This window comes from Parahoeflea halophila, from assembly GCF_900220985.1.
In the GTDB taxonomy this organism is placed as follows: domain Bacteria; phylum Pseudomonadota; class Alphaproteobacteria; order Rhizobiales; family Rhizobiaceae; genus Hoeflea; species Hoeflea halophila.
The window spans coordinates 1-56890 of the sequence record NZ_OCPC01000007.1 but is presented as its reverse complement, the minus strand read 5'-3'; the positions used below and the strand labels follow the sequence as shown (position 1 = coordinate 56890).

Sequence of the window (56890 nt, the reverse complement as noted above, 5' to 3'; positions counted from 1 at the left end):
AGGCCCGGTGATCAGCCCCGAGCGCATCCACCAGACCGGCAATCCTGCACCCATCATCTCCCAGCCACCGGTGACCAGCATGACAATCAAACGTCCCAGCCTATCGCAGATGCGCGCCATGGCGAGCCGTTTCGGCATGAGCCTCACTGATGCGGAACTCGGCGAATACAGCCAGATCATGGAACCCTATATCCAGGCCTATGACCGGCTTGATGCCCTGCCGGACAATTTGCCCGAGGTTCGCTATCCCCGTTCGCCGGGGCGCTTTCCAGATCCCACGGAAAACCCGCTCAATGCCTGGTATGTCAAGACCGAGGTGCGCGGGGCCCCCGACGGGCCGCTGCGCGGCAAGCGCATCGCCCTCAAGGACACGATCTGCCTTGCGGGCGTGCCGATGATGAACGGGTCGTCGATCATGGAAGGCTACACACCCGAGATCGACGCCACAATCGTAACCCGGATGCTCGATGCGGGTGCGATCATCGCCGGAAAGGCGCATTGCGAGAATTTCTGCCTGTCTGGCGGATCGCACACCAATGCAAAGGGACCGGTGCACAATCCCTGGAAACGCGGTTACATGGCCAACGGCTCGTCAAGCGGATCGGCGGCGCTGGTCGCCAGCGGAGAGGTCGACATGGCGATCGCCGGTGACCAGGGCGGTTCGATCAGGTTGCCGTCCTCGGCCTGCGGCGTTTACGGCATGAAGGCCACCCACGGCCTGGTGCCCTACACCGGCGTCATGCCTGTGGAGATGACCATCGACCACGTCGGCCCGGTGACCTCCAATGTCGCCGACAATGCGCTGCTGCTTGAAGTGCTCGCCGGCGAGGACGGGCTCGATCCGCGCCAGTACAACCCGAAGGTCTATCATTACACCGAAGCGCTCGGCCGCGGCGCGCATGGACTGCGGATCGGGATCCTGAAAGAAGGTTTTCGCCGCCCGGAGAGCGAATCGGATGTCGATGACAAGGTGCTGGCGGCCGCTGAGCGGTTCCGGCAACTGGGCGCGATGGTTGAGGAAATCTCGGTGCCGGAACACGCTCTTGCCGTCGATTGCTGGACCGCGATCACGGTTGAAGGTCTTCAGGACTTCATGATGCACGGCAACACGGCGGGCACCAATTATCGCGGCCTGTTCCTGCCGTCGATGATCGACCAGATGTCGCAATGGCGCAACCGGGCGGACGAGCTCAGCCATTCGCTCAAGACCTGCATGTTCCTTGGCGAGCATTTCCAGACCCAGTACCGGGGCCGGTTCTACGGCAAGGCGCAGAATCTCATGCGCCGTGTCAACGAGAAATATGCCCAGGCGCTCAAGCGTTTCGACGTGCTGTTGATGCCAACAATGCCGATGAAGCCGCGGGAAATCCCACCGGCGGACTGTTCAATCAACCTCTATGTCCAGCGCGCCTTCGAGATGATCGGCAACACCGCGCCTTTCAATGGCGGGCTTCCGGCCATGAGTGTACCCTGCGGTCTGAGTGAGGGATTGCCGATCGGCATGATGCTGGTTGGACCGAGCTTTGGCGAGATGAAGATCTACCAGGCAGCGCACGCATTTGAGCAAAGCGAAGACTGGCGCAGCATGTAGGGGAGAGGCCCATGTCCATTCTGAACGAGAGCCTGGCAGGAAAGCTTTCCGATTTTGGCCGCACAGACAAGGCGCAGGCGGTTGAAGTGACAGAGCCCGAGAACAATCTCTCCTATGTCCGCGGCAGCAACCATCTGCCCTTGCGCTACATGACCATTCCGCAACTGTTGCGCGAGACCGTGTCTCTGTTCGGTCCCCGCGAGGCGATCGTTTGCCCGCAGCAGGACATTCGCCTGAGCTATTACGAGTTTGACCGCGCGGTCGACGAACTTGCCTCGGGCTTTCTCGCCATGGGACTGCAAAAGGGTGACCGTATCGGAATCTGGTCGCCCAATCGCTTTGAGTGGGTGCTGACCCAGTTTGCCACGGCACGGATCGGGCTCGTGCTGGTCAACATCAACCCGGCCTATCGCCTCTCCGAGCTGGAATATGCGCTCAACAAGGTCGGCTGCAAGGCGCTGGTCACAGCGCGCGCGTTCAAGTCGTCCAACTATCTCGACATGATCACGGCGCTGGCGCCCGAGATCGCGGACTGCGCACCCGGGCGGTTGCGGGCTGAAAGGCTTCCGCATCTGCGCGCGGTGATCGTGCTTGGCGAGGTGAGCGAACCGGGGGTGTTTTCGTTCGACCGGGTAAGGTCCCTCGGCGGTCCGGCGCAGCAGTTGCGGTTGCCGGCGATCGACGCCGAGCTTGGCCCGGATGACGCCATCAACATCCAGTTCACCTCGGGAACGACGGGTCATCCCAAGGGCGCCACGCTTTCGCACTACAACATTGTCAACAATGCCCGCTTCGTCACCGATCGCATTGCGCTTACGGAAAGCGACCGGCTGTGCATTCCGGTGCCGCTCTACCATTGTTTCGGCATGGTGATGGGGGTGCTGGGTGCTGTCAGCAAGGGTGCCGCGATGGTGTTTCCCGGCGAGGCTTTCGATCCGTCGGCTACATTGCAGGCGCTTGAAGCGGAGCGGTGCACGGCGGTCTATGGCGTGCCGACCATGTTCGTCGCCATGCTCGAGAACCTCGACACTTCGCCACGCAACCTGACGCAGTTGCGCACCGGAATCATGGCCGGTGCGCCGTGCCCCGTGGAGGTGATGCACCGGGTGATGCAGCGGATGCACATGCGCGAGGTGACGATCTGCTACGGCATGACCGAAACATCGCCGGTATCGTTTCAAAGTTTTACCGATGATCCGATCGACAAGCGATGCGGAACGGTCGGCCGTGTCCACCCGCATCTCGAGGTCAAGATCGTCGATGATGACGGCCGGATCGTGCCAGTCGGTGTTCGCGGCGAATTGTGCACCCGTGGCTATTCGGTGATGAAGGGCTATTGGGGCGAACAGGAGAAGACGGCTGAGTCGATCCGGGACGGGTGGATGCATACCGGCGATCTGGCGGTGATGGACGAGCAGGGTTTCTGCGCCATCGTCGGGCGGGTCAAGGACATGATCATTCGCGGTGGCGAAAATGTCTATCCGCGCGAAATCGAGGAATTCCTTTTCCGCCATCCCAAGATCTCGGAAGTCCAGGTGTTCGGAGTGCCCGACGAAAAATATGGCGAGGAAGTCTGCGCCTGGGTCGTCCCGAAGCTGGGCGTCAGTCTCGACGGGGAGGAGCTGCGCGCATTCTGCAGCGGCCAGATCGCGCATTACAAGGTTCCCAGATACGTCCGTATCGTCGAGGCGTTGCCGATGACAATTACCGGCAAGCCACAGAAATTTGTCATGCGCGAACAGATGCAGGAAATTCTCAGCAAGGGGTGATTTGGCACCCATGGCATTGCCGTTGGCCGGAACGACGATGGTCCGGTTGATGAACACCCACGATTTTCTGTCTCTTTGCGTCAGTCCTTTGCGGTCTCGGCAGACCTGTACCTGCCAACCAATCCCGCTCGAAGTTCGTTATGGCCATGCGACAGCGGCAAATGACCTGCATTTGCCCAAGCCCGATCGCACCTTCGCCTGATAACCCAGCATAGAGCGCTGAAAAGCTTTCTGCCGCTGCGCATGGCTCCGGATCCATTGGACCTGCAACTTCACCCGTTCCGGCCAGAAGTGGGAGACCAAGCTTGTATCAGGCCGCAATCTCTTGAGGACCATGCCAGGTACGGATGCAATATCTGCACGACAAGTCCGGAAAAAATTTGTTGTAACAAATAAGTATCTATGTATTCTGCCGTCATGGGTTCACGATCGACGTCCACTATTGCCAAGGCGCTCCCGCCCTATGTCGCCGCTCATGGGGCGGCGCAATTGCTGTTGTGGTCCGCTTTCTACTATCTGCTGCCTGCGCTGATGTCACAAATCGCGGACCAGACAAATTGGCCGGTTGTGCATCTTTCGACCACTTTTTCGGTTGTTTTTCTGGCCTGGGCTGCCAGCGCACCTTTTGCTGGCTGGCTTGTTGATCGGGGGTACGGCCACGCCATGATGCGTGCGGGCGGCCTCCTTGGAGCGCTGCTGCTCGTGGTTCTGACCCAGCTGACCGACCGCTGGCTGTTTAGCGGACTTTTTGTGTTGCTGGGTTGCTGCATGGCTGCCACCCTTTATGATCCCTGCTTTGCCTTGATACTCAGGCGAATGAAGGACAAGGCGGCGAACGGAGTCGCGACGGTCACCCTGATTGCCGGCTTTGCAACACTGCTCACTTTCCCCGCAGTGAGCATCTTGTCGTCCTTTCTGTCATGGCAAGAGGTGATGCTGGTGTTTGCGGCAGGCGCAGCCGCCGGTGTTGTCTTGTTGCCCAAGGAGCCGCACGCTGTCGAAGAACAGCGCGTGGTGGCGGTCGGGAAACTGGATTTCGGAGCTGGCCCGAGGTTGATTGCAGTCTCGTTCGGAATGACCATGCTGGGCCACGCGATCCTGCTGTTCATGCTGCCGGTCATTGTTGGCGGAGCTGATCAGGGCAGCTCAGCGGCATTGTTGGCGCTTAGCATACTTGGTCCGGCGCAAGTTGCCGGCCGCCTGATCTGGCGGGCCTATGGCGGGCATACAGTTACAGCATTTGCTGCCAAGATCCTGTTCGGTCTGTTTTGCTTGCCGCCGTTGCTGTTGCTTCTGTTCGGATTGTCCAACTGGCTGTTATACGCCGTACTGCTGTTGCAGGGCGGCTGCTACGGTATTCACACAATTCTTCGGCCGCTGCTTGCGGCTCGGCATCTGCCAAGCTCGCAAATCGGGCGCGGCCTCGGCGTCATTGCAACCGTGGGGCTGGTCATGATGGCCCTTGGTCCCGCTCTCGGAGGCCTGATCTGGAGCGGGACCGGGACACAGGGACTGCTGACGGCGGTTCTCCTGGTCAATCTTGTCGGGCTGGCGCTTGTTTTTGTGCTTTTTCATCGAACACCGGAGAAGAAGGCCGCATGCTCAACGATGTGAAGATTGCAGGCGGGGCGATGACGCCCTTCAACCGCCGAAAGGATGGCAGCTCCTTCAGGGACTGGTCACGGACGGCGGTTTCCGGTGCGCTGAAGGATGCCAGTCTTGAGCCACGCGACATCGACATGCTCGTGGTCGCCTCAGAGAGCGATTTTTTCACTTTGCAGCTCAATCCTGCTGCTCTTCTCGCAGATGAATGCGGGTTGTTCGGGGTTGCTGCCCAAAGGGCCGAAGGGGGTGGCGCGTCCGGACATGTGGCGTTCCATGCCGGAGTGGCAGCGCTTGCTGGCGGTATGGCAAAGCGGGTGCTGGTGCTCGGCGTCGAGCCTTCAGCGTCCCATTTGAAAGGGGCAGACGTCGGTGCCCTTTACGCCTTGTCCTTCGACGCCTGGACAGATGGCATGACCGGTGTCGACGCCACGTCTCTTTATGCCCTGTCGGCTCAGATGTTCATGCAACGCACCGGTGCGAAACATGCCGACTTTGCGCAGATTGCTGTCCGCAACCGGCAGAATGCCGGGCTGAACCCCTATGCGCATTTGCCGCTCGATGTCTCGATTGACGATGTTGTTTCCTCAACGCTTGTGGCCGCGCCCTACCATCGGCTCGATTGTTCGCCGCTCAGCGACGGTGCGGCGGCCCTGATTCTCGCCCGCGCGAAAGACCTGCCGCAAAACGGACAAACGCGTGCCAGCGTCAAGGGGTTGGGGAACAGCACCGACCGGGTACGCCTCGGGGAACGGAGCGACCCGGGGTATTTTGCCGGAAAACGTGAAGCGTCCCGCCGTGCCTTTTCGATGGCGGGTGTCGAGGTGACCGATATCGGTCTTGCCGAGGTCTATGACAGCTATTCGGGTGCGCAGCTGCAGGCACTCGAGGCGCTGGGCCTTGTGGAGGACGTGGTTGCTGCCGAGCGCAGCGGCATGTTTGCCGCCGACGGTGCGATGCCGGTCAACCTGTCCGGGGGGCTTCTGGGGCAAGGGGCGCCCGTCGGCGCGACCGGTGTTGCCCAGGTCATTGCTGCGGCGCTTCAGCTCGAAGGCCGCTATTGGGGATTGCGCCCTGCCAAAGCGGCCAGATTCGCTCTTGTTGATACGCACGGAGGCATCGCGACCCTCAACACCGTCAGTATTCTGGAGGCACCATGAAGCAGTCGATAACCCTCGACTATACCTTGCCGGAAGGCTGCTTGCAGCCGCATTTTGAAGCGCTGAGACGCGGTGAGGCGCTGGCAAGCAAGTGTGGGGCCTGCGGCCACGTTGCGTTTCCCGCGCGCGTGCTGTGCGCAGATTGCGGTTCTGATGCTTTGGGATGGGTCACCTTGCCGGGCACCGCACGGGTCAGCTGCCGCACCGGCGGGGCAGAGAAGGGGGTCGCCCTTGTACGCTTCGATGGCGCGGACGCCATGAGCACCGTGGCCCTGAAAAACCCCGAAATAGCTGGCGAGACGGGCAAACTGAGTGTGCCCGAAAACAGTGAGGCCGGTCTCTGGCTTCTGCTCGACACGGTAACTGCCAAAGGAGATGGGAATGTTTGAAGCGTGGGCGGACAGCGATTTGGCTCGGATCGGCTTGAAGCGCAGCGGGAATTCGCTGCAGATCAGCATCCCCGAGGACGCCAATATTTATCACATGACCGTTGGCGCGCAATTGGCGGAAGGACGGCAGAATGAACGGGCGCTTGTCTTCGAAACGGCGTCGGGAGCTTTGCAGACCTGGAGCTTTGGCGAAGTTGATGCTCAGGCGAGCGCCCTTGCAGCGAGCCTTCGTCAGCGTGGTTTTGGCCGCGGAGATCTGATCGGGATCCACACGGGCATGCGCCCGGAAACAGCCATTGCGCATATGGCCGTCTGCAAGCTGGGCGCGACGGCTGTAACGCTTTCCCAACTTTATGGGCCAGACGCCCTGGCGCATGCCCTCAACCACTGCAAGGCGCGGTGCTTGTTGACGGTGGAAAGCGCATGGGCTCCGCTGAGGACTGAAGCTGCGACGCACCTGCCGCATCTCACCGATATCCTGGTGGCTGAAGGTGCTGTGGGGCGTGAGGCGGATCTGACCGGGATCCTTCAAGCGCCCGTGCCGCAGGATTTCGAACCTGAGTACACCCGTGCCGATGATCCGGCATTGCTCATGTACACGTCCGGGTCGACCGGCATGCCAAAGGGAATCCTTCACGGCCACAGGGTACTGGCGTCGTACAGGCCTTCGATCAATCTGTTTTTCAACCTGACGCTGGATGATCCGGATGCGGTCTATTGGTCGCCGTCGGACTGGGCCTGGGTTGGCGGATTGCTGGACATGCTGTTTCCGGCATGGCTGGCTGGACGCCCGGTTGTCACCTCTGAAGCGCGCTTCAGGGCCGCCTGGGCCTATGATTTCATGAGCCGTCACAAGGTCACGCACACGTTTCTGGCGCCGACGGCGATCAAAAGGCTCGCGGAAACAGCTGACCCGCGATCGGAATATGATCTGTCCTTGCGCGTGATCTGCACCGGTGGCGAAGCGCTGGCTGCCGACACGCTGTCCTGGGCAGAAAACAAACTCGGTGTTGTCTGCAACGAATTCTACGGCATGACCGAGGTCGATCATCTGATCGGCAATTGCGCAGCCCTCTATCCACGTAAACCCGGATCCATGGGGGTGGCCTATCCAGGTCACGACGTCCGGCTTGTTGACGACGCCGGAAGGGAGGTCCCGCCAGGAGAGCAGGGTGAAATCGTTACGCCTGCGGATGCCCCGACCCGCTATCTCGGTTATCTGAAAAACAGCGAAAAGGAAGCGGAGCTGCGGCTCGGAGACTACATGATGACGCACGACCTGGCGGTGCGTGATGAGGATGGCTACTTCTGGTACAAGGGACGCTCGGACGATCTGATCAAGTCTTCCGGCTTCCGTATTGGTCCGGCGGAAATCGAAGAATGCCTCCTGGCTCATGCCGCTGTCGCCGAGGCCGGCGTGATCGGCAAGCCGGATGCAGAACGCGGCAGCATTGTGAAGGCTTTTGTGCGCCTGTCGAACGGCACCAGAGGCGACGAGGAGCTGAAGAACTCGCTCAAGGACCATGTGCGCCAGCGCCTGGCCGCTTACAAGGCGCCGCGTGAGATCGAGTTCGTTGCAGATTTCGAGATGACATCTTCGGGAAAAATCAACCGGCGAGCGTTGCGCGCACGGGAAAACGCTGCCCCCGGCGCTTGACGATTGTAATTTGTTACTACTAATATGTATCTATGAATTTCGTTGCAAAAACACGCAGAGGTCAGACATCATGAGATTTGGCATCCATGCGGGCCTCTGGATGAAGGCCTGGACCGATGATCTGGCGCCAATATTCGCCCATGCGGCCGAGATAGGGTTTGACGGTGTCGAAGTCTCGCTGCTGGGAATCGGCCATGATCGCGCGGGGTTGATCCGGCGTCAGGCGTCCGATCACGGTTTGGCGCTGACCTGTTCGACCGGTCTTTCTCCAGATGCTGATCCGACATCGCCCGATCCGGAAGTCCGCAAAAATGCGGTCGCGGTCCTGCGCAATGCAATTGAAGTCGCAAGTGCACTCGGCTCCGAGGGGCTGGCGGGTGTGGTTGCTGCTCCCTGGGGTGTGTTCGACCCGGCGAACAAGCAGGAGCGAGCGGCGCGTTCGGCGGACACTTTGCGCCAGCTGGATGGGGTTTTGGCTGATTGCGGCGTCACGCTCGGTATCGAGGCACTTAACCGGTTTGAAAGCGACCTCACGTCTACCGCCGAAGAGACAGCCGCCATTGCGCGTGCCTGCGGCTCTGAACGCATCGGTGTGCTGCTCGACAGTTTTCACATGAATATTGAGGAAAAAGACCCACCGGCCGCGATCCGGGCGTCGTCGGACGTGCTGGTTCATTACCATGTTTCAGATAATGACCGCGGTGTGCCGGGTAGCGGGCGGTATGATTTCCACAAGGATGCGAAGGCATTGGCGGACATCGGATATCGCGGCTGGGTGGTGGCGGAGATGTTTGTGATGGCTGGAAATCCGGCAAGCGCGGATCTCAATATCTGGCGCGATATCGAGCCGGACCCGACCAAGGCTGCCCGGCAAACGCTCTCATACCTCAAGGAGGTATTTGCTGATGTCTGCTGATGCATTTTTCCGCCGGCTGCACGCCGTTGTCGCTGATGAAGCGGCTCGGCTCAACGCGCTTGACGCTGCTGTCGGAGACGGTGATCACGGGTCCACCATGCTGCGCGGGTTGACCAAGGCTGTTTCGGCGCCGGACAACCTTCGAGCAAAGGCATTCATGCGTGCCTCCGGTGGTGCTTCGGGCACGTTGTTCGGCCTGATCTTGATGGCCATTGAAGCGCACCTGGAAACCGGTGCGGACCTTCACGCCGGGCTGGCCAAGGCCTGTGAGCGCATCTGCGATCTGGGCGAGGTGAAGGCCGGGGACAAGAGCATGGTGGATGCGCTGTATCCGGCTGTTGAGGCGCTTCAGAATAAGGGCCTTGCAGCGAGCATAGACGCGGCAAGGGTGGGACGCGACGGCACCAAAGACCTGCGCGCGCAACGGGGCCGCGCTCAATATGTTGAAGACGGGGGCAGGGGGCATCTGGATCCGGGATCTGTCTCTGTGGTGCTTATTCTCGAGACCCTGGCCGAAGTGGGTGATCCCGCATGAAAAAGCTGTTCAACTCTCAGGAAACAATGGTCGACGACATGCTGGACGGGTTTGTTTCGGCCTATCCGCAGGTTCAGCGCGGCGCACGTGATCCGCGGGTCATTGTGCGTGCCAAAAACAAGAAGGACGCCGACAAGAAGGTGATGCTGCTGATCGGGAACGGGTCCGGTCACGAGCCGATTGCCATGGGATTTGTCGGGCAGGGTCTGCTCGATGCAAATGTCGTCGGGGATGTCTTCGCCGCACCGTCGGCCGATCTCATTCTCGACGGCATTACAGAAGTTTCGGGAGAGGCAGGAACGATCCTTCTGATTTCGCAGCATTCCGGCGACATGATCAATGGGCGGGCTGCAACGATGCTGGCGGAAGACGACGGTATAAAGGTCGTGGCATTGCCGATGTACGATGATATTTCCGCAGCGCCTCCGGAGAGAAGGCATCGCCGTCGGGGCGCGCCCGGGACGATGTTCATCTATAAAATTCTGGGAGCGGCGGCAGAGGAGGGGCGATCCCTGGAAGCTCTGGTTGCTCTTGGGCAGGAGGTGCGCGAGCGGACGGTCACGCTTGCAGCAGCGGTGACGCCAGGTGTCTCCCCGCTCACCGGGAAACCGATGTTCAGCCTGCCGGACGATGAAATCTTCCTCGGCATGGGCGTGCACGGCGAGCCCGGTATTGGCCGGGCGAAGGTTGGCCCGGTTTCGGGATTGGTCGACCAGATGGTGGAAAAGCTCCTCGCCGACCGCCCGCTGTCAAGCGGTGCAAAGGCTTGTGTCATCATCAATGGCATGGGTGGGACGACCCAAATGGAACTGCTGACCATATGGAACGAGACCCGCGTCAAACTGGCAAGCAAAGGGATTTCCGCCATTGCGCCAATGATTGGCAGCTACGTCACCACCCAGGAAATGGGCGGCTTTTCGATCTCCTTGCTGGAGCCCACCGACGACATGCTGGCGTGCTGGTGCGCACCGTCAGATACGCCACATTTTCCCGCCATCGATTGTGCATATGAGGATCTGAATTCATGAGCCACGCCAAGCCCTTGTTGCAAGATCCGGTATATGGTGTCGCCGTCGATCAGGGGAGTGGGCTGGGAGCAGCCCTCAAGTCCGCGCGGGGCGCGGCTTCCCGTGAAGACGATCTTTTTCACTTCAAGCGCATCGTTGTTGAAACACTAAGTCCGGATGCGACGACACTGCTTGTCGATGCCAATTTCGGCCGTGACCTGCTGCCACACTTTGATGATCGTTGTGTCAAGATGCTGGCGTTTGAGGCGGACGTCTACCGGATTTCCGATGATGACCGGATAACAGCCCTGCCGGAAAATCTGGAGGTGTCCGAATTTTATGCACTTGGTGCGCAGATCCTCAAGTTTTTTCTCTATTTTGGCCCGAACGACCCGGTCGAACTGAACGAGCGAAAGTTCGAACTGGTGACTGACATTGGTCAACGTTGCAGGGCTGTCGGCATACCGTTTCTGTTTGAGCCGATTGTCTATGATCGCGCGATCCCCGATTCCGCATCGGAGGCTTTCGCGCGGATGAAGCCTGAGCTGGTGCGTGCGGCCACCGAGGCCTTTGCCGATCCGCGGTTTTCGATTGATATCCTGAAGGTGGAAATTCCCGTCAATTTCGATTTTGTCGAAGGCTACGGCAATGCCGTGATATCGCGTTCAGAAGCCGAAAAAGCATTCCGGCAGGCTGCCGAAGCCGCGAATGGAATTCCGCTTCTCTATCTCAGTGCTGGTGTCACATTCGAACAGTTCCGCGACGCCTTGGCCTTTTCCAAGGCCGCAGGGGTGAATGCCTATGGCTTCATGTGCGGACGGGCAATCTGGCGCGATGCAATCGAAATTTTTGGTGCTGAAGGTCCGGCGGCGATGACCGCATGGATGAAATCGACAGGACGCGACCGCCTGGCGCAGCTCAAGGAGGCGATCTCGTGAAACTCTTCGAACGCCATCCCGAAGTCGCGGCCTTCCTGGAGCAGGTTCAGGGTCTGCGTATCGGATCCGGAATGGTCAAAACTGATCAGCTGTTCGATGTCATCGACCCCTCGTTCGGGACTGTAGCGGCGCAGGTCGCCCGTGCCGGCGAGGCGGAGATCGATCAGGCCGTTGCGGCGGCTCGGGCCGCCTTGTCCGGTCCGTGGGCGAAGATGACACCCCATGACCGTGGACAGCTCCTGTGGCGGCTTGCAGACGCGATTGAGGAAAAGAAGGAAATCTTCGGCCAGCTTGACGCGATCGATAACGGCAAGCCACTTCACGTTGCCCGCGATGTCGATGCAGTCTATTCGGCGCGCCATTTCCGGTATTTCGCCGGCTGGCCGAGCAAGATCGAAGGCAGAACAATCCCGGTGTCCGTACCCGGCCGGACGAATTTTACCAGGGTCGAGCCTGTTGGCGTGTGCGGGCTGATCACCCCGTGGAACTACCCGACGCTCATGGTCGCCTGGAAACTGGCTCCTGCCCTGGCGGCCGGCAACACGATCGTGCTGAAGCCGGCCGAGCAGACCCCGCTGAGTGCATTGTATCTGGCAGAACTTGCGCTGAAGATCGGTTTTCCGCCCGGGGTTCTGAATGTGGTTCCGGGCCTCGGCCAGGATGCCGGCGCGGCTCTGGCTGCGCATCCCGATGTTGACAAGGTTGGCTTCACTGGTTCGACCGAAACCGGCAGGAGGATTGTCACGGCCTCCAGGGGCAACTTGAAGAAAGTGTCGCTGGAACTCGGAGGCAAGGCCGCAAATATCCTGTTTCCCGATGCAGATCTCGACAAGGCTGTTCCGGGGGCTTTCTGGGCGCTTTTTGGCAACAATGGACAGTCCTGCACGGCCGGCGCGCGGCTCTACGTTCATCGATCTATTCATGATGAAGTCGTCGAGCGCCTGGCGAAGATGGCTCGGGAAATTTCCGTGGGACCGGGAATGGCGCAAAAAACCAATGACCTGGGCCCGGTTATCTCGGAAGCGCAGCTGAATAAGGTCCTGGGCTATATCGAGAGTGGCCGTTCAGAAGGTGCGGAATGCGTCGCCGGCGGGTCCCGTCACGGCGAAGCCGGATATTTTGTGGCTCCGACGGTTTTGCAAAACGTTCGGGATGACATGCGGGTTGCACGGGAAGAGATTTTCGGACCGGTGCTTTGCGTCATGAGCTTTGATGAGGAAGAGGACGTGCTCGCCAGAGCCAACGACACCGAATTCGGTCTCGCGGCAGGCTGTTGGACCCGGGACCTGTCGAGGGCCATGCGCGTATCTGAACAGCTGAAGGCCGGAACGATCTGGATCAACACATGGGGCGATACCGACCCGGCCTCACCGTTTGGCGGGATGAAACAGAGTGGGTATGGGCGCGAAATGGGAGAGGAGGCGATTGCTCTCTATTCCCAGACCAAAAGCGTCTGGCTTGGATAGACAATGCCGATTTGATATATCGAATTGAGTATATCAACATAATAGGGTCTCAAAGGTGTCCTCCACCCCGAAATATCAATCCGTTCATGACCAGATCCTGAAACGCCTGCAGGATGGGCATTACTCGATCGGAACACGTCTGCCGACCGAAGACCTCTTGTCCAAGACCTTCGACGTTAGCCGGGTAACTGTTCGCAAGGCACTCGAGATGCTGGTGCGCGCGGGCTATCTGACAGCGAGGCAGGGCAGCGGCTACGTTGTCTCGACGCTGTCGCCGCCGTCTTCAACCTGCATGGTATCCTTTACTGATCAGGTTTTGATGGACGGCCGTATTCCGGGCTCCAGATTGCTTGGATTGGAGAATCCTGCGCGAAATCTGCCGGATGCGGTGTCGGAGATCTTTGACGAACCGTTGGTGCTGATCGAGCGGCTGCGTACGGTCGACAACCAGCCTCGCATGCTCACGCAGACCTGGATCCCGGCCCGCCTGGTGCCGGGAATTTCCGGTGGTGACTTTCCTGAAACCGGTCAAGGGCAGTCGATCCTGCGCATCCTCAGGCAACGGTTCGGACTTGAGTGGACCAGTGCCTGCGAAACGCTCGACTCGCTGGCCGCAAGTCCACATGTGTCGGAGCGGCTGAACATACCAGTCCAAACTCCAATACTTTCGCAGGCCTGCACGGCTTTCGACACTGAAGCCGACCCGGTCTTTTACGATCTGGTTTACCGCCGGGGACCCATCAGTTTCGATCTGTCCGGCGGCAAGCCCCAGCAAACCGTTCAATGAGATGTGAGTTTTCCAGATGTCCTTGACCATCGGGCTGATCAAAGCCTCCCTGCCCAGCTATTTTCCCCAGCGTCACGGAGTTTTTGAGGCCGCCCGTACCATGCTGCAGGCTGTGGCACGGGAGGATGGCTATCAATTCGTCGAGGCAGATACCATCCCGATGAATGCCGAGGATGCTCGGAAGGCCATTCAGGAGTGCAAGCAACTGGGTGCAGATTTCCTGTTGCTGCTGCACGGTGGGTTTACCATGGGCGATGTCGCGCGCCAGATCGCCTCGGACCCGATGCCAATGGGTGTCTGGGCGACGCCGGAGCCAACCCTCACAGACGATATTCAGCTTAACAATTTTGTTTCGCTGAACATGTCCATGTCGATTGCACGGGGTGTCAGGAACCTGCGCAAGCATCCCGTCCAATGGTATCTCGGAGCACCGGGTGACGAAGCTCTCGTTGACCGGATGCGTCAGACATTCTCAGCACTTTCGGCCCGAAAAGCGCTGCGCGGAGCCCGTATCGGCGTCGTCGGTGGATTGGCTCCTACCTTCTACAACATGGAAGTCTCCACCGACGCGTTGCTCCAATCGCTGGGTGTAGAGGTGGAACACGTCGACATCCACAAATTGACCGACCTGATGAGCGGTCAGGACAAGGAAGAGGTTGCGCGGGAACTGGCTGAGATGAGCGCGAAAGCGGAAGTCTGCGGCGTCTCCGACCCTCAAATGGATCTGACGGCCCAGGCTGTATTGTCCTTGCGCCGAATAGCGAAAGAGGGGCGCTTTGATGCCCTCGCTGTCTCTGACTGGCCTGCCCTGCAGGAAAATCCCGGTATGCACCCGGGCGCTGCTTTCAGCTGGCTGGAGGAAAAAGACCGGCTGCCTGTTGCCTCTGAAGGCGATGTTCTCGGCGCTGTGACCCAACTGGTGGTCAAGTCGCTTACCGGCAAGCTTGGATGCCTGCTCGACATGACCTCGCCGCACCTCGAAAGGGACCAGATCCTGATGTGGCATGGTGGCGGTGGCCCGCTGCATATGGCCGGCGGTTCCGTTTCGTGGATCAATCACCCCATGATTGGCCGTGGCACCGAGGAGGGGCCGGTCTTTGGTGCGATTGCCGATTATGAGTTTGCGCATGGTCCGGTCACGGTCCTGAGAGTTGCGCGTCACGGTACAGCCGGGTTTGCAGTCCAGGGTGAAGTCGCTACCGGCCCAGCGTCCGGATTTACCGGCTGCCGGGGCTGGGTAAGCCGCTTCGAAGATGCTCAGGGTCCTCGTTCGGCGGCCGATATCGTGACCACCGTTCTGGAGCACGGCCTTGAACACCACTTCGTTCTTGTGCCGGGGGCCGTGCGGGAGGTCTTCGAAGAGTTCACCCGCTGGTGCGCCATGGAGCAACTGGGCGTCATTCCGGCCCACCCCGGACTGCCTTCCTATTTACAAATCTGATCTTTCGTATTGACACAGGGATAGAAGTCTTCATATTTGTACTAACAAATTTGATAGGACGATTGAGGGCGAGGGAGGCCGCAGTGACAGAAGTCCACCTCAGAGGTGTCGGTAAGGACTTTGGCGCTTTTACAGCGATCTCCAGGATTGATCTCGATATCAAGTCAGGCGAGCTGGTTGCACTGCTGGGGCCGTCGGGCTGCGGCAAGACCACGACCCTGCGCATGATTGCCGGACTGGAGGTGCCTACATCGGGGCAAATCCTCTTTGACGGCGAGGATGTATCTGAAGTTCCGGTTCAGGACCGGAATGTCGGCATGGTGTTTCAGCGCTATGCGCTTTTCCCGCATATGACGGTTGAGAAAAATGTCACGTTCGGTTTGAAGGTGCGCGGTACGCCGGCGGAAGAAATCAAAGAGCGGCTGGAAGACATTCTCGATGTGGTTCAGTTGCAACCCTTCCGCCACCGCTTTCCGGCGCAGCTTTCGGGCGGTCAGATGCAGCGCGTTGCCATCGCTCGGACGCTCATTACCAAGCCCTCCGTCCTGATGATGGATGAGCCTTTGGCGAACCTCGATACGAAACTGCGCGGGGAAATGCGTCGCTTCATTCGCGATCTTCAGCAACGTCTTGGCATCACCACCATATTCGTGACCCATGACCAGATCGAGGCGATGGAACTCGCCGATCGTGTTGCGGTCATCTTCAATGGCAATCTGGCCCAGTATGACCGGCCGGATGTGCTCTATCAGCGTCCCAGCAGCATAGAAGTTGCCGACTTCATGGGGGCGGATAACATCTTCCCGGCGGATATCAGTTCGGCAGGTGTCATTGATTCAAGGTTTGGCAAGCTGACATTCGATCCGGCCACAGCGCCAGCGCAAGATGGAGAGGGGCATTTTCTGCTGCGCAGTGAAGCGATCGACCTTCTGTTGACCGCTGAAGGTGCCGAAACCAACCTTATTCAGGGCGTCGTGCGCAACCGGGAATTCTTCGGAGCCTCTGTCAATTACGCGGTTGAATGCGCTGGGGAGACGATCAACGTAAGCGAGCAATCACGGCGTCTGGTCGAGGTCGGAGAAACAGTTTGGCTGCGGATACAGCCCAATCACATCTGGGTCATTCAAGAGGGCTCCAGAGCGTAACGTCAAGTTCAAGTGGAGGAGAACATGAAGAAACTATTGATAAGCCTGTCGCTGTCCGTCAGCGCGATCGCAAGCTCTGCAGTAGCAGATGAAGTTACCGATTTCCGCGACGGATTTCTCAAGGGGGAGGTGACCTGGAGCGACGTGGAGACGCGCGCCAAGTCGGAAGGTGAAGTGAACCTCTATTACTGGGGTGGCAGTGATCCGATCAACATCTGGATGGATCAGGTGGTCACACCTGCGCTCGCCGAACTTGGTGTCAAGTTCAACCCGGTGCGCATCACCGGAACCAAGGATGCCGTCGATCTCGTGCTGGCCGAAAAAGGCGCCGGCAAGGGGCTCGGCGAAGGAAGTGTCGACGCAATCTGGCTGAACGGCGAGAACTTCGCCACCCTGAAACGTCAGGATGCCCTGTTCGGTGCTTTCGCAGACAAGATGCCCAACAGCCAGTTCATCGAATGGAACCCGGAAGATCCGCGTTCGCTGCTGAATCTGCGCGATTTCGGCGTCGAAACGAATGCCGCTGAAGTGCCCTGGTCTGGCGAGCAGTATGTCTGTGCGGTCAATACCTCACGGGTGGACAAAGGCAATGTGCCGGGAACATTTGCCGAGTTGAAGACCTATCTCGAGGCCAATCCGGGCAAGTTCACCTATGTGAAACCGCCGCACTATCTTGGCAACACGTTTGTTCAGGCTGCCATATATGCCCACAATCCCGATGGGACCGGTGGAGAACCTTTTCAGAATTCGATCGACGAACTCGGAGTCGAGGAACTCGCACGCCTCATCACGCCAGGGCTGGAATATCTGAAGAGCCTCGAGCCGCTGCTGCTGGGTGCTCAAAGTGGCTCTGCCCGCTATCCAGAGGATAACACCGCTCTGGATGGCCTCTTCCTGAACGGCGAGATCGATTTCTCCTGCAAGTTCGGTCTCTACGCGGTGGCGGTTGGTCTGAGCAACGGCACCTATCCGGAAGGGGCGGAGGCCTTTGTGTTTCCTGAAGGAAACATGATCAAGAACAAGAACTACCTCGCGATCCCGGCCAATGCGCCGAACCCAGCGGCGGCTCTGGTTCTGGCCAACTACATGACTTCGGTCGACTCTCAGGTCACAAAGCTGAAGTTCACCGGCATGCCCGCCGGCGTGGACCCATGGAAGTTGTCTGAAGACGACGTCAAGGCACTCACCGAAGCCTCCCCAGGCCTGGTTGGCGTCACTCAGGCAGAGCTCGATGCCAATACGGCTCCCGACACCAATGCGACCCTGGTCGATGTGATCGAGGCAACCTGGCTGGAATACATCGAACGTGACAGCTCTGACCAGATTGAAACAATCGTTCAACGGGCAGCAGACAACCTCTCGAAGTAAACGAGAAAGTGCAAGGATCCCTCCGATCGTCCAGCAAGCGGACGGCCGGAGGGGACTCCCGGGGAAAGCGCTATGGCAGAACGAATCACACAGGAACTTCGACGGCAGCGCAAGGAGCGCATCTGGATGTGGATCCAGCTGATGCCCGTGCTTGTTGTCTTGAGTGTTCTGTTCGGCGGAGCGCTGGTCCTTGGCGTCATGCAATCGCTCGGGTTTGCGCCCTGGTTCGGAGTGAACACCTTTCCGGATTTCCAGTACTTCGGTGCGCTCTGGGGAGACTGGTTTTTCTGGCAATCCCTGGGCCTGACGCTTTACTATGCGCTTGTCTCCACATTCCTTTCCTTGGTGATGGGCGTCTTGCTGGCGCTGGCCCTGGTCCGGTATTTCCCCGGGAAAACATTCTACAAATACCTCTACAAACTGCCCCTGATGATCCCCTATACGGTCGGCATTGCGCTGGCGGTGATCATGATGGGCAATAGTGGGATGATTTCGAGGCTGATGGCTTTCGTCGGGCTCATCGATGACCCTTCACAGTTCCCGCAGATCCTGAAAACCCACTATGGCTGGGGTATCATTGCGGTCTATGTCTGGAAGCAGACGCCGTTCGTTGCGCTGACCGTCTACGCTGTTCTTCTCGGAGTCGGCCGGGAAACCGAAGAGGCTGCCGCCATTCTCGGAGCCAACAAATGGCAGATCTTCTTTCAGGTCACGTTTCCACAGATCCTGCCCGGCATCGTGTCTTCGACCCTGATCATTTTTGCCTTCAACATCGGTGCGTTTGAAGCACCGTTCATTCTGGGGGGCGGCTTTCCCGATACGCTTCCTGTCGTAGCCTGGCGATATTTCAATGACGCCGACTACACGCTTCAGCTTCAGGGCATGGCAACGGTTGTCTCGATCGCACTGATCGCCGGCGTCATCCTCTACAGCTATCTTTCCTTCTACCGCCGCTATGAACGGCGGATCGGGAGGCACTGACATGGCCCGTCAGAAATTCAAAAGGGCTCTAAATTCCCGCCTGTCGCCTTTCCAGAAGATCTACTTGCTTCTGGTCGCCGGTTTCATCGTTGGTCCATTTGTACCGCTACTGATTCAGAGTTTCGCATTTCGCTGGGCGTGGCCCGATCTGCTGCCCGGCACCTGGTGGCTGGAACAGCGCGAGAAGTCATTGCTGCCGCTGGCGTGGGACTATGTGATTTCGCCCTACAGCCGGGTTTGGGAGGCAACGCTCAACACCGTGTTCATCGGCGCGGTGGTCACGGTAATCTGCCTGCTGATCTGCTTGCCGACGGCGCGGGTCCTTGCCCGGGAAGAGTTCAAGGGCAAGGCCTCCTTCGAGTTCTTTTTGTCCATGCCGTTGATTGTTCCGGAAGCAGCCATCGGCATCGCGCTGTTGATGATCTTCATCAAGATCGGACTTGCGGGCAGTTATCTCGGGATCATTCTGGTTCATCTGATACCGACGATCCCCTACATGATCCGCATGCTGACAGCCGTCTATCAGGGGCTTGGCCGCGATTTTGAGGAACAGGCCATGATCCTCGGGGCAAGCCGTTGGCAAATTCTGCGCCTGGTAACGCTGCCGATGCTGCTGCCCGGGGTGGTAGCTGGTGCGCTGTTCACCTTCCTGGTCTCGACCAATATCTTCCTGCTGACCTTCTTCCTGGGGCAGGGCAAAATCATCACACTGCCAACCTTGCTGTTTTCCAAGATCTCCGGCGGAACGCTCGACGCCTCGGCTGCGGGCATAACACTGGTCGTCACCATTCCCGGCATCATCCTTTTGCTGATCACAGAGCGCTTCATCAAGGAAGAGGCTTTCGGCAAGGGGTTTGGAAACTAGGCTCCGAGGACATTCCCATGACATCGCTTAAGGAAATTGCTCAGAAATTTTCGAAACTAGACGAATCTCTGATGCAATGCCGTCTCGGCCGCCCGGGTCCGCGCCCCCGGGTGATCATCGACACCGACACCGCAAACGAGATCGACGATCAATATGCCGTGGCCTGGGCGCTGCTTTCGCCGGAAAGGCTGGCACTTGAAGGCGTCACGGCCGAGCCTTTCTCCTTCCGCCACCAGAAGGAAGGTCTTCACAGTGCAGTCGCGGCACTCAAACGGGGTGCGGCCGAAAACGCCTTCGAAGAAAACTTCATGGGCGCTTTTGGCGGCTGGGCGGAGCGATTAATCGACGCGGGGCGTGGTGCGGAGGATGTCCACTTCACCGAACCCGACGAAGGCGAGAAACTGTCCTACGAGGAAATCCTGCGCGTCTTCGACAAATGCGGTGTGCCATCCGAAGGCAAGGTTTTCCGCGGGTCTCCCGGTTATCTGGAGAGTTTCGACGCACCCATCGACACGCCGGCCGCACGCTTCATCATAGAACAGGCGCGCAAGCGCAGCGAAGGACCGGTCTACATCCTGGCTATGGGCGCGGTGACCAACATCGCCTCAGCCCTGCTGATGGCGCCGGACATCATCGACAACATCGTTGTCGTCTGGACTTCTGCTTTCCCGAGCTATGCGCCGTTCAGCAATCAGCCATCGCTCAATCTTGTACAGGATCCGCTGGCCTCTCAGCTGTTGTTCGAATGCGGCGTACCGCATGTCTACCTGCCAGGCTATCATGTCGGTGCGCAGCTGATGATCTCAAAACCGGAGATGGAGAAATTCGTCAAGGGGAAGGGCGCCATCGGCGACTATCTGTGGCACCTCTACACCCACAATCCGTTGCATACCAAATATCAGATCAACGAGCCGGACACGAAGACCTGGGTGATCTGGGACATCATCAACGTGGCGTGGCTGTTCGACCCGGACTATGTGACAGTCCACATGACCAGCTCACCGGAATTGACCGATGAGCTTTATTGGAAGCATGAGCCCGGCCGTCACAAGATGCTGGAAGCCTATGACGTCAATCGGGATGCGATATTCGAGGATTTTTACCGTACCCTTGAAAAGGCCCCCGGCTGAGTAACGCTCTTTTAGCTCACTCACATGCATGGGCCACACTCGCCAAAGGATGTCATCAAGTCTTGGAGTGCGACCCGTCATGACTTCAGGTAGGGTTGGTGCTTTCTGGTGAATGCCAGGAACACGGGCTGGCAGCTTCTTCATCCGGTGAAGCAACTGCTGAACTCCGCTTTTCGGACAGGTTGGCAGATCAACCGACGATGTCCGCTTCTGCCATTTGGCGGCGGTTTCCTGATCGCTTCCGTATCGCTTTGATAGCGCTCTCAGCTCCGTCGGTGCTCTTGTCTTTCTCGACGGTCTGCCTCGGTCTTGGCGGTGCTGCCGTGAAGAACCTGTCCCACAGTGTTTCGCTTCGTTTTCAGGAAGATGATGCACCAACAAAAGCCGGGACCGCGCGTCTGGACATCAGCAAATCCTGCGGAACGGCTCGCTTCTCGCATGCTCCTCAGCACGATTTGCAACAATGTCAACTATGTTGACTATTGGGTATTCGGGTGCGATGTAGTCGGCGTCGATGACAGACATCTGGCTGATAAGCCCGACAAATCTGGGAGGACCGTGGCGTGAATGTGCCCGAAAACTAATCACCGACTACAGCGACAACCCTGCGTGAACGTCTTGTTGGCCTGGAACAAGCGACTTTACGTGTTGGTGTGCCCTGAGGCACAAAATCTGATGTGCGCTCATTACTGAATGGGGGATTACCGAAGCCAGCCGCGAGGGGCTTGCGAAGTTGTTTCCAGTGTTTGCAAGGAGTAACTGCCAATGATCGTCAACAGGTATGATAAGAAGGACGCACAAGGCTGGATTGAGCGTGCCGGTGACGACGAGGCGGACCGGGATCTGATGTTGCGGATCTATACGAGCCGACTGATCGGACAGGACCCGGATCTGGTCATGCATGGTGGTGGCAATACTTCGGTGAAGGTGCAGCGGGCGAACCTGTTCGGACATGTCGAGGACATCCTGCATGTCAAAGGATCCGGGCGTAACTTGTCGGAAATGAATGAAGCGGGACTTCCGGGACTCAAGCTCGAGCCGCTGCGCGATCTACGTGAGCTTGAAACGCTTCGCGATGAAGAGATGGTCAATGTTCTGCGGCGCTGCCTGCTGGATACGGCTTCTCCCAATCCTTCGGTGGAAACGCTGCTGCACGCATTTCTGCCGCACAAGTTTGTTGACCACACCCATGCGACGCCGTTTCTGGTGCTGGCCAGTTTGCCAAATGCAGAAGAAGTCTGCCGGGAGATCTTCGGTGACCGGATCGCCGTGGTGCCCTATGTCTTCTCCGGCTTTGGTCTTGGCAAAGCGGCTCGCGATATCCTTGATGCAAACCCTGACGCCGAAGGGTTGCTGCTGCTCAAGCATGGCCATGTAACTTTCGGCGAGACCGCGCGTGAAAGCTATGATCGTGTGGTTGGCCATGCAAATGAAGCTGCACGCTACTTCGGCATGGCGGGTGCGACAATCTCCGCGAACAATCCGCCAGCGGAAGAGATCGAGATGCTAGCCGTGTTGCGCGGTGCGATTGCCGGGATGAGCGACGATATTGACGCGCCGATGCCCGTTTTCGACATCCGTACCAATACGGCCGCGCATGCGGTCTGGCAGCAGAAGGACGTCGATCAGCTGGCCGGTCTGGGTGTGGCAACACCGGACCATGTTATTCACCTGAAGCCCTGGCCGCTCGTATTGCCGAAGTCCCTATGGTCGCAGGGACGCGATGCCATTCATGATGCTGTCCAGAAGTTCAAGTCTCGGTATCAGGCGTACTTCACGTCGAATGCGCTCACGGCAGACGGGGCAAAGACGATGCTATCGCCCGAGCCGCGCCACGCCTGGGTCGAGGGTGTTGGCATCGTCGGCATCGGCCGCAATCGGAAAATCGCCAAGGCGGCTGGCGACCTTTCAGAGCAGAACATGCGGGTGCGGTTGTCCGCTGTGGCGAGTGGCGGTTATCAACCGGTGACAGAACGCGAGCAATTCGGCTGTGAATACTGGTCGCTTGAGCAGGCCAAGATCGTGTCCGGCAAACCTCCGGCGTTCGAAGGCAAGGTCGTCCTCGTTACCGGAGGCGCGGGTACTATCGGACTGGCGACCGCGAAGGCCTTTGCTGCGCAGGGTGCAAATTGCGTTCTGATCGACTTGTCCGAAGAACGATTGCAGGCAGCTGTGGCGAGGCTGGGAGCGGGCCATTCAATCTTCGCTTGCGATGTGACCGATGCGGCTGCTGCAGATGCGGCTGTCACGCATGCGGTCCAACGCTTCGGCGGTGTCGATATCCTGGTATCCAACGCCGGATCTGCTGTGACTGGTTCGATGCTCGATATGGATGATGCGGCTTTTCGCCAAGCTTTTGAGCTCAATTTCTTTGCCCACAAAAACTTTGCAGTTGCTGCTGCGCGAATGATGAAGGTGCAGGGCCGGCCAGGGCAAATTCTGTTCAATATCTCAAAACAGGCGGTCAATCCTGGCCCGAAGTTGGGAGCCTACGGCATTCCGAAGGCCGCGACGATGTTCATGATGCGGCAACTGGCGCTGGAACTGGGAGGCGACGGCATTCGCGTCAACGGTGTGAATGCCGACCGCATCCGTTCGGGACTGCTTACCAACGAGTTCATCAAGGAGAGAGCGGCATCACGCGGTCTGAGCGAAACGGACTACATGGGCGGGAATCTGCTGAACCGTGAAGTTGAAGCGTCCCATGTGGCCAATGCATTCGTCGCTTTGGCGTTAAGTGATCGCACGACCGGGCACGTCATGACTGTCGACGGTGGCAACACTGCAGCTGAGTTGAGATGATCATAAGTCACCGGGAGGTATTCCGGAAGCACGCCGGTGGGCACACGAGCAGCGGTTTTGTAGAATCAGCCTGAGTGTGTAAGCCGGGGGCAAGGATGGCGCTGCGACCGCACAACTGGTGCTGGGAAGGGGCTGCAGCATGGCGCCTCTCGACATCAGGGGCGGTCGGTTCGTGCCGCACAGGATGGCCGTTCCGGGTGATGTTGAGGCGCTAACCGGGAACCTCTTGTGCGACGTGCATCTCGTGGCGGAGAATCCGTTGCCGTTGGTGGTACATGAACATGTATTTTGGTCCTTGTTTGAAACAATCTGGGTTGGGAAACACCAATGGAAAGCAGTCGTCCACACCGGCCTAATCAAGCGACCATGATGCTCGAAGCTGCCTGGCAGTATTACAACGACGGCCAGAATCAGAACGAGATCGCCAAGTATCTTGGGCTGTCACGCAGTACGGTCGTCAACTATCTGGCGGAGGCGCGCGAGAAGGGGTTGGTGAAGGTATCGCTCAACCCTGCCGCCTTTCAGGAAGTCACGCTCGCGCGACAGCTGCGAGAACTCTACGGGCTTGTCGATGCCTATGTGGTGCCGCGTCCGGCTGGCCTGTCTGATGCCGACGCGCTCAGGCGGGTAGGCCGGGTGGCTGGAGAGTGGTTGCCCGGGATGCTTTCCGACGGTGACGTGCTGGGTGTCTCCTGGGGTGAGACGATCTATGAAGTCTCGCTGAACGTGAAGGAAGGTTTCGTAGGCGATGTGACAGTCGTGCAGCTTGTCGGGTCGCTCGCGACGCCACTGGTTTTTGCCGCCGAAACATGTTCGTCGAACATCGCGCAGCGTCTGTCGGCCCACTACGTCAACCTTCCGGTGCCCGCCTATCTAAGCAATGTCGAACTCGCGCGGCAGCTTCGTGCCGAGCACCATGTTGCAACTCAGCTCGATGTTATCAAGAGGTGCAACAAGACACTGTTTGCCGCAGGAACCTGCACCCCCGACAGCCATATCGTCAAGGTGGGGGTCGTTACCGAAATGCAGTTGCATAAACTGCTCGACAAGGGTGCGGCAGCGGTCATCTGCGGCCAGTTTATCGACAAGGACGGCAATCCGCTTGAAACCGAGGTTCGTCAACGGATGATATGCGTTGATCTTGAAGATATGCGCAACAAGGACGCCGGCTTCCTGGTGGCGGTTGGTGAGGCTCGGGTTGCTCCTATCAAAGCGGTTATCAAGGGTGGCTTTGCCACCCATCTGTTGACCTGTGCGCGCACGGCGGAACTGCTGCTGCAGTAGCCGATCACATCCAATTCGTCCTATTGTCAATTGTTGCCTTTGAGCGGATTTCCTGGAGGAGTTTTTCGATGTTGCCGTTTGTTTTCAATACCACAAGCAGCATTCAGTTCGGCGCAGGGGCGCTTGAAAGGCTTGGCGAGCTTGCCCTCAGCGCCATGGGAAACCACGTGTTTCTCGTCACCGATGCAGGCATGGTGGCGACAGGGATTGTGGACCAGGCCCTTTCTCACCTCAAGGCCGCCGGCGTCGAAGTGACAGTGTTTGCCGATGTCCAGGCGGATCCTCCCGAAACCGTGATACTGACTGCTGCGGAAACCGCTCGCACTGCGGCTGTCGATGGCGTGATAGGTCTCGGCGGCGGGTCTTCTCTCGATGTCGCAAAGCTGGTGGCGCTGCTCGCGGTCGGCAAGGAGGAACTGAAATCGGTCTATGGCGTCGGCAATGCCAAGGGGCCTCGGCTGCCCCTGATCCTGGTACCGACCACCTCAGGTACCGGTTCGGAAGTGACGCCGATCTCGATCGTGACCACCGGAACCTCGGAGAAGATGGGTGTCGTTTCACCTGTGTTGCTGCCCGATATCGCGCTGCTTGACCCGGAACTGACCTATGGCCTGCCGGCACATGTCACGGCCGCCACCGGCATCGATGCCATGGTGCACGCGATTGAGGCCTATGCCTCGGCGAGCGCCAACAACAATCCCCTGTCGCGCACGCTTGCCACCCAGGCGCTGGAGTTGATGGGTCCGTCGCTGCTGCGCGCCGTACAGAACGGCAGCGATGCGGACGCGCGCGCGAACATGTTGCTGGGCTCGATGCTCGCCGGGCAGGCCTTTGCCAATTCGCCGGTGGCGGCGGTTCACGCGCTGGCCTATCCGCTGGGCGGGCATTTCCACATTCCGCACGGGCTCTCAAATGCGCTGGTGCTGCCGCATGTGTTGCGCTTTAACGCTGTGACTGCGCATCAGGCCTATGTCGATCTGGCTCCGCATCTGTTTCCCGATCTTGCCGCGCTGGAAGGTCAGGAACGTGTTGCAGCCTTCTGCGACCAGCTCGCCGCCCTGTCGGCTGCGTGCGGGTTGCCGCAGACCCTGCGTGAGATGAAGATCACCGAGGACTGGTTGCCGAAACTCGCCAGTGACGCAATGAACCAGACGCGGCTGCTGGTCAACAATCCACGTGCCGTGAGCGAGGCGGATGCCCTGGCGATCTACACGGCCGCCTTCTAAATACCGTGGTGTCTCGCCACCGATCCGAAGATTTTCGTTGTCGCGTTCTTGAAACTCGAACGACATGGATCCTTGCCATTGAGCCGAGCAGCACCGCGAGCGAGGATGGTGGTATGATGCTGGCCATCCCTCCGGTGGCCAGGATCGGCCCCTGGATCATTTTCGGCTTGCAGCCGCGCTTGGGGATGTCGGGTATCAGGGTGGTGCCGAGCATCGCGGTGTTGGCCATGGAAAAACCCGGACGGCGTGGCAAAGATCGTTCCGCAGCAGAGCGTAAGACAGAACAGCCGGCCGCGGGTTCCGCCGGAGCATTCGTCCAGTGCGTCGAATACCCGGGCCGCAAGACCGCTGTGAAGCAGCAACTCTTCCATGATCGGGAGCAGCGGCACGGGCTTTAGCGCGAAGCTTGTCACCGAGGTCGTAACGTTGGCGATCAACCAAAGCCTTTTGTGCGGGCACACCCAAAATGCCTGCCTATGTGGCGGCGAAGGGCGGTGCTGTCGGCTTCACCCGCGCGCTGGCGACCGCAGTGGGCAGATACGGAATCCGGGTCAATGCGGTGACTACCTGCCTCACCTGATCCGACCGCGCGAGGGCCGGCACCATGCCGAAAGCTTCGAATTCGTGGAGTTGCTTAAGGCCATGCCCGGAAAGGGTCAGCCTGAGGACGTCGCCAAGTTCGTGGCCTTCCTCGTCTCTAACGAAGCTGGCTGGATGACTGGCCAGTGCGTTTAGGTCGACGCCGGCATCATCCAATTCTGACGATTGTCATTGTTCCCGGCGGTATGGTCGCCGGGAGAGAGGCTGTGATCTGCTGAGGCATCTTCGCAGCACCTGGTCGAGGGGTAGCAACGGCGAGCGTGGCGGGAGGCGCTGCACTTGCCGGTATGGACTGAAACTTTGCTGTGTCTCTCCGGTTTTTGCCTCTGATGCGACGGCTTCACGCGTTGCGTCGAGGAAACCTCCTCGCGTCCAGTCCTTCGCGCAGGATGGCGAGATTGCGCAAGTTCGCCTTGAACCCGATGTCGAAAAGGTCACCGACCAGGGGGATGGCTCCGATAACGTAGTCTATGCCGAGATTGGCTGCCATGCGGGTGAGGTGCCATTTGCTCACACCCATGGCGTGACCGCGCCAGATCATCCAGGCAGATGGTGCCGCAACCAGGGTGTCACCGATACCCGGGACGAGGCCCACTATGGAGTCCAGGCCAAACCGTATGGAGGTTCCGGGCAGCCGGAAGCGGCTGTCGAGCAGGGTGGCCAGGCGGTCCAAGCGCGCCAGTTCCTGGTCTATCGTGTGCCTGTCGTGGTCAAGCGTGAGCGGTGTATCGGTCATGACGCATCAACCCTCTCACGCGGTTTTGGTTCCGTTCATTGTCAGTGGCGGGTGCGGTTCTTCGTGAACAGTCCGGTTACGCCTGGGATCTGGGTTGAGGTCAGTCGCCGATATAGGCGGCGAGGGTGGCCTCCGCGCCATTGTGCCAGAGCGCCGTGAGCGCTGCGGCAAAGGCATCGACGAATTCCGCATAGTTGCCGAGATTTCCGTAGATGTCCGTCATTTTAAGCCACTCTTGCGGGGTTTGCCTGGCGAGCCTTGCCCGTGCGGTCAGCCGGTCCCAGTTGGGGTCATTGGGCAAGATCACCTCACCGCTGTCGGTGGTGCCGTAACAGTAGCGGCACCAGAGTGCGGATTCGAGCGCGAGGCCATCGACCGTTTGCCCTCCCGCTAGCCGTGCTTCTATCGTTGGCAGGATGAATTTCGGCTGCCGGTTGGAGCCGTCGAAACACAGTCGCGGGATGGTGTCGCCGATCGCCGGGTTGGAAAATCTTTCGACGCATTTGCGGTAGTAGCTCTCGGTGCTGACCCCTTCGATGCTCGGCACTGTCGGCATGATCTCCTCATGCTGCAGCTTGTCGAGAAACCCGGTGACAAGCGGGTTCGTCATCGCGTCGTGAACATAATTGATCCCGAACAAGCCGGCCGGATAGGCGATGGTTGCATGACCCCCATTGAGGATGCGCAGTTTCATCAGCTCGTAGGGCGCGACATTGCTGACGAACTGAACGCCGACAGTCTCAAGCGCGGGTCGCCCCATCGGAAAGTTGTCTTCGAGCACCCATTGACGGAACGGTTCGCAGACGACGGGGGCCGCATCGTCGATTCCGAATTTTTCCGCCACGATGCCGATTTCCCGCGGGCCGGTAGCAGGCGTGATGCAATCGACCATGCCACATGGAAAGGCAACATTGGCCTCTATCCATTGGGCCAGGTCGTCGCTTCGCAGCTTTGCAAGTCCGACCACGGCGTTGCGCGCCACATGACCGTTCTCGGGAAGGTTGTCGCAGGACATTACGGTGAAAGGAGCAATGCCGGCCGCCCGCCGCGCCATCAGCGCCGCAATGATGATGCCGAACACGGTGGCCGGGCTGCCGGGATTGCCGGCATCGGCGATAATGTCGAGGTGCGAAGCGTCGAAACCACCGGTCTTTGCATCGACGTAATAACCGCCTTCGGTCACGGTCAGCGACACAATGCGGATTTCCGGACGTGCCATCGTCTCGATCAGCTGACCTGCGTCGATGGCGCAGAAGTCGATCATCGAGCCGCAAATCCTCGCCGAGAAGCCCGCCGGATCCAGTTCAACGATCGTCGTCAGCCAGTCCTGCGGTTGAAGCCGCTGGCGCATGGCCTCGTCATAGGGTTTTACCCCGGCGCCGATGATGGCCCAGTCATGATCACGCCCGGTCTCAAACAGGCGGTGCAGATAGACCGCCTGGTGGGCGCGATGGAAATTTCCGACACCGATATGAACGATGCCCGGGCTCAGCGCGGTGCGGTCATAGCCGGGCACCTTGGTGCCGGGCGGAAGCTGGTCGAGATTGGCGTTCGAGAGTTTCATCAGCTCATCCACTGCCCGCCGTCTACATTGTAGGTCTGCGACAGGATGTAGTCGGATTCGGGCGAGGCAAGGAAAATCGCCATGCCGGTCAGGTCGTCAGGGGTTGCAAAGCGGCCCGCGGGCACGCCGGCTGCAACTTCCGCCTTCTTCTGGCCCGGCTGTTTGTGTTCGAGTTTGGCGAACATGGCGTCGACATGCTCCCAGTGCTCGCCGTCGACCACACCAGGGGCGATGGCGTTGACGTTGATGCCGTGCTTGATCAGGTTCAGGCCAGCCGACTGGGTCATCGAAATGACGGCTGCCTTGGTCGAGCAATATACCAGCACCAGGCTCTCACCGCGACGCCCTGCCTGAGACGCCATGTTGATGATCTTGCCGCCATGGCCCTGGCTGATCATCTGCCGGGCAGCCGCCTGCATCGTAAACAGGGTACCGCCAACATTGACGGCGTAAAGCCGGTCGTAGCTGGCCCGGGTGATGTCGACGGTTTCTGCCGCATCAAATAGGGCGGCGTTGTTGATCAGGATGTCGAGTTTGCCGGCCTTGTTCACGACCGTGGCAATGGCTGCATCGATGCTGTCCTGCCGGCTGACGTCGATTTCCACGGCATAGGCAGCATCACCGATTTCCGTTGCCGTGGCCTGGGCTCCCGCGAGATTGACATCGGCGATGGCAACGGTCGCGCCCTCGCGGGCATAGGCCTGGGCGAATGCCCGCCCGATCCCGCGAGCGGCTCCGGTGATCAACGCCGATTTGCCGGCAAGTCGGTTCATTGAATTCGCAGCCCCTTGGCGTCGAAGCGGTGAAGGTGTTCCAACTGCGGCGTCAGGTACACCGTGTCGCCATGACGGACGTCAAACTCCCCTCCCGCGCGCACGGTCAGAGGATCGCAGCCCGGAATGCCATGGATATGGATGAAGGTGTCGGAGCCAAGGTGTTCGGCGATGCCAACCGTGCCCTTCCAGGCACCTTCAGTCTTTGAAATGTCGATATGCTCGGGTCGGATACCGATTGTGTGTGCACCGTGATTTGCGGCTTCAGGACCTTCCATGAGGTTCATCTTGGGCGAACCGATAAAGCCTGCAACGAACCTGTTGCGGGGCGTGCGGTAGAGCTCTAGCGGGCTCCCCACCTGCTCGATGACACCGGCCTGCAGCACCACAATCTTGTCGGCCATGGTCATGGCTTCAACCTGGTCGTGGGTCACATAGATCATGGTGGTGGCAAGCTTCTTGTGCAGTTCGGAGATTTCCATTCGCATGCCGACGCGCAGCGCTGCATCGAGGTTGGACAACGGCTCGTCGAACAGGAATGCGGATGGTTCGCGCACGATGGCGCGGCCGATGGCAACGCGCTGACGCTGGCCGCCCGACAACTGGCCGGGGCGGCGGTCAAGGTAGTCGGTCAGGTTCAGTGCGGTGGCAGCCTGTGCAATGCGCCTGTCTTGTTCCTCTTGCGGCATTTTCGCCATCTTCATCGGGAAGGCGATGTTCTTGCGCACCGTCATATGCGGGTAGAGCGCGTAGCTCTGGAACACCATCGCCAGACCGCGCTTTGCCGGCGGTAGACCTGTGGCGTCCGCGCCATCGATCTCGATGGTTCCCGATGTTGTGTCCTCCAGACCGGCGATCAGGCGCAGCAGGGTTGACTTGCCGCATCCCGAGGGGCCGACAAAGACCACGAACTCGCCGTCGTTGATTTCCAGATCCAGCGGAGGAATGACCTCGACCTTGCCGAAGGATTTGCTGACCTGTTTTAACTGTATGCGTCCCATGTTTGGCTCCTCACTTCACAGCGCCGAAGGTCAAGCCCCGGACAAGTTGTTTCTGGCTGAACCAGCCCAGTACAAGGATCGGCGCGATGGCCATGGTCGAGGCCGCCGAAAGCTTGGCGTAGAACAGTCCTTCCGGACTGGAGTAGCTGGCTATGAAGGCGGTCAGCGGCGCTGCCTTGGCGGCGGTGAGATTGAGCGTCCAGAAGGCCTCATTCCAGGCAAGGATGAAGTTGAGCAGCAGCGTGGAGGCTATGCCGGGCACCGCCATGGGGGTAAGCACATAGAGGATCTCGTCCTTCAGCGATGCCCCGTCCATCCTTGCAGCTTCGAGGATCTCGCCGGGGATCTCCTTGAAGTAGGTGTAGAGCATCCAGACAATGATCGGCAGGTTGATCAGCATGAGCACGATGACCAGACCGGCGCGGGTGTCGAGAATGCCAAGCTCGATGAAGATCAGGTAGATCGGGTAAAGCACACCGACGGCCGGAAGCATCTTGGTCGAGAGCATCCACAGCAGGATATCCTTGGTGCGCTTGCTCGGGACAAATGCCATTGACCAGGCTGCCGGTACGGCGACGATCAGGCCGAGAACGGTCGAACCGCCGGCAATGATGATCGAGTTCCACAGGAACCGCATGTAATTCGAGCGTTCCTGGACGATGCTGTAGTTCTCCAGCGTCCAGTCAAAGAACAGGAAGACCGGCGGATCACTGATCGCCTGTGCCTCGGTCTTGAAGCTGGTCAGGATTGTCCAGAGAATCGGGAAGAAGATGAGCAGCCCGATGGCCCAGGCGATGAGCGTGTTGATAAGCTTGCGGTTGGTTGTGACTGCGCGTGCCATATCCATTCACCTCACTTGTCAAGGTTCTTGCCGACGATGCGCATCAGGAAGATGGCAACGATATTGGCGAGAATGATTGCGTAGACCCCGCCGGCCGAACCAAGGCCGACATTCTGGCTTTCCAGCACGCGCTGGAAAATCAGGTAGGTGAGCGTGCGGGTGCCGAAGGCGCCGCCGGTGGTGACGAAGATTTCGGCAAAAATCGACAACAGGAAAATGGTCTGAATCAGTACAACGATGGTGATGGCGCGGCCCAGATGCGGCAGCGTCAGGAACCAGAAGCGCTTGTGGACAGGCGCGCCATCCATCTCGGCTGCTTCCATCTGCTCGCCGTCGAGTGACTGCACGGCAGTGAGCAGGATCAGCGTTGCGAAAGGCAGCCATTGCCAGGAGACGATCATGATGATCGATTGCAGCGAAGCCTGGCTCAGCCATTCGACCGGTGTCGCTCCGAAGAACTTCCAAAGATGCGCGAACAGGCCGTTCACCGGATCCATGAAGATGTTCTTCCAGACCAGGGCCGACACCGTCGGCATGACGAAAAAGGGCGCGATGACCAGAATGCGGACGATGCCCTGTCCCCACATTGGCTGATCAAGCAGCAGCGCCAGCATGATGCCGAAGACGATGGTAATCGCCAAGACCCCGCCGACGATGATCAAGGTGACCTGGATGCTGGGCCAGAAGGAACTTGAGCTGACAAACCGGATGTAATTGTCCAGCCCGGCCCAGCCCTGGTCGCCGCCGCGCATCGGCAGGTAGACGCGGAAGGAAAACCACAGCGTCATGATCAGAGGCACCAGCATCCAGCCAAGTAGCAGGATCACGGCGGGCGCCATCATCAGTCGGGCTGCGGAACGGGATTGCTGAGTGGCCATGACGTGTCTCCACAATGAGCAGCCTTAGGCTGCGGGCAGCCAAGTGCCGCCAGGAACAGATGTCATTTGCGAAAGGAGAGTTAGCCGGAGAGCCGCTTACACCGCCCTCCGGCCCGGGAGGATGCCTCAGTAACCTGCGGCTTCCATCGCGTCGGTGGTCAGCGCCTGGGCCTTTTCCAAGGCTTCTTCCACTGTTTGCTGTCCGGCATATACCGCCGAGAATTCCTGGCTGACTTCGGTCGCAATGCCGGCGAACTCCGGAATGGCCGCAAACTGAATGCCGACATAGGGCACCGGATCGACGGTCGGGTTGTTCGGATCAGCCGAGAGGATCGAATCCAGGGTCATCTTGGCAAATGGAACCGACTGGTAGTCCGGATTATCATAGAGAGAGGTACGCGCGCCCGGAGGCACGTTGGCCCAGCCTTCCTTCTCCGCCACCAGTTCGATGTAGCTGGTGCTGGTCGCCCATTCGATGAATTCCTTGGCAGCCGCTTCTTTCTCGGTACCGGCCGGAATTGCCAGTGCCCAGGCCCAAAGCCAGTTGGAGCGCTTGCCCAGGCCATTGTCGGGAGCGAGCGCGAAGCCGACCTTGTCAGCCACGGTGGATTCGTTCGGGTTGGTCACGAAGGAGGCCGCCACGGTGGCGTCGATCCACATGCCGCACTTTCCCTGCTGGAACAGCGACAGGTTTTCATTGAACCCGTTGGTCGCGTATCCGGGAGGTCCGGCCTTGGACATCAAGTCAACGTAGAAATTGAGTGTATCGGCCCATGGCTGGGTGTCGAACTGGGGTTTCCAGTTCTCGTCGAACCAGCGTGCGCCGAACGAGTTAGACATTGCGGTGATGAAAGCGCCGCCTTCCCCCCAGCCGGCCTTGCCGCGCAGGCAGATGCCGTTGATCTCGTTGTCGCGGTCGGTCATCGCGATCGCCGCTTCCTTGATGAAGTCCCAGGTCGGGGCATCGGGCATGGTCAGCCCGGCCTTCTCCATCAAGTCGGTACGGTACATGATCATCGACGATTCACCGTAGAACGGTGCCGCATAAAGCGTTCCGTCATAGGACAGCCCGTTGGCCATCGCAGGCAGAAGATCGTCTACGTTGTACTCGTCCGACAGGTCGTCGAGTGGCACCAGCCAGCCATTCTTGGCCCAGATCGGCGTTTCGTACATGCCGATGGTCATCAGGTCGAAAGCGCCGCCCTTGGTCGAAATGTCGGTGGTCACGCGCTGACGCAGGACGTTTTCTTCCAGCGTCACCCACTCTACGGTGTGACCGGTCTTTTCCGTAAAGTCATCCGTCAGGCCCTGCATGCGGATCATGTCGCCATTGTTGACGGTGGCAATTGTGAGTTCCTCGGATACGGCGGCCGACGTCATCGACATCGCAGCAATCAAACCGAGCGCGGTTGATGCGGATCTCCTAGAAAGTGTCATATTGGCTCCTCCCATTTCTTAACACGCGTAAAATATTAGATTACGCAACGGAAAGAGTCAACAGGGCGATGGATGGACATGCATCCCTCGCTTCAAGCGCAACGGCTCAGCGTGAGATTTCAGGAGGTTAGGCGGAGTCGCGCAGCCGAAGTTCGGCGTCGAATGTCAGAGATACGGCATTTTCCGCAGGGTTCTCGCAACAGATTTTGCTGAGCAGTTGTCCGGACGCCGCCTCGGCTATTGCCTGCGTGTTCTGTGTCACGGTAGTCAGGCTGGGGAAGGTGAAAGCGCTCAGCGGATAGTCGTCATGCCCGGCGACACGAAAGCGCGAGGTGCCCTTGCCCGGTGTCCCGAACAGGCTGTGCCGCTTGGCTGCTCGGATGACCCCGATCGCAAGGCGGTCATTGGCGCACAATATTGTCTGGTCGACCAGGTTGCCGTGGTTGAAATGCGCATCCATAAGCTTGCAGGCATATTCCTCGAGCTCAAGATCTTCCCCGGTCGCGGATGGCGAGATTATGACCGGCTCATTGCCGAGTTCCAGCATGCGGCTGGTGTAGGCCAGTTCCCGCTCCGGATTGTTGGAATTGCTGCTTGGCATTCAAAGAAATGCCGGAGGCTCTCCGGAACGGCACAGATAATCGACAATAAGCCCCTGCTTTGTCGATTGTCAGTGCCGATAAAGTCAACATCGTGAAAGCGCTCCTGCGGACGCGTATCTACAAACACCATCGGCCGTTGTCGCTTGAGCCGCGACAGGTCATCAACTGAACTTGTTTCACCAATCGGCACCATAATGACCCCGTCCACGCCCATCGCGATCATGTTCCGGGCCGCTTGAGCCTCCAGTGCCGTGTTATTGCGTGAGTTTTGCGTTATGACCTTGTAGCCGGCGGTAAGCGCGCAAGTTTCGATTGCCTCAATCAGACCGGCAAAAAACGGGTCGTTGAGGTTCGGGATGATGATGCCAATCAACCCGCTGGATCTGTGGTTCATCCTGGTGGCGAAGAAATTAGGCACATAATCAACTGTCTGCAGCGCATCTTCAATTCGAGTGCGCGTCGAGGGCCGAACCGAGGCCGGATCCTGGAAGAAGCGTGACAGTGTAGGCCTTGAAATTCCTATTTCGGACGACAGCTTCACCATGGTTCGTATTTTCGTTTTCTGCATTTGCGGACTCTGTAGGATTTTTGGTGTCTTGCGCCTTCGGCTCTCCTGAGGTGCAAACTGCAAATTTGCAGCCGAGAAAACTCAGCGATATTTTGACATGTGTAAAATAAATACTTGTATCGCGTCAATGAATGCTCTTGAGCAAGGAGTCATGTGATGTCGGCAACAACGATTGTTTCGGTGGGCGAAATACACGTTGAGTTTGTGTCTCACGCCAAAGGATGCGCGTTGAGCGAGTTGGCTTCCTATACCGGACCCTATCCCGCCGGTGCAGCAGCTACTTGCCTTGACCAAGCCGCGCGGATGGGTGCGCGGACAAAGATATTTGGCGGCCTTGGCGAAGACGGCTTCGGCTGCGCGATGGTCGAGCGCCTCGCCGACAGCGGGGTCGAGACCTCTGGCATCGCACTGCATGACGACAGACCCACCGGCGTGGCCTTCGTGTCGGAATTCGAAGACGGCAGTCGCAGCGTCATTTCTCATGTCAACAGCAGCGCGGCTGAGGCTGTGGGCAAGGTGGTGACCGGGCTTCCGGATGCGGATCTGTTGTTGCATGTGTCCGGCGCCTCGCTGGGCAATGCAAAATTGCGAACGGCCATCCTGAACGCATGTGATGAAGTTGTCGCCCGGAGTGGCCGGATCAGCTGTGATTTGCGCCTTGATGCAGACCTCATGGGCAACGCGAAGGCTATTGAGGCACTTCGCCGCGTCCTGGCTTCAAGCTCGATCGTCTTCACCGGCAACGGTGAGCTGGGCCTGCTTTATCCCGGCAAATCGGAAGCGGAGGCTGTTGCGGCACTACGGGCAGCGGGCGCGCACATCATTGTCTTCAAGCCTGGTGAGCATGGCCTTGTCATCCTTGATAGTAACACGCGCCACGATTTTCCGGTTCACGATGTGGAACGCGTTGACCCTTCCGGTATGGGTGACTGCTTCTGCGGGGCGTTTCTGGCGATGATGACACAAGGGCATTCTGTCGAGACCGCGGGACGCTATGCCAATGCCGCTGCCGCGCTCTCAGCTGGAAAGCGTGGCCCCATGGAAGGCAATGCCTCCCCGCAGGAGATCGAGACCTTACTGGCACGCCATCAGACGGAGCGCATGAGAGCGTAGTTCCCACACCAATCATGTAACGGCTCAGACAGAGGTTTCTAGCCTGGCCGGCCCGGTGCCGAGCGTGGGAGCGCCGCTCAGGGTTACTTTCCCAGTCGCGGCGCCTTTCCTTCCAGATGGCGGGCCGCTTGTGCGATGATGGTTGCAAGTGGCTGATCAATATTGATGGATACCGAGTTTTCGTCCGCTGTTGGCGGTTCAAGCGCGGCGAACTGGCTGTCAAGAAGTGCCGGGGGCATGAAGTGACCCTTGCGGGCCTGCGTTCGCCGGGCAATGATCTGGCGGGAGCCACTTAAGTGAATGAACGAGACCATGGCGCCGGCATGATGGCGGATCAGATCCCGGTAGCCGCGCTTGAGTGCGGAGCAGCCGATGATCAGCGGTACCGGGCTCTTGGCGAATTCGCGGCCTATGCGCTCAAGCCAGGGCCAGCGGTCTTCATCTGTCAGCGGAATGCCGGCCGACATCTTGTCGATATTGGCCTTCGGATGCAGTGCGTCACCGTCCATGAAGCGGATACCGGTGATCTGAGCCAGGCCTTCACCGACACTGGTCTTGCCGCAGCCCGAAACGCCCATGATTATTGCGTAGCGGGTCATCTCAGAGCGAAGCGGTGATGCCGCCGTCGACATAAAGCGTGTGCCCGTTGACGAAGGAGCCCGCGTCTGACGACAGAAAGATGCAGGCGCCGACGAGCTCGTCGACATTGCCCCAGCGGCCAGCGGGAGTGCGTTTTTCGAGCCAGGCACTGAATTCCGGGTCTGCCACCAGTGCGGCATTGAGCGGGGTGTCGAAATAGCCGGGAGCTATGGCGTTGCACTGAAGCCCGTGCCTGGCCCAGTCGGTGGCCATGCCCTTGGTCAGATTGCCGACCGCGCCCTTGGACGCGGTGTAAGGCGCGATCGAGGGACGGGCCAGCGCGGTCTGTACCGAGGCGATGTTGATGATCTTGCCGCGCTTGCGCCCGATCATGTGGCGCGCCACGGCCTGGCCGACATTGAAGACCGAGCTGATATTGGTGCGCAGGAGCGTCTCGAAGGCACCGGCGGGAAAATCCTCAAGCGGCGCTCTGTGCTGCATGCCAGCATTGTTGACGCAGATGTCGATGGCGCCCACAGATGTCTCGAATTCGTCTATGGCCGCGCGGGCTGCAGCGTGATCGGTCACGTCAAAGGCAAGCCGGTGAATGGTCGCGCCGTTACCGGAAAGGCGCGCTGCCGCATCCTTGAGCTTGGCCTTGTCGCGCCCGTTTAGCACGAGGCTGGCCCCAGCCTTGGCCAAGCCCGCGGCAAGCGCGTAGCCGATTCCCTGCGAAGATCCGGTGATGAGCGCCGTGCGCCCGCTCAGGTCAAAAAGGCTGAGATCCGCCATAGGAAGTTCCTCGCTACATTGGTGTCGATATTTACGTACCAGGTCTATGTGTTGGCGATAGTGCAGGCAAGATTGTATGCCGAGCTGTCATGCCTGCTTCCGCTGCGGCCGTCGAGATATTGCAGATTGCTCCCGATCCCAAAGGGGGCAGAAGCCACTCGACGCGGCCTTCGCAGCGTACCGGTATTTGGCAGCCAAAGCTCGATCAGCGGTGCCTGGCGCTCGACAATGTGCTCTTGCAGCCTCACCATACCTCGGGAACCTCCGAGACCCTTAGAGGCAATGGGCAAGCTGGTTCGAGACAAACTGATCGCGCATTTTCCCGGTGCCGATCTCCTGACCCTGTTCTGTGAGGATGTGCCATGCGCGCGATTATCATTCATGAAGCCAAGGATCTGCGCATCGAAGACTACCCGGTGGAAACACCGGGGCCGGGCGAAGTCGCCATCAGGCTTGCCAGCGGGGGCATTTGCGGCTCGGACCTGCATTACTACAATCACGGCGGGTTTGGTGCTGTGCGCCTGAAACAGCCGATGGTTCTGGGACACGAAGTTTCCGGCCATATCACGGCGCTGGGCGAGGGTGTCTCGGGCCTCGCTGTCGGTGACTTGGTGGCAGTTTCGCCATCGCGCCCGTGTGGACGTTGCAGCTACTGCGGACAGGGTCTGCGCAATCATTGCGAGAACATGCGATTTTACGGATCGGCGATGCCTTTCCCGCATATTCAGGGTGCGTTCCGCGAGCAATTGGTGGCGCTGGAAAGCCAGTGCGTCAAGGCGAATCGGCTGACAGCCGGACAGGCGGCTATGGCCGAACCCTTGTCGGTCTGCCTGCATGCGACGCGACGGGCCGGCGATTTGCTGGGCAAGCGGGTTCTGATCACCGGTTCGGGACCGATCGGCACCTTGTGTGTCCTCGCGGCGCGGGCGGCAGGTGCGGCGGAGATCGTCGTCACCGATTTGTCGGATGCGGCGCTAGAGTATGCCAGGAAGGTGGGTGCGGACCAGATCATCAACACCGGCACGGATCCCGAGGCGCTGAAGGCTTATGCCGCGGGCAAGGGCAGTTTCGATGTCCTCTATGAATGCTCAGGAGCCGCACCAGCGCTGGCAGGTGCAGTCCCGGCGATGCGTCCAAGATCAGTTATCGTGCAGCTCGGTCTGGGCGGCGACATGACATTGCCCATGCAGGCGATGACGGCCAAGGAAATCGATCTGCGCGGCTCCTTCCGGTTCCACGAGGAATTTGCCATGGCGGTCAAGCTGATGCAGGCGGGTCGGATTGATGTGAAGCCGCTGATCTCGCACACGATGCCGATCGATGAGGCGGTGGCAGCCTTCGAACTGGCCGGCGACCGGTCGCAGGCGATGAAGGTTCAACTGAGTTTCTGATAGGCCGCTACGGCTGAACCTATCCGTCTGCCTGTTCTGCCCGTTTAATAGGGTGCTGGTCAGGACGGCTTCGTCCACCACCCCAGCAAGCTGGCATGATCCGCTTCATGGTGCCGTCAAAAACGCCTCAAGCGCTGAAAGTTCTGGCTGACGGATTTCGTGGCCGCCATCATGGAAGCTGGTCTGCAACTTGCTGCCCTGTGCAGTGAAATAGCTTGCGAGGCTCTCGGTCCGAGGAAACGGGCAGATCGGGTCGCGGCGTCCGGCCGTGATCAGCACCCGGGTGCCGGCAAGTCCGGGATTGGCCTCCGGCGTCCACGGGATCAAGGGGTGCAGCAGGGCGATCCGGTCGAACAATCCCGCATGTTTGAAGGCGACGGAAGCGAGAATGTTGGCGCCATTCGAATAGCCCAGCCCATAGACCGGGTGTCCGGGGTTGCCTGTTTTGTGAGCGGTGATGAATTCCGCCATCTTCTCGGTTCGCTCGGCAAGGTCGGCCATGTCGTAGACGCCTTCGGCAGCGCGGCGGAAGAAGCGCAGCGCGCCGTTCTCGGAGACGTCGCCGCGTGGCGAGACGAGGCCGGCGTCGGGAAGGATCTGGCCAACCATTTCGGAGAACTGGTGTTCATTGCCACCGGTGCCGTGAAAGGCAAAGACCAACGGGGCGCCTGCGGCGGGGGCCTTGGTCAGCGCGTTGTAATGGGATGGTGTCATGATAGCCTCCGGTGCGGGAGCGCACTCCCGCCTGAACATTAGTCGGTGATGGGTTCGAGCAACTGCTCGATCTGCTGGCGGTGCTGTTCGTAGCGGGTCGGCAGTTTCAGGCTCTCACCCAGATGGGCAAGGTCCTCGTCGCGGTCGAAGCCCGGCTCGTTGGTGGCGACCTCGAAAAGCACGCCGCCCGGCGTGCGGAAATAGATGGCCCAGAAGTAATCGCGGTCGATCACCGGCGTGACCTGGTAGCCGGTGTCGATTAACGCTTTTCGAACCTCGAGCTGGGCTGCGCGGTTTTCCACCGCAAAGGCGATGTGGTGCACCGAGCCTGCGCCCTGGCGTGCGTCGCTTGCGCGCGGGACTGCCTCAACATCGATGATATCGGCGCCATTGCCGCCGGCGATCGCAAAGCGGGTGTGGTTGGCCTGGCTGTCGATCTGTTCATAACCCATGTAGCGGAGCAGTTCGCCGGTGGCCGCGGCATCCTTGACCCTGAGGCTGGCACCGCGAAAGCCCTGAATGGCTTCCGCAGCGGAAATGTCCCCGTGCTGCCAGCCGGTGCGGTTGTCGCCGTCGGTTTCGATCAGCGAGAAACTGTCCTGATCGGGGCCGTCGAAGCGGAGCCGCTTCTCACCGAAAATCTCGCTCTCGCTGAGACCGGTGACACCCTGAGCCACCAGCCTGTCTTTCCAGAAATCCATGGTGCCTTTGGGCACAGAGAAGTAAGTGTCGCCGACTTCACCCGCTCCCTGGCGCCCCTGCGCGATGTTGGGGAAAGGGAAATAGGTCATCACCGATCCCGGCGTGCCGAACTCGTCGCCATAATAGAGATGGTAGACATCAGGGGCGTCGAAGTTGACGGTCTTCTTGACCCGGCGCAGGCCGAGCTTCTTGGTGAAGAAATCGCTGTTCTGCTGCGCCTGACCGGCCATCGAGGTGACGTGATGCAGGCCCTTGATTTGCGTGATCATGATGGGTGTCCTTTCCATGGCGGAGCTCGTGTCCAGCCTTGATGAAAAGATGGGGCATATCAGGGGTGATTGGAATGACAATAATATTGACAATATTATTGCGCATTTCGTAATAATTGCACATGCAGGAGTTATCCCAGATAAGAGCCTTTATTGCGGTCGCCGAGCTTCACAGTTTCGTTGCTGCTGCGCGGCTTCTGTCGATGACGGCGCCCTCGGTGACGCGTGCGGTCAGCGCGCTTGAAGACCGGCTTGGGGTGCAACTGCTTCTCAGGACCACCCGGCAGGTCTCCCTGACTTCTGCCGGGGCTATCTATGCTGCCCGTGTCAAACCCCTGCTGGCGGAGTTCGAAAAGGCCGCGGAAGAAGTGCGCGAAGAGCAGGGGGAGGCGGCCGGGCTGCTTCGGATCAACGCGCCAATGTCGCTGGGCCTGCAGATACTGCCGGATGTGGCGTCGGGGTTCCGGGTGGAGCATCCGGACACCACCTTGTCCTTCAGCCTGACAGACCGGTTTGTCGATGTGGTCTCCGACAAGATCGATCTGGCGATCCGCATCTCCCAGGCGCCCAAGGACAAGTCGACGATCTGGCGCAAGATCTGCCGGGTACGGCGTGTGCTGGTTGCCTCTCCGGGCTATCTGGCGGCCTTTGGCAGCATCGCCACGCCGGAAGATCTGCACGGCCACGCCTGCCTTGCCTATGACGAGGAAGCCGTCAGTGAAACCTGGGAACTCTCCAATGCGGGCCGAAGCCACAAGGTCAGGGCCGGGCAGGCGCTCGCCGGCAACAATGGAGATCTGCTGGCGCGGCTGGTCGAGAACGGAGAGGGCGTGGCGCTGCTGCCGCTTTTCATTGTCGAACCGGCACTCTCCGAAAAGCGGCTGCAGCAGGTTCTGCCGGAGTGGGAGCCAACGCCGTTGTGGCTGACGCTGTACTATCCGCCCTACGAGAAACTGCCGCTCAGGGTGAAGAAATTTTCGGATTTCTTCGAAAACTACGTCACCCGGATCCGTGCGCTCTGAGCAGGACAGCAGACCGGCGGGGAGCGTGGACCATCCGCAGTTTCCGGGAAGGGGCATCCGAGCCAGTGCTGGCAATAACGCTCTCAGAAAGCGGACTTGTGATTTTTCGCATGCGCCCGCCTGGCGCTGGCAAACAACGTGCCATCGAGCCACGGTACGACATATTTGATGGCAACAGGCACATTATCGCGGGTGTCCTGGTGGCCGGTGAGGCCGGATGTAAAATCACCGAAAGCTTAAATATCAGGCGCGATCCGGAATCTGTTGACATAATGGCATATTGACATACCATTAGGTTCGGTTGGATCTGGAGCGGGCATGGACACGACCAAGACGGGCTATTCGGACGAGCTTGAAACAGGCGGTGAGCGGACTTCTGTCCGGCTTGATCCCAATACCCGGGTGCCGCTCTACCACCAGATTTTCCTGATCCTGCGCAATCGCATCTTTGGCGGTGAGGTCCGTTCCGGCGAACTGGTGCCCGGCGAGCAGGAGCTCGCCCTCGAATTCAACGTCTCGCGCATCACTGCCAAGCGGGCCCTCAACGAGCTCGCTGATGCCGGTCTCGTGGTGCGCGAACGGGGCCGGGGCACGCGGGTTATCCACCGTCCGAAGGCGCCGGCTGTGACCTCGTCCATTGACGGGTGGCTGGAAAACATCTCGCTGATGGGCATTGCGACCGAAGCCCGTGTGCTGGAGCTGGATTACGTCCCGGCCAATGAAGACATTGTCCACGCACTGGAGATCGAGCCGGGGACGGAGGTTCAGCATGCCGTGCGCGTTCGTAGCCTGGACGGCGAACCGATGTCCTATCTGGTGACCTATGTTCCCGCCGATATCGGCAGGCAGTTCGGCCGCGAGGACCTCGATGCCAAACCGCTGCTGCTGCTGCTCGAGCTGGCGGGGGTCAATGTGGCATCGGCGCGCCAGACCATATCCGCTTCACTTGCTGATTCGGACGTGGCCAGCGCCCTGTCGGTGCATGCCGGGACACCGCTTATCGAGGTTCGCCGCGTCGTTCGCGACAGTTCGGGCCGGCCAGTCGAATACATCCGGGTTCTTTATCGTCCCGACATCTATCGCTTCGAAATGTCCATGAATCGCGTTCGCGAGAGAGAAGGCATGCGATGGGCGACAGAAACTGCGCCATCGGTCCCGGCCGGCGGTGCTGAAACAAACATAACCGGGGAACACTGAATCGGCCGTGGGTCGATCAAACAGGAGGTGAATGATGGCTGATACGAAGACAACAAAGAGCAATTCCTCAGGGATTCGCCGCCGCGAATTTCTTGCGACGGGTGCTGCGGCACTGGCCGCAGGCGTGACAGGGTTTCCGGCCGTGCTGCGGGCACAGGCCGCTCCGGTCAAGATCGGCCTGATCCATCCGGTTTCGGGCTTCATCGCGTTTTCAGGTTCGCAGTGCCGAGCCGGCGCGGAGATGGCGATTGCCGACATCAATGCCGCCGGTGGCATCAAGTCGATGGGCGGCGCCATGATCGAAGCGATGCTCGCCGACAGCCAGGGCAAGCCGGATATCGGCGCTGCCGAGGTGACCAAGATGGCCGAAGCCGGCGTGCATGGCCTGGTTGCCGGATATTCCTCGGCGATTTCGCTGGCGACATCTCAGGAAGCAGCCAAGACCAACACGCCGCATGTGGTCGATGTCGGGGTGTCCGACTCGATCGTCAACCGGGGGCTGTCGAACACGTTCCGCTTCGGGCCAGGCTACGGCAAGGTCGCGGAAATGGCGGTTACCAATCTCGACACCATCAACAAGGCAGCCGGTTCGCCGGCCAAGACCGCGATGATCGTTCACGAGGAATCGCTCTTCGGAACAGGCACCGCAGAGCTTCTGTCCAAGCAGCTTCCGGGTATCGGAATCGAAGTCGTCGACGTGATCAAGCACGCCAACCCGACGCGTGATTTCACCAACATCGCGCTGCAGATCAAGTCGAAGAAGCCCGACCTGATCATTCCTGCCAACTACTACAATGAATATGTGCTTCTGGCCCGGACCCTGCGGCAGCAGAAGATTGAAGCCAAGGGCATCTATTCGGTGCTTGGGGGAGCTGCGTCGAACCTTCAGTTCGTGGGTGAGTTCCCTGAAGCTGCCGAACTGATCATGGATTGCAATCACTGGTACGATCCGAAGTCGGAGGTCGCGCTTGAACGCCGCAAGGCAGCGGAAGCAGCGGGCCTAGTCTACACCTACGAAGTGTTCCTGGCTTACAATGCGGTTGCCTTCCTGGCCGACGCCATCGAGCGTGCTGGGTCGACAGATCCCGAGGCCATCAATGCCGCGCTGGCGTCCTCGACCTGGGCCAACCACGGCATGCCCTATGGCCCGACCAAAATGGTCAATGGTCAGAACGAGGGCGCGCAGCCGGTCAACACGCAGGTTCAGAAGGGTGAGATCGAAGTGATCTATCCGGAAGAGTTCGCGTCTGCCGAAACCGTCTTTCCGATGACGATGTAGGCTTCCGACCGACGCCGACGGGCCGGACATCGACTGTCCGGCCCGAACTTCCCCTCCGGATCGCGGGCCGCCATGCCAGACAGCGCAATCATCATTCCATCGGTTCTCAACGGGCTGACCACCGGCGGGCTATACGCCCTGGTCGCGCTCGGTCTGACCCTGATCTATGGCGTGTTGCACATCATCAATTTCGCCCATGGGGCGCTGTTGATGCTGGGGTTATACGCCGTCTATTTCCTCAATGTGCAATTCGGCCTGGATCCCTATGCGGCCTTGCTGATCGTGCCGCCGGCGATGTTCGCCCTCGGCTATGCTCTGCAGCGGGGCATTATCGGCCGCGCCAGTCATGGCCGCGACGAGAACATCCTGCTGGTGACGCTGGGGCTCTCGATCATCATCGAAAACCTGTCGCTCTACTTTTTCCGCTCGGACACACGCACCGTTGACACACCCTATTCCTTTGATGTCGTCGAGATCTTCGGGGCCTTTCTGCCCTATCCCAAGGTCGTGGCATTCGTCGGCGCGCTGATGACGGCCGCGCTGTTGTGGCTGCTGATGAGCCGCACCGATCTCGGCCGCGCCATCCGGGCCCTGGCAAAGGAGCGCAAGGGCGCGCAACTGGTCGGCATCAATGCCGATCACGTGTTCGCCATGAGCTTTGGCCTCGGTATTGCCTGCCTCGGCGTCGCTGCGTGCCTGTTGCTGCCGAGCTATTACGTCAATCCTCAGGTTGGCAGCGGTTTCGTGCTGATCGCCTTTACCATCGTGGTGCTTGGCGGCATGGGCTCGTTTGTCGGCGCCCTCATTGGCGGGCTGATCATCGGTGTTGTTGAAGCTCTGGGCGGGTTGTTTCTGGGCGAGAGCCTCGGCCAGATCGGCATCTTCCTGATCTTCATCCTGGTGCTGATTTTCCGGCCGACGGGTCTGTTTGGAGCCAGGGCATGAAGACCGACAGAAAACTGCTGATGCTGATCGCGGTCTTTGGCCTGATCGGGCTCGCGCCGATGCTGATCGCACAGGACTCGCTTCTCAACATCATCATCATGACGCTTTACGCAGCCCTGCTTGGCCAGGCCTGGAACATTCTGGGTGGCTATGGCGGGCAGGTCTCGTTCGGTCATGCGGCCTATTTCGGCACCGGGGCCTATGCGGTGGCAGTGCTGCAGGTGCAGTTCGGCATCAACCCATGGATCGGCCTGGTTGCTGGTGGTATCGCCGCTGCCGCCGTCGGTGCCTTCATCGGGTTCTGTACCTTCCGCTACGGCCTTCGCGGTTCCTATTTCGCGCTGGTAACGCTGGCGTTCGCAGAAGTGCTGCGAATTCTGTCGAACTCGGTGGATTTCACCGGCGCCGGCGTCGGGCTGCTGATCCCGCTCGAACGGAGCGCGGCCAATTTCCAATTCGTGTCCAAGGAAGGCTTCTTCTGGGTGATCTGGATCTTGACGTTTGCCGCCTTTCTTACGGTCTGGAAGATCGGAAACTCGCGCTTCGGGGCGCAGCTGATGGCCGTGCGCGACAATGAGGACGCTGCGCGGGCACTGGGTGTTGATGCGTTCCGGGTGAAGATGGGCGCAATCATGCTGTCAGGCTTTTTCGCCGGTCTCGCCGGAGTGTTCTACGCCCAGTACTTCCTCTATCTCGATCCGCACATCGCCTATGGCGCGGCGATCTCTGTCGAAAGCCTGCTGGTGCCGATCATCGGCGGCATGGGGACGCTGTTTGGCCCCTTGCTCGGGGCGGCCTTCCTGCACGGCCTGTCGGAACTTTCGCGCGCAGTGATCGGCGACGCGCCGGGGATCAGCCTTGTGCTTTACGGCGTGCTGCTCGTCATCATGGTGCTGTTCGTACCGCGTGGCCTTGCAGGTCTGGCTTCGCATCTGCGCAGCGGAAAGCCTGGCCAACCCCGGGCGGAAGAGGGCAAGGGCCATGCTTGAGATCAACGGCATTTGCAAAAGTTTTGGCGGTGTGAAGGCGTCGCAATCGGTAACCATGACGGTGCCGCAAGGCGGCATCACTTCGCTGATCGGCCCCAATGGCGCCGGCAAGACCACGCTGTTCGCGCTGATCACCGGGTTCCACACGCCGGACTCCGGCTCTGTCCGGTTCCTGGGTGAAGACATTACCGGCATGCCGCCGGAAGCGATCGCCACGCGGGGCATGATCCGGACCTTCCAGACCGTCCAGCCCTTCGCCGGACAGACGGTGCGGGAGAACATTGCAGTGGGCGCGCATCTGAAGATTCGCGACCGCGCCGAGGCGCTGGCCAAGGCCGAAGACGTGGCCCGGCAAGTTGGTCTGGGTGACCGGCTGGACATGGATGCGGTGTCGCTGACCGTGGCGGGGCGCAAGCGCCTGGAAGTGGCGCGGGCGCTGGCGACCGACCCGAAGCTGATCCTGTTTGACGAGGTCCTGGCCGGACTGAACCCGTCTGAGATCCGCGATGTGATTCCCGTCATCAACACGATCCGCGATGCCGGCGTGACCATCCTGCTGATCGAGCACGTGATGCAGGCGGTGATGAGCCTGTCGGATTACACCTGGGTCTTGAACCAGGGCGCGATCATCGCGGAGGGGCCGCCGCGGGAGGTTGTCTCGGATCCGCATGTCATTGAAGCCTATCTCGGCAAAGGCATGGCCGAACGCATCGCCGGGCGGGAGGCAACAACCAGTGCTTGAAGTCAGCAATCTGCGCGCCGGTTATGGCGCGGTCGAAGTCCTGCGCGGCATCGATCTTGCCATCGACATGGGCGAGATCGTCACGCTGCTGGGCTCCAATGGCGTCGGGAAGACGACGTTTTCGGCGGTGGTGTCCGGGCTAATGCAGCCCTGGTCGGGTGCGATCACGTTCGAGGGCAAGCCGATTGCCGGGCTTTCGTCGCAGGCGATTGTCGATGAGGGCGTGATCCAGGTGCCGGAAGGCCGGCACGTGTTTCCCAATATGACGGTACGGGAGAATCTCGAACTAGGCAGCTACCGGCGGGGCAAGGGCAACCGGATGCGCAACATCGAGCATGTGGCAGAGATTTTTCCGCGCCTGCGCGAACGGTTTTCGCAGAAGGCCGGCACCCTGTCGGGCGGCGAGCAGCAGATGCTGGCCATTGGCCGCGGCATGATGGCCGAGCCGCGACTGCTCATTCTCGATGAGCCTTCGATCGGCCTGTCTCCCTTGCTGGTCGAGGAAATGTTTTCGCTGATCAAGCAGCTCAACACGGACGGGCTGACAATCCTTCTGGTCGAGCAGAATGTGCTGCAATCGATGGAAATCGCCGACCGGGCCTTCGTCATGGAAAACGGCGAGATCAAACTGTCCGGTATCCCGGGCGATCTGATGGACAATCCCGAGCTGCAGCGCTCCTACCTGGGGCTGGCGTGATGGCATCGACGCTTGCGCAAAAGATCATTGCCCGCGCTGCAGGTCTGGAAACCGCCCGTGTGGGAGAAGTGGTCACGGTGCGAGTGGATCTCGCAATGATCCACGATTCGGGCGGCCCGCGACGGGTGGAGCCGATCCTCAAGGAGCTGGGCGTCGGCCTGTTCGACGCCTCCAGGGTGGTGCTGATTTCAGATCACTTTGTTCCCGGGGACACCGATGAAGGCGCGCGCATCCTCGAACTGACCCGGCAATGGGCCAGGGAGCGGAAGGTCGCGTTTCACGACGGCGAGGGGATCTGCCATGTAGTGCTTCCGGAGCGCGGGCACCTGAAACCTGGTATGCTCGTCGTCGGTGGAGACAGCCATTCGCCGACGGGCGGGGCGTTCGGGGCCTATATGTTCGGCATCGGTGCGACTGAGATGGCGGGTGTTCTGGCCACCGGGGAGATCTGGCTCAAGGTTCCAGGCACGATCCTGATCGAGTGCCAGGGACGGCTGTCGCCGGGCGTGCTCGCCAAGGATATCATGCTGGCATTGTGTGGCCGGCTCGGAATGGACGGCGGACAGTATCAGGCGGTGGAATATACCGGTGAAGCGATTGCGGCGCTGTCGATGCAGGAGCGGATGACTCTGTCGAACATGGCGGCCGAGCTTGGCGGTCAGGCCGGATTGATCGCGCCGGATGAAACGACAGCGGCCTATCTTGAAGGCGTTGGCGGATCAGCCGGCGACTGGCGTGGTCTTGCCACCGATCCGGGTGCCGAGCTTGCCGCGCACCATGTGCTCGATGCCTCCGCATTGGCGCCACAGGTGGCTGCACCGCATTCGCCGGCCAACGCGATGCCGGTCACCGAAGCACCCGAGACGCCATTCGATGTGGCCTATATCGGCGCCTGTACCGGTGCCAAGTACGAAGATCTCAAGGGGGCGGCGGCGATCCTGCGCGGCCACAAACTGGCGCCGGGCGTTGCGCTCAAGATCGCCCCGGCCTCGATGCGCGACCAGCAGCGCGCTGCTAGCGAGGGCATAATGGCGGTCTTAGAGGAAGCGGGCGCGCAGATCCTGCCCAATGCCTGCGGCATCTGCGCCGGTTACGGCCTGGATCGTCTGGGTGAAGACGTCACCTGCGTTTCTTCAACTGCTCGCAATTTCCAGGGCCGGATGGGTGCGGCATCCTCAAAGGTCTGGCTGGCCTCCCCGTTGACGGTGGCGGCGTCTGCCATTGCCGGGCGCATCGCAGATCCGCGTGAGTTTTTGAGAGACGGGGCGGGCACGGCATGAACGGACGGATCTTCCTGCTTGGAGACGATATCGACACGGATCAGCTGGCGCCGGGCCAGTACATGAAAGGGGGGCTCGACATGCTCGCCGCTCATTGCCTGGAATCGGTGCGGCCTGAATTCGCCGAAACCGTGAAGCCCGGCGACGTCATCGTGGCGGGGAAGAATTTCGGCATGGGCTCCTCCCGCGAACAGGCGGCGGAAGCGCTGAAGCATCTCGGCCTTGCCGGCGTGGTCGCGAGATCCTTTGCAGGCATATTCTATCGCAATGCCCTCAATCTCGGACTGCCAGTTCTGGTCACAGATGCTCTTGACGGAATTGCCGATGGCGACGCTGTCGCATTGGACCCGGCGAAGGGCGAGCTGCGGTTGACGGAGAAGAAGCGAACTGTTCGGCTTGAGCCGTTGCCGGACAATCTCAGGCCGATGCTCGCCGATGGCGGGCTGGTGCCGCACTTGAAAAAGCGTTTCGCCGCGGAACGTGCAAAGGAGGCCGGCGCATGAGCCTGAAACAACGGTTGGGCCAGGCGGACATCCTGCTCGCGCCCGGTGTCTATGATGCCCTGACCGGCCTGATCGCCGAGCAGTCCGGCGCCGAGGCGGTCTATCTGTCGGGCGCGTCCATCGCCTATACCCGTTTCGGCCGCCCCGACATCGGGCTGGTCTCCATGAGCGAGGTGGCCGATTGCATCGCGGCGCTGCGTGACCGGATTTCCTTGCCAATTGTCGTTGATGCCGACAACGGCTTCGGCAATGCGCTCAATGTGCAGCGGACGGTGCGGGTTTTCGAACGCATGGGCGCCAATGCGCTGCAGCTCGAAGACCAGACCATGCCCAAGCGTTGCGGTCATCTTGACGGAAAGTCGCTGATCTCAAGAGGCGAAATGGCAGGCAAGATCCGCGCGGCCTGCGATGCACGGCACTCGGAAGAAACCCTGGTGATCGGACGGACGGACGCGATTGCTGTTGAAGGTTTCGATGCGGCCATGGACCGGGCCGAAGCCTATGTCGAGGCGGGCGCCGACATGCTGTTCATCGAGGCGCCGCAGTCGATGGACGAAATCCATCTCATCGTCAAACGCTTTGGCGGCCGGGTGCCGCTGATGGCAAACATGGTCGAGGGCGGCAAGACGCCGATCATCAATGCGACCGGTCTTCAGGAGCTCGGGTTCAGTTTTGTCATTTTCCCGGGCGGGATCGTGCGCGCTATCGCAGCCACGGCGCGGGACTATTACGCAAACCTGCTGTCTTCGGGTTCCAATGAAGCTTTCCGCAACCGCATGTTCGATTTCGCCGGCCTCAACGGCGTCATCGGTACGGCCGATCTGCTTGCAAGCGGCAAGCGTTACGATGGAGACACGCAAGAATGACGATTGATCCGGTCACACTGGCCATCCTAAAGGGCCGGCTGGAACAGATCGCGGACGAGATGGACGCGACGCTGTTCCGCTCTGCGTTCAATCCGATCATTGCCGAGGCGCATGATGCCTCGCACGGGATCTATGACGCCAGGACCGGCGACACGCTGGTGCAAGGCAAGTCCGGCCTGCCGATCTTCGTCGGTGTGATGGCGTTTGCGGTCAAGGCGGTAATCGAAAAGGCTGCAAAACAGGGCGGTGTCAACGAAGGCGATGTCTGGATCTTCAACGATCCCTATGATGGCGGCACGCATCTCTCCGACTTCCGGCTGGTCAAGCCGGTGTTCCGCAATGGAGAAGTGTTCTGCTACCTGGCATCGGTCGGCCACTGGCATGATGTCGGCGGCAATGTGCCGGGCAACTACAATCCGGCGGCGACTGAGTGTTTCCAGGAGGGCATGCTGATCCCGCCGGTCAAGCTCTACGATCGGGGCGAGTTCCGCCAGGACATTGTCGACATCCTGTCGTCGAACTCGCGGCTGCCGCTCTCGCTTTACGGTGATCTCAACGGCCAGATCAATGCGCTTGAGCTTGGCGAAAAGCGCATGAACGCGTTGCTCGAAGAGTATGGCGACGCCAAGGTGGCCGACTGCATGGCCGAGTTGACGGCGCGTGCGGCGCAGATGATGCGGGCGCAGATTTCCAAACTGCCTTCGGGTACGGTCTCGGCGGAAGATTTTCTCGACAATGACGGCATCCATGACGCGCCGCTGAAGATCGCTCTCGACCTCACCATCGACGGCGACAGCATGGTGATGGATTTCTCGCGCTCCTCGCCGGCCTGTGCCGGTCCGGTCAATATCTCGCGGGCGACAGCGATTGCCGCCTGTTATGTGGCGCTCAAGCACATTTTCGGAGATGTGCCGGCCAATGCCGGGGTGCTGGAGCCGGTCGAATTCCGCATCGAAGAAGATTCCCTGCTTTCGGTGAAAGCACCGAAGCCGGTCGGCGGTTATACCGAAACGATCCTGCGGCTGATCGACGTGGTGTTCCAGGCCGTGGCGCAGATCGCGCCCGAGCCGGCAATGGCCTGTGCCTATGGCACCATCAATGCGCTGTCTCTCGCCGGGCACCGGGCCAATGGCCAGCGCTGGGTGATGTTTTCGTTCTTCGGCGGCGGCCATGGCGCGCACGGTGCCGGCGACGGTCTCAACCACGGCAATGCGCCGATCTCCACCGCCACGATCCCGCCGCTCGAGATTCTCGAAGCGGCCTATCCGGTGCGGTTCACGCAATGGGCGTTGCGGCCCGATTCTGGTGGCGCTGGTGAATTCCGCGGCGGCCTTGGCGCTGTCTACGAGATCGAGCTGCTGGAAAAGCAGGCGGATGTCTTCCTGTTCGGTGAGCGCGGCCGGTTCGCACCGCCCGGCGTCGTCGGCGGCGGCGCAGGTGCGCTGAACATATTCCACTACCAACAGGCGGATGGCGAACATGTGCCGCCTATGGCCTCGAAGATCGTAGGGGTCCATATCGATCGCAGCCAGAGACTGCGGCTCGAAACACCGGGTGGCGGCGGCTATGGCCATGCCTTTGAGCGAAACCCCGAAAGCGTCACCCGCGACCTGCGGCTGGGCTACATCACAGCAGAGAGGGCCGAGGCGGATTATGGCGTCGTCATCGGACCGGACGGGTCTGTCGATGAAGCCGCCACACGAGATCTGCGCACCCGGGAGCCTGCTCAATGACGCGTCCAGCTTATGTCATCGGCGTCGACGTCGGCGGCACCTTTACCGATGTCTTCATTCTCGATGAAGCCAGCGGCCAGGTCTCTACCGCGAAGGTGCCTTCTACCCGAGGAGACCAGTCGAAAGGCTTCGTCGAGGGCATTGCCAGCAGGGTCGAGAACTTCGCCGATATTTCCACGGTGGTGCACGGGACGACCGTTGGCACCAATGCGCTGCTTGAGCGCAAGGGCGCCCGCACCGGTATCATCACCACCGACGGGTTTCGTGACGTTTTGGAAATGCGCCGCCGCGACCGGCCCACGACCTGGGGGCTCAAGGGGGCCTTTACTCCGGTGGTGGAACGGCCCGACCGTGTCGAGGTCAGCGAGCGCGTGCTGGCCGATGGTACCGTGGCCGAGCCTGTCGACGTAGCCGAGGTCAAGGCGCAGGCCGAAGCGCTTGCCAAGAGTGGCTGCGAGGCGGTCTGTGTGTTCTTCATCAATGGCTACGCCAACAACGACAACGAGAAGCGCGCCGTTGAGGCGGTGCGCTCCGTCTGGCCCAATGCCTATGTCACAGCCGCCACCGAGATCCTGCCGGAGATTCGCGAATTTGAGCGGCTCTCGACCGCGACGCTGAACGCCTACCTGCAGCCGGTCGTCTCGTCCTATCTCGACAAGCTGGAAAAGGGGCTCGAGGCCAGGGGATTTGGCGGAGACATCCTGATCGTGCAGTCGAATGGCGGTGTGATGTCAATCGACATGGCCAAGAGCTACCCGGTCAGAACCGCGCTTTCAGGCCCGGCCGCGGGCGTTATTGCGGCAACGGCGATTGCCAAGGCTGCGGGCTTTGACAACATCATCACCTGCGACATGGGCGGCACCTCTTTCGACGTGTCGCTGGTTGCCGACAACGAGGCGGCGCTGGCGGCCCAGACGGCCATCGATTTCGGCATGGTGGTGCGCACGCCGATGATCGAGATCACCACCATTGGCGCCGGCGGCGGCTCCATCGCCTCGCTCGACGCCAGCGGTCTATTACAGGTGGGACCGGAATCGGCCGGGTCCGATCCCGGTCCGGCCTGCTACGGGCTTGGCAATGAGCGGCCGACGGTCACCGACGCCAATGTGGTCCTTGGGCGCATCAACCCGGACCGCCCGATCGGCGGCAAACTGGCGCGACTCGACATCGACGCATCGCGGCAGGCGATCGACACGCATCTGGCGAAACCGCTGGGGCTCTCCATCGAACAGGCAGCGGAGGCAATCCTGAAGCTCGCCAATGCCAAGATGGCCGGCGCGATCCGCCTGGTCTCCATTGAGAAGGGCCATGACCCGGCAAAGTTTTCGGCGATGCCCTTCGGCGGCGGCGGCGCGCTTCACACCGGCGCGCTGATCAAAGAGGTCGGTCTTGCCTCGGCTCTGGTTCCGCGCTTTCCAGGTGTTACCTCGGCGCTCGGCTGTGTCGTGGCGGATATGCGCCACGACCGGGTGCAGACGGTCAACCGGCTGCTCGATCAGGTCGATGCGGCGGAACTTGGCGCTGAGATGATCCGCGTTGGAGACGAGACCGAAGCGCTGCTCGAAAACGCAGGCGTCGCTTTTGCCCGCGTGGACCGGGTGGCCGAGCTCGACATGCTCTATCTCGGCCAGACCCATACGGTGAATGTGGCGATCGGGTTTCCGGAAACAGGGCTGACGACGCAAGACATCCGTGACGCTTTCGAGACCGCTTACCGGGAAAGCTACGGCCGGCTGCTCGAAGGCATTCCGATGCGGATCATGAACTACCGGATCGCGGTGATCGGCCGCCGTCCGAAGCTCGACATGGCGGTGTTTGCCCCGGTCGACGGCAAGCCGGCAGAGGATTGCCGGATGGGAACGCGACGGGTGTTTGCGGAGGGCGAATGGCACGAGGCGGCGGTCTATGAACGGCTGCAATTGGCCGTCGGAGCCAATATTGTTGGACCGGCGCTGCTCGAACAGGCCGACACCACGATCTTTGTCGATCCCGGCCTGGATGCCGTGGTCGATGGTTTCGGCAATCTCGTGATCACGCCGGGAGCCTAGACAATGACCGCTCATGCCATCGACCCCAGACGAACGGGCCTGCTGATTGTCGATCTTCAGAACGACTTTGTGCACCCCGATGGTGCTTATGCACGAGGCAACCAGAAAAGTGCCGACATTGCGGCCTTGCCGGACAGGGTGTTGCCGGTCGCCGATGCGCTCCGACAGAAGGGCGGCTGGATCATCTCGACCCAATTCACCCTTGTGCCGGGGAAGGGCGGCGAGCCATTCATTTCGCCGCATCTCAGGCAGATCCGTCCATTCCTGACAAAGGGTGACTTTGCACCCGGCAGTTGGGGGCATTCGCTTGTAGACGAATTGCAGCCGGCGGATCTGTCGGTGGAGAAAGTGGCCTATTCGGCTTTCTACATGACGCGGCTCGAATGGGTGCTGCGCAAGGCCGGTATCGAGACGCTGATGGTCTGCGGCATCGTCACCAATGGTGGCGTCGCCTCCACCGTGCGCGATGCGCATGTGAGGGATTTTTCGACATTCGTGCTCAGCGATGGGTGTGCCGCGTTCTTGACCGAGACCCATGAGCGCGCCATCGCGGACTTGTCGACCGTGGCGAAGACGCTCACCTGCGGTGAGGCGGCGGCCATGTTCTCGGGAGCCTGACGTGAGCGGCGGCCGGATATCGCGGCAGACACCCGACCGCATCGATGCAGAGGCGGATGTTGTCGTCATCGGTGCAGGAGCATGCGGACTGGTTGCGGCGCTCAGGGCAAAAGCCACCGGGGCCGAGGTAATGGTTCTCGAACGGGACGGCTCGCCTTCCGGCTCGACCTCGATGTCGTCGGGTTTCGTGCCGGCGCCGGCGACCCGGTTTCAGCGCGCAATTGACGTTGCGGATGACACGCCGCAGCGTTTCGAAGCCGACATCATGGCTAAGTCCAAGGGCAGGTCGGCTCCGTCCCTGGCCCGGCTTGCGACGCAGACGATAGGGCCGGCTCTCGAATGGCTCGCTGACACACACGGGCTGGAGTGGATCGTGCTCCATGATTTCCTCTATCCCGGCCATTCCCGGCACCGGATGCACGCGGTGCCCGAAAAGACGGGCGCGGCACTGGAGGCGCGGTTGCTGGCTGCGGTCGAGGCGGCGGAGATCCCGATCGTCACCGAGGCCCATGTCACCACCCTTTTTGCAGAAGCCGAAGACAGAATCACAGCTGTCGAAATCACCCGACCGGACGGGGCCACGGAAATGCTTGGTTGTACGGCGCTGGTGCTGGCCTGCAATGGTTTCGGAGGCAATGCCGCGTTGGTGCGCCAGCATATCCCCGAGATTGCCGACGGTCTCTATTACGGCCATCAGGGCAACACCGGCGATGCCCTGGTCTGGGGTGAGACGCTTGGCGCCCGCATCGAGCATCTTTCCGGTTATCAGGGCCATGGCTCGCTCGCGCATCCGCATGGAATCCTGATCTCCTGGGCGCTGATGATGGAGGGCGGCATTCAGGTCAACGCCGACGGGGTGCGTTTCTCCAACGAGCATGGCGGCTATTCGGAACAGGCCGTCAACGTGCTTAAACAGCCAGGGGGAATTGCCTGGAACATCTATGACGCGCGGCTGCATGCTTTTGCCAAGGGTTTTCCCGATTACCGGGAGGCGATGGCGGCCGGTGCGGTGAAAAAGGCGGGGGATGTTCGTGAACTCGGCAGCGTTACCGGCCTCTCCGAAGCGGCACTGGACACAACACTTGGAGAGGTTGCGAGATATCAATCCGGGCAGGCCGCGGATCCGTTTGGCCGGGAATTCACCGGCAAGCCGGCACTTGCCGCGCCGTTATTTGCGGTCAAGGTGACCGGAGCCCTGTTCCACACTCAGGGCGGCCTGATGATCGACGGGGAGGCACGCGTCCTGCGTGAAGACGGCAGCCCGTTCGCCAATCTGTTTGCCGGCGGCGGTGCGGCCTGCGGCGTGTCGGGGCCGGATGTGTCGGGTTATCTTTCCGGCAACGGTTTGTTGACGGCCGTGGGTTTCGGTTTTGTCGCCGGAGACGCTGCCGGAAAGCAGGCTTCCGCCAGCCTCACCTGAAACTGGCGCGAAACCGCTGATTGAGGCGGCTTGTTGCCACTTCGGCTTTCAGCCGTCCGCGCAAGCGTCGGCAACAGTTTCCGAGCCCTCATCCTGGAACTGCATATAGCCGTCATGACGCGGCCGCAGCCATGCGGTCTCGTGGGTCAGGCGCGTGTTCAAACAGGTATCTCCCACCACCTCATAGCTGTTCAAGGGCGACAAGGCCGGTCCGGATGTCGATGAGGTCTCCATGGCTTGTCGCACAGGGACGGCCGAGATTGCGGCAAGGGTGTAGAAACTCATCAGCCCATGTGGAGAACGCAGGGCCCAGATTACGCGGCCGTCGCGTGCCTTGCGGATCACCTCGCTCCAGTGTTCCAGCAGGGATGACAGATCGGCGCGGCGGGCCTGGACCTGGGTTGCGGCATCGATCGGCAAGGTCCACTGGCAGCCATTCAGGAAATAGCACTGGAAGCTGCGGCCGACAGACTTCATGACTGCCGATCCGATCTGATGGCCGGCCCGATGGAAATATCGTGCGCAGACGGGCGCCGTCCACGCAGGGGCCTTCAACCTTTTTCTTGCGGTTTCGAAGCTGATGGCTGCAGAAGCTGTTGAAGGGGGATGCTCGCAGGAAGTCGATCCGGGTTTCAGCATTAAGGTCGATCAAGCCATCGAAACCGGTGCTATCCTGGACAGGGTGTCAGGGGCGGCACCGCCATTGCGATCGCTTTGCCCTCAAATAAGGATAAAATCAGTTTCATTTGATAAAAAACGGGCAGGGTAATCGGTTGAAATGCCGGCTTTCCGGGCTTTCGTAGCGGTGGCGTAAGGAATTTTTCCTTCTGGTCAAAGAAAATTCGATTTTGTTGAAAAAGAGTGTTGACTCATTTGGTGGGGTGCCCCTATAACCCGCTCACACAACGAGGGCGGCGCGCCGCTGGCGCCAA

The 56890-nt window shown here is 60.1% G+C and carries 53 protein-coding genes and 2 pseudogenes (1 of these 55 cut by a window edge); 40 read left to right on the top strand and 15 right to left on the bottom strand.

Features of this window, described 5'->3' with window-relative positions:
* From CRO46_RS20230 to CRO46_RS19230, 18 genes are all read left to right on the top strand, one after another.
* Positions 1-1591: the 3' portion of an amidase gene (locus tag CRO46_RS20230; protein WP_097109449.1), read on the top strand. The gene continues 776 nt to the left of window position 1, outside the view; the window shows 1591 of its 2367 coding nt (coding positions 777-2367); the start codon falls outside the window, past its left edge; its stop codon occupies positions 1589-1591.
* Positions 1592-1602: 11 nt separating this feature from the next.
* The gene (locus CRO46_RS19310) at positions 1603-3360 is read left to right on the top strand and encodes an AMP-binding protein (RefSeq protein WP_097109448.1); all 1758 of its coding nucleotides are present in this window, start codon (positions 1603-1605) and stop codon (positions 3358-3360) included.
* Positions 3361-3777: 417 nt separating this feature from the next.
* Positions 3778-4974, top strand: coding sequence for an MFS transporter (locus tag CRO46_RS19305; protein ID WP_179759129.1), 1197 nt, complete (start codon positions 3778-3780; stop codon positions 4972-4974).
* On the top strand, positions 4959-6122 hold the full coding sequence (locus CRO46_RS19300) for a thiolase family protein (RefSeq protein WP_097109446.1): 1164 nt from the start codon (positions 4959-4961) through the stop codon (positions 6120-6122). Before CRO46_RS19305 ends, CRO46_RS19300 begins: the two co-directional genes overlap by 16 nt.
* A complete protein-coding gene (locus tag CRO46_RS19295) occupies positions 6119-6511 on the top strand; it encodes a Zn-ribbon domain-containing OB-fold protein (RefSeq protein ID WP_097109445.1) in 393 nt (130 codons plus the stop codon). Before CRO46_RS19300 ends, CRO46_RS19295 begins: the two co-directional genes overlap by 4 nt.
* A complete protein-coding gene (locus CRO46_RS19290) occupies positions 6504-8168 on the top strand; it encodes an acetate--CoA ligase (RefSeq protein ID WP_179759128.1) in 1665 nt (554 codons plus the stop codon). The genes CRO46_RS19295 and CRO46_RS19290 overlap by 8 nt, the downstream gene beginning before the upstream one ends.
* 70 nt (positions 8169-8238) lie before the next feature.
* Positions 8239-9084, top strand: a complete 846-nt coding sequence (locus tag CRO46_RS19285) for a sugar phosphate isomerase/epimerase family protein (protein WP_097109443.1) — start codon at positions 8239-8241, stop codon at positions 9082-9084.
* Entirely contained in the window at positions 9074-9619 is a 546-nt protein-coding gene (locus CRO46_RS19280; RefSeq protein ID WP_097109442.1) for a DAK2 domain-containing protein, read from the top strand. Before CRO46_RS19285 ends, CRO46_RS19280 begins: the two co-directional genes overlap by 11 nt.
* Positions 9616-10647 (top strand): dihydroxyacetone kinase subunit DhaK, encoded by a 1032-nt coding sequence (locus CRO46_RS19275; protein ID WP_097109441.1) that lies wholly within the window; start codon positions 9616-9618, stop codon positions 10645-10647. Before CRO46_RS19280 ends, CRO46_RS19275 begins: the two co-directional genes overlap by 4 nt.
* Positions 10644-11564, top strand: coding sequence for a tagatose 1,6-diphosphate aldolase (locus CRO46_RS19270; RefSeq protein ID WP_097109440.1), 921 nt, complete (start codon positions 10644-10646; stop codon positions 11562-11564). Before CRO46_RS19275 ends, CRO46_RS19270 begins: the two co-directional genes overlap by 4 nt.
* Positions 11561-13030 carry an aldehyde dehydrogenase family protein gene (locus tag CRO46_RS19265; protein ID WP_210421549.1) on the top strand — a complete coding sequence of 490 codons (1470 nt, stop codon included), beginning with the start codon at positions 11561-11563 and terminating at the stop codon, positions 13028-13030. The genes CRO46_RS19270 and CRO46_RS19265 overlap by 4 nt, the downstream gene beginning before the upstream one ends.
* Positions 13031-13085: 55 nt before the next feature.
* The gene (locus CRO46_RS19260) at positions 13086-13817 is read left to right on the top strand and encodes a GntR family transcriptional regulator (protein WP_097109438.1); all 732 of its coding nucleotides are present in this window, start codon (positions 13086-13088) and stop codon (positions 13815-13817) included.
* Positions 13818-13833: 16 nt separating this feature from the next.
* Positions 13834-15258: an L-fucose/L-arabinose isomerase family protein gene (locus tag CRO46_RS19255; protein ID WP_097109437.1), complete on the top strand. Its 1425-nt coding sequence runs from the start codon at positions 13834-13836 to the stop codon at positions 15256-15258.
* Between the two features lie 83 nt (positions 15259-15341).
* Positions 15342-16403: an ABC transporter ATP-binding protein gene (locus CRO46_RS19250; RefSeq protein WP_097109436.1), complete on the top strand. Its 1062-nt coding sequence runs from the start codon at positions 15342-15344 to the stop codon at positions 16401-16403.
* Between the two features lie 24 nt (positions 16404-16427).
* Positions 16428-17771: an ABC transporter substrate-binding protein gene (locus CRO46_RS19245; protein WP_097109435.1), complete on the top strand. Its 1344-nt coding sequence runs from the start codon at positions 16428-16430 to the stop codon at positions 17769-17771.
* 72 nt (positions 17772-17843) lie between these two features.
* Positions 17844-18752: an ABC transporter permease gene (locus tag CRO46_RS19240; protein ID WP_097109434.1), complete on the top strand. Its 909-nt coding sequence runs from the start codon at positions 17844-17846 to the stop codon at positions 18750-18752.
* Position 18753: 1 nt separating this feature from the next.
* A complete protein-coding gene (locus CRO46_RS19235) occupies positions 18754-19617 on the top strand; it encodes an ABC transporter permease (protein WP_210421548.1) in 864 nt (287 codons plus the stop codon).
* A gap of 17 nt (positions 19618-19634) precedes the next feature.
* On the top strand, positions 19635-20747 hold the full coding sequence (locus tag CRO46_RS19230) for a nucleoside hydrolase (protein ID WP_097109433.1): 1113 nt from the start codon (positions 19635-19637) through the stop codon (positions 20745-20747).
* A 171-nt stretch (positions 20748-20918) separates the two neighbouring features.
* Here the strand turns inward: CRO46_RS19230 and CRO46_RS20225 are convergent.
* Positions 20919-21088 (bottom strand): annotated as a pseudogene (locus CRO46_RS20225) (IS481 family transposase); the annotation flags it as partial.
* A gap of 424 nt (positions 21089-21512) precedes the next feature.
* Here CRO46_RS20225 and CRO46_RS19225 point away from each other — a divergent pair.
* From CRO46_RS19225 to CRO46_RS19205, 5 genes are all read left to right on the top strand, one after another.
* Positions 21513-23549 (top strand): bifunctional aldolase/short-chain dehydrogenase, encoded by a 2037-nt coding sequence (locus CRO46_RS19225; RefSeq protein WP_097109432.1) that lies wholly within the window; start codon positions 21513-21515, stop codon positions 23547-23549.
* A 327-nt stretch (positions 23550-23876) separates the two neighbouring features.
* Entirely contained in the window at positions 23877-24833 is a 957-nt protein-coding gene (locus CRO46_RS19220; RefSeq protein ID WP_097109431.1) for a sugar-binding transcriptional regulator, read from the top strand.
* A 68-nt stretch (positions 24834-24901) separates the two neighbouring features.
* Complete coding sequence (locus tag CRO46_RS19215) at positions 24902-26059, top strand: iron-containing alcohol dehydrogenase (protein ID WP_097109430.1); 1158 nt, start codon at positions 24902-24904, stop codon at positions 26057-26059.
* Positions 26060-26172: 113 nt separating this feature from the next.
* A complete protein-coding gene (locus tag CRO46_RS20220; RefSeq protein WP_244577971.1) occupies positions 26173-26457 on the top strand; it encodes a hypothetical protein in 285 nt (94 codons plus the stop codon).
* 68 nt (positions 26458-26525) lie between these two features.
* Positions 26526-26639 carry an SDR family NAD(P)-dependent oxidoreductase gene (locus CRO46_RS19205; protein WP_097109429.1) on the top strand — a complete coding sequence of 38 codons (114 nt, stop codon included), beginning with the start codon at positions 26526-26528 and terminating at the stop codon, positions 26637-26639.
* A gap of 360 nt (positions 26640-26999) precedes the next feature.
* On the opposite strand, the gene CRO46_RS19200 is transcribed toward CRO46_RS19205, so the two are convergent.
* The 9 genes from CRO46_RS19200 to CRO46_RS19160 all read right to left on the bottom strand — a co-directional run bounded on the left by CRO46_RS19200 (position 27000) and on the right by CRO46_RS19160 (position 35059).
* Positions 27000-27395 (bottom strand): DUF4112 domain-containing protein, encoded by a 396-nt coding sequence (locus CRO46_RS19200; protein WP_097109428.1) that lies wholly within the window; start codon positions 27393-27395, stop codon positions 27000-27002.
* 100 nt (positions 27396-27495) lie between these two features.
* Positions 27496-28959 (bottom strand): mannitol dehydrogenase family protein, encoded by a 1464-nt coding sequence (locus tag CRO46_RS19195; RefSeq protein ID WP_097109427.1) that lies wholly within the window; start codon positions 28957-28959, stop codon positions 27496-27498.
* Complete coding sequence (locus CRO46_RS19190) at positions 28959-29732, bottom strand: L-iditol 2-dehydrogenase (protein WP_097109426.1); 774 nt, start codon at positions 29730-29732, stop codon at positions 28959-28961. Before CRO46_RS19190 ends, CRO46_RS19195 begins: the two co-directional genes overlap by 1 nt.
* Entirely contained in the window at positions 29729-30733 is a 1005-nt protein-coding gene (locus CRO46_RS19185) for an ABC transporter ATP-binding protein (RefSeq protein ID WP_097109425.1), read from the bottom strand. The genes CRO46_RS19190 and CRO46_RS19185 overlap by 4 nt, the downstream gene beginning before the upstream one ends.
* Before the next feature lie 10 nt (positions 30734-30743).
* On the bottom strand, positions 30744-31574 hold the full coding sequence (locus CRO46_RS19180) for a carbohydrate ABC transporter permease (protein ID WP_097109491.1): 831 nt from the start codon (positions 31572-31574) through the stop codon (positions 30744-30746).
* 11 nt (positions 31575-31585) lie between these two features.
* The gene (locus tag CRO46_RS19175; RefSeq protein ID WP_097109424.1) at positions 31586-32452 is read right to left on the bottom strand and encodes a carbohydrate ABC transporter permease; all 867 of its coding nucleotides are present in this window, start codon (positions 32450-32452) and stop codon (positions 31586-31588) included.
* A 126-nt stretch (positions 32453-32578) separates the two neighbouring features.
* A complete protein-coding gene (locus tag CRO46_RS19170; RefSeq protein WP_097109423.1) occupies positions 32579-33889 on the bottom strand; it encodes an ABC transporter substrate-binding protein in 1311 nt (436 codons plus the stop codon).
* Positions 33890-34016: 127 nt separating this feature from the next.
* On the bottom strand, positions 34017-34490 hold the full coding sequence (locus tag CRO46_RS19165) for a substrate-binding domain-containing protein (RefSeq protein WP_097109422.1): 474 nt from the start codon (positions 34488-34490) through the stop codon (positions 34017-34019).
* On the bottom strand, positions 34406-35059 hold the full coding sequence (locus tag CRO46_RS19160) for a LacI family DNA-binding transcriptional regulator (RefSeq protein WP_143439075.1): 654 nt from the start codon (positions 35057-35059) through the stop codon (positions 34406-34408). Before CRO46_RS19160 ends, CRO46_RS19165 begins: the two co-directional genes overlap by 85 nt.
* A 156-nt stretch (positions 35060-35215) precedes the next feature.
* On the opposite strand from CRO46_RS19160, the gene CRO46_RS19150 reads away from it, so the two are divergent.
* Positions 35216-36172: a carbohydrate kinase family protein gene (locus CRO46_RS19150; RefSeq protein WP_097109421.1), complete on the top strand. Its 957-nt coding sequence runs from the start codon at positions 35216-35218 to the stop codon at positions 36170-36172.
* Positions 36173-36255: 83 nt separating this feature from the next.
* Here CRO46_RS19150 and CRO46_RS19145 read toward each other — a convergent pair whose 3' ends face one another.
* Both CRO46_RS19145 and CRO46_RS19140 read right to left on the bottom strand, forming a co-directional pair.
* Complete coding sequence (locus CRO46_RS19145; protein WP_244577970.1) at positions 36256-36771, bottom strand: gluconokinase; 516 nt, start codon at positions 36769-36771, stop codon at positions 36256-36258.
* A 1-nt stretch (position 36772) separates the two neighbouring features.
* Positions 36773-37543 (bottom strand): SDR family oxidoreductase, encoded by a 771-nt coding sequence (locus CRO46_RS19140; protein ID WP_097109419.1) that lies wholly within the window; start codon positions 37541-37543, stop codon positions 36773-36775.
* A gap of 191 nt (positions 37544-37734) precedes the next feature.
* On the opposite strand from CRO46_RS19140, the pseudogene CRO46_RS20215 reads away from it, so the two are divergent.
* Together CRO46_RS20215 and CRO46_RS19130 are read left to right on the top strand one after the other, a co-directional pair.
* A pseudogene (locus tag CRO46_RS20215) lies at positions 37735-37885 on the top strand (2-hydroxyacid dehydrogenase); the annotation flags it as partial.
* 20 nt (positions 37886-37905) lie between these two features.
* Positions 37906-38934 carry an L-idonate 5-dehydrogenase gene (locus CRO46_RS19130; protein ID WP_097109418.1) on the top strand — a complete coding sequence of 343 codons (1029 nt, stop codon included), beginning with the start codon at positions 37906-37908 and terminating at the stop codon, positions 38932-38934.
* A gap of 105 nt (positions 38935-39039) precedes the next feature.
* On the opposite strand, the gene CRO46_RS19125 is transcribed toward CRO46_RS19130, so the two are convergent.
* Both CRO46_RS19125 and CRO46_RS19120 read right to left on the bottom strand, forming a co-directional pair.
* Positions 39040-39648 carry an alpha/beta hydrolase gene (locus CRO46_RS19125; RefSeq protein ID WP_097109417.1) on the bottom strand — a complete coding sequence of 203 codons (609 nt, stop codon included), beginning with the start codon at positions 39646-39648 and terminating at the stop codon, positions 39040-39042.
* 38 nt (positions 39649-39686) lie between these two features.
* Positions 39687-40619 carry a VOC family protein gene (locus CRO46_RS19120; protein ID WP_097109489.1) on the bottom strand — a complete coding sequence of 311 codons (933 nt, stop codon included), beginning with the start codon at positions 40617-40619 and terminating at the stop codon, positions 39687-39689.
* 122 nt (positions 40620-40741) lie between these two features.
* Here CRO46_RS19120 and CRO46_RS19115 point away from each other — a divergent pair, with 122 nt between their 5' ends.
* The 14 genes from CRO46_RS19115 (at position 40742) to CRO46_RS19050 (ending at position 55958) form a co-directional block, all read left to right on the top strand.
* Complete coding sequence (locus tag CRO46_RS19115; protein WP_097109416.1) at positions 40742-41641, top strand: LysR family transcriptional regulator; 900 nt, start codon at positions 40742-40744, stop codon at positions 41639-41641.
* Between the two features lie 318 nt (positions 41642-41959).
* Positions 41960-42838, top strand: a complete 879-nt coding sequence (locus tag CRO46_RS19110; protein WP_097109415.1) for a GntR family transcriptional regulator — start codon at positions 41960-41962, stop codon at positions 42836-42838.
* Positions 42839-42872: 34 nt separating this feature from the next.
* Positions 42873-44117: an ABC transporter substrate-binding protein gene (locus tag CRO46_RS19105; protein WP_097109414.1), complete on the top strand. Its 1245-nt coding sequence runs from the start codon at positions 42873-42875 to the stop codon at positions 44115-44117.
* 72 nt (positions 44118-44189) lie between these two features.
* Positions 44190-45062, top strand: a complete 873-nt coding sequence (locus tag CRO46_RS19100) for a branched-chain amino acid ABC transporter permease (RefSeq protein WP_097109413.1) — start codon at positions 44190-44192, stop codon at positions 45060-45062.
* Positions 45059-46051 (top strand): branched-chain amino acid ABC transporter permease, encoded by a 993-nt coding sequence (locus CRO46_RS19095; RefSeq protein ID WP_097109412.1) that lies wholly within the window; start codon positions 45059-45061, stop codon positions 46049-46051. The genes CRO46_RS19100 and CRO46_RS19095 overlap by 4 nt, the downstream gene beginning before the upstream one ends.
* Positions 46044-46793: an ABC transporter ATP-binding protein gene (locus CRO46_RS19090; RefSeq protein ID WP_097109411.1), complete on the top strand. Its 750-nt coding sequence runs from the start codon at positions 46044-46046 to the stop codon at positions 46791-46793. The genes CRO46_RS19095 and CRO46_RS19090 overlap by 8 nt, the downstream gene beginning before the upstream one ends.
* The gene (locus CRO46_RS19085; protein ID WP_097109410.1) at positions 46786-47490 is read left to right on the top strand and encodes an ABC transporter ATP-binding protein; all 705 of its coding nucleotides are present in this window, start codon (positions 46786-46788) and stop codon (positions 47488-47490) included. Before CRO46_RS19090 ends, CRO46_RS19085 begins: the two co-directional genes overlap by 8 nt.
* A complete protein-coding gene (locus tag CRO46_RS19080) occupies positions 47490-48770 on the top strand; it encodes a 3-isopropylmalate dehydratase large subunit (RefSeq protein WP_097109488.1) in 1281 nt (426 codons plus the stop codon). Before CRO46_RS19085 ends, CRO46_RS19080 begins: the two co-directional genes overlap by 1 nt.
* The gene (locus tag CRO46_RS19075) at positions 48767-49273 is read left to right on the top strand and encodes a LeuD/DmdB family oxidoreductase small subunit (protein ID WP_097109409.1); all 507 of its coding nucleotides are present in this window, start codon (positions 48767-48769) and stop codon (positions 49271-49273) included. The genes CRO46_RS19080 and CRO46_RS19075 overlap by 4 nt, the downstream gene beginning before the upstream one ends.
* Positions 49270-50139, top strand: coding sequence for an isocitrate lyase/PEP mutase family protein (locus tag CRO46_RS19070; protein ID WP_097109408.1), 870 nt, complete (start codon positions 49270-49272; stop codon positions 50137-50139). The genes CRO46_RS19075 and CRO46_RS19070 overlap by 4 nt, the downstream gene beginning before the upstream one ends.
* Complete coding sequence (locus CRO46_RS19065; protein WP_097109407.1) at positions 50136-51872, top strand: hydantoinase B/oxoprolinase family protein; 1737 nt, start codon at positions 50136-50138, stop codon at positions 51870-51872. The genes CRO46_RS19070 and CRO46_RS19065 overlap by 4 nt, the downstream gene beginning before the upstream one ends.
* Positions 51869-53920: a hydantoinase/oxoprolinase family protein gene (locus tag CRO46_RS19060; RefSeq protein ID WP_097109406.1), complete on the top strand. Its 2052-nt coding sequence runs from the start codon at positions 51869-51871 to the stop codon at positions 53918-53920. Before CRO46_RS19065 ends, CRO46_RS19060 begins: the two co-directional genes overlap by 4 nt.
* Before the next feature lie 3 nt (positions 53921-53923).
* Positions 53924-54538, top strand: coding sequence for a cysteine hydrolase family protein (locus tag CRO46_RS19055; RefSeq protein ID WP_097109405.1), 615 nt, complete (start codon positions 53924-53926; stop codon positions 54536-54538).
* Position 54539: 1 nt separating this feature from the next.
* Positions 54540-55958: an FAD-dependent oxidoreductase gene (locus CRO46_RS19050; RefSeq protein WP_244577969.1), complete on the top strand. Its 1419-nt coding sequence runs from the start codon at positions 54540-54542 to the stop codon at positions 55956-55958.
* A 48-nt stretch (positions 55959-56006) separates the two neighbouring features.
* Here the strand turns inward: CRO46_RS19050 and CRO46_RS19045 are convergent, their stop codons facing one another.
* A complete protein-coding gene (locus tag CRO46_RS19045) occupies positions 56007-56435 on the bottom strand; it encodes a hypothetical protein (RefSeq protein ID WP_097109403.1) in 429 nt (142 codons plus the stop codon).
* Positions 56436-56890: the final 455 nt, after the last annotated feature.

What these genes read in the sequence shown, in the direction of transcription:
- CRO46_RS19145 (WP_244577970.1), bottom strand. Translation starts at nt 36,771, where the DNA reads ATGACCCGCTACGCAATAATCATGGGCGTTTCGGGCTGCGGCAAGACC.
- CRO46_RS19045 (WP_097109403.1), bottom strand. Translation starts at nt 56,435, where the DNA reads ATGAAGTCTGTCGGCCGCAGCTTCCAGTGCTATTTCCTGAATGGCTGC.
- CRO46_RS19130 (WP_097109418.1), top strand. Translation starts at nt 37,906, where the DNA reads ATGCGCGCGATTATCATTCATGAAGCCAAGGATCTGCGCATCGAAGAC.
- CRO46_RS19270 (WP_097109440.1), top strand. Translation starts at nt 10,644, where the DNA reads ATGAGCCACGCCAAGCCCTTGTTGCAAGATCCGGTATATGGTGTCGCC.
- CRO46_RS19095 (WP_097109412.1), top strand. Translation starts at nt 45,059, where the DNA reads ATGAAGACCGACAGAAAACTGCTGATGCTGATCGCGGTCTTTGGCCTG.
- CRO46_RS19190 (WP_097109426.1), bottom strand. Translation starts at nt 29,732, where the DNA reads ATGAACCGACTTGCCGGCAAATCGGCGTTGATCACCGGAGCCGCTCGC.
- CRO46_RS19200 (WP_097109428.1), bottom strand. Translation starts at nt 27,395, where the DNA reads ATGACCGATACACCGCTCACGCTTGACCACGACAGGCACACGATAGAC.
- CRO46_RS20220 (WP_244577971.1), top strand. Translation starts at nt 26,173, where the DNA reads ATGATGCTGGCCATCCCTCCGGTGGCCAGGATCGGCCCCTGGATCATT.
- CRO46_RS19230 (WP_097109433.1), top strand. Translation starts at nt 19,635, where the DNA reads ATGACATCGCTTAAGGAAATTGCTCAGAAATTTTCGAAACTAGACGAA.
- CRO46_RS19285 (WP_097109443.1), top strand. Translation starts at nt 8,239, where the DNA reads ATGAGATTTGGCATCCATGCGGGCCTCTGGATGAAGGCCTGGACCGAT.
- CRO46_RS19220 (WP_097109431.1), top strand. Translation starts at nt 23,877, where the DNA reads ATGGAAAGCAGTCGTCCACACCGGCCTAATCAAGCGACCATGATGCTC.
- CRO46_RS19075 (WP_097109409.1), top strand. Translation starts at nt 48,767, where the DNA reads ATGAACGGACGGATCTTCCTGCTTGGAGACGATATCGACACGGATCAG.
- CRO46_RS19060 (WP_097109406.1), top strand. Translation starts at nt 51,869, where the DNA reads ATGACGCGTCCAGCTTATGTCATCGGCGTCGACGTCGGCGGCACCTTT.
- CRO46_RS19300 (WP_097109446.1), top strand. Translation starts at nt 4,959, where the DNA reads ATGCTCAACGATGTGAAGATTGCAGGCGGGGCGATGACGCCCTTCAAC.
- CRO46_RS19090 (WP_097109411.1), top strand. Translation starts at nt 46,044, where the DNA reads ATGCTTGAGATCAACGGCATTTGCAAAAGTTTTGGCGGTGTGAAGGCG.
- CRO46_RS19310 (WP_097109448.1), top strand. Translation starts at nt 1,603, where the DNA reads ATGTCCATTCTGAACGAGAGCCTGGCAGGAAAGCTTTCCGATTTTGGC.
- CRO46_RS19245 (WP_097109435.1), top strand. Translation starts at nt 16,428, where the DNA reads ATGAAGAAACTATTGATAAGCCTGTCGCTGTCCGTCAGCGCGATCGCA.
- CRO46_RS19235 (WP_210421548.1), top strand. Translation starts at nt 18,754, where the DNA reads ATGGCCCGTCAGAAATTCAAAAGGGCTCTAAATTCCCGCCTGTCGCCT.
- CRO46_RS19215 (WP_097109430.1), top strand. Translation starts at nt 24,902, where the DNA reads ATGTTGCCGTTTGTTTTCAATACCACAAGCAGCATTCAGTTCGGCGCA.
- CRO46_RS19055 (WP_097109405.1), top strand. Translation starts at nt 53,924, where the DNA reads ATGACCGCTCATGCCATCGACCCCAGACGAACGGGCCTGCTGATTGTC.
- CRO46_RS19065 (WP_097109407.1), top strand. Translation starts at nt 50,136, where the DNA reads ATGACGATTGATCCGGTCACACTGGCCATCCTAAAGGGCCGGCTGGAA.
- CRO46_RS19275 (WP_097109441.1), top strand. Translation starts at nt 9,616, where the DNA reads ATGAAAAAGCTGTTCAACTCTCAGGAAACAATGGTCGACGACATGCTG.
- CRO46_RS19295 (WP_097109445.1), top strand. Translation starts at nt 6,119, where the DNA reads ATGAAGCAGTCGATAACCCTCGACTATACCTTGCCGGAAGGCTGCTTG.
- CRO46_RS19290 (WP_179759128.1), top strand. Translation starts at nt 6,504, where the DNA reads ATGTTTGAAGCGTGGGCGGACAGCGATTTGGCTCGGATCGGCTTGAAG.
- CRO46_RS19185 (WP_097109425.1), bottom strand. Translation starts at nt 30,733, where the DNA reads ATGGGACGCATACAGTTAAAACAGGTCAGCAAATCCTTCGGCAAGGTC.
- CRO46_RS19255 (WP_097109437.1), top strand. Translation starts at nt 13,834, where the DNA reads ATGTCCTTGACCATCGGGCTGATCAAAGCCTCCCTGCCCAGCTATTTT.
- CRO46_RS19165 (WP_097109422.1), bottom strand. Translation starts at nt 34,490, where the DNA reads ATGCCAAGCAGCAATTCCAACAATCCGGAGCGGGAACTGGCCTACACC.
- CRO46_RS19105 (WP_097109414.1), top strand. Translation starts at nt 42,873, where the DNA reads ATGGCTGATACGAAGACAACAAAGAGCAATTCCTCAGGGATTCGCCGC.
- CRO46_RS19080 (WP_097109488.1), top strand. Translation starts at nt 47,490, where the DNA reads ATGGCATCGACGCTTGCGCAAAAGATCATTGCCCGCGCTGCAGGTCTG.
- CRO46_RS19070 (WP_097109408.1), top strand. Translation starts at nt 49,270, where the DNA reads ATGAGCCTGAAACAACGGTTGGGCCAGGCGGACATCCTGCTCGCGCCC.
- CRO46_RS19205 (WP_097109429.1), top strand. Translation starts at nt 26,526, where the DNA reads ATGCCTGCCTATGTGGCGGCGAAGGGCGGTGCTGTCGGCTTCACCCGC.
- CRO46_RS19280 (WP_097109442.1), top strand. Translation starts at nt 9,074, where the DNA reads ATGTCTGCTGATGCATTTTTCCGCCGGCTGCACGCCGTTGTCGCTGAT.
- CRO46_RS19120 (WP_097109489.1), bottom strand. Translation starts at nt 40,619, where the DNA reads ATGATCACGCAAATCAAGGGCCTGCATCACGTCACCTCGATGGCCGGT.
- CRO46_RS19180 (WP_097109491.1), bottom strand. Translation starts at nt 31,574, where the DNA reads ATGGCACGCGCAGTCACAACCAACCGCAAGCTTATCAACACGCTCATC.
- CRO46_RS19170 (WP_097109423.1), bottom strand. Translation starts at nt 33,889, where the DNA reads ATGACACTTTCTAGGAGATCCGCATCAACCGCGCTCGGTTTGATTGCT.
- CRO46_RS19175 (WP_097109424.1), bottom strand. Translation starts at nt 32,452, where the DNA reads ATGGCCACTCAGCAATCCCGTTCCGCAGCCCGACTGATGATGGCGCCC.
- CRO46_RS19110 (WP_097109415.1), top strand. Translation starts at nt 41,960, where the DNA reads ATGGACACGACCAAGACGGGCTATTCGGACGAGCTTGAAACAGGCGGT.
- CRO46_RS19100 (WP_097109413.1), top strand. Translation starts at nt 44,190, where the DNA reads ATGCCAGACAGCGCAATCATCATTCCATCGGTTCTCAACGGGCTGACC.
- CRO46_RS19150 (WP_097109421.1), top strand. Translation starts at nt 35,216, where the DNA reads ATGTCGGCAACAACGATTGTTTCGGTGGGCGAAATACACGTTGAGTTT.
- CRO46_RS19195 (WP_097109427.1), bottom strand. Translation starts at nt 28,959, where the DNA reads ATGAAACTCTCGAACGCCAATCTCGACCAGCTTCCGCCCGGCACCAAG.
- CRO46_RS19225 (WP_097109432.1), top strand. Translation starts at nt 21,513, where the DNA reads ATGATCGTCAACAGGTATGATAAGAAGGACGCACAAGGCTGGATTGAG.
- CRO46_RS19115 (WP_097109416.1), top strand. Translation starts at nt 40,742, where the DNA reads ATGCAGGAGTTATCCCAGATAAGAGCCTTTATTGCGGTCGCCGAGCTT.
- CRO46_RS19160 (WP_143439075.1), bottom strand. Translation starts at nt 35,059, where the DNA reads ATGCAGAAAACGAAAATACGAACCATGGTGAAGCTGTCGTCCGAAATA.
- CRO46_RS19305 (WP_179759129.1), top strand. Translation starts at nt 3,778, where the DNA reads ATGGGTTCACGATCGACGTCCACTATTGCCAAGGCGCTCCCGCCCTAT.
- CRO46_RS19140 (WP_097109419.1), bottom strand. Translation starts at nt 37,543, where the DNA reads ATGGCGGATCTCAGCCTTTTTGACCTGAGCGGGCGCACGGCGCTCATC.
- CRO46_RS19240 (WP_097109434.1), top strand. Translation starts at nt 17,844, where the DNA reads ATGGCAGAACGAATCACACAGGAACTTCGACGGCAGCGCAAGGAGCGC.
- CRO46_RS19125 (WP_097109417.1), bottom strand. Translation starts at nt 39,648, where the DNA reads ATGACACCATCCCATTACAACGCGCTGACCAAGGCCCCCGCCGCAGGC.